At 50.8% G+C, this 57,671-nt stretch carries 45 protein-coding genes and 2 tRNA genes (1 of these 47 only partly in view); 13 read left to right on the top strand and 34 right to left on the bottom strand.

Features of this window, described 5'->3' with window-relative positions; translation table 11 throughout:
* The first annotated feature begins 268 nt into the window (after positions 1 to 268).
* Complete coding sequence (locus ACF8PK_RS13630) at positions 269 to 529, top strand: YgjV family protein (RefSeq protein ID WP_004726851.1); 261 nt, start codon at positions 269 to 271, stop codon at positions 527 to 529.
* A 114-nt stretch (positions 530 to 643) separates the two neighbouring features.
* Here ACF8PK_RS13630 and glpK read toward each other — a convergent pair whose 3' ends face one another.
* On the bottom strand, positions 644 to 2,164 hold the full coding sequence (gene glpK, locus ACF8PK_RS13625) for a glycerol kinase GlpK (RefSeq protein WP_392441780.1): 1,521 nt from the start codon (positions 2,162 to 2,164) through the stop codon (positions 644 to 646).
* Between the two features lie 51 nt (positions 2,165 to 2,215).
* Positions 2,216 to 3,070 carry an MIP/aquaporin family protein gene (locus tag ACF8PK_RS13620; protein WP_004726853.1) on the bottom strand — a complete coding sequence of 285 codons (855 nt, stop codon included), beginning with the start codon at positions 3,068 to 3,070 and terminating at the stop codon, positions 2,216 to 2,218.
* Positions 3,071 to 3,604: 534 nt separating this feature from the next.
* Between ACF8PK_RS13620 and glpA the strand changes: the two genes are divergently transcribed.
* The 3 genes from glpA to glpC are packed head-to-tail and all read left to right on the top strand — an operon-like array spanning position 3,605 to position 7,820.
* Positions 3,605 to 5,275 carry an anaerobic glycerol-3-phosphate dehydrogenase subunit A gene (gene glpA, locus ACF8PK_RS13615; RefSeq protein WP_014257457.1) on the top strand — a complete coding sequence of 557 codons (1,671 nt, stop codon included), beginning with the start codon at positions 3,605 to 3,607 and terminating at the stop codon, positions 5,273 to 5,275.
* A complete protein-coding gene (glpB, locus tag ACF8PK_RS13610; RefSeq protein ID WP_392441777.1) occupies positions 5,272 to 6,597 on the top strand; it encodes a glycerol-3-phosphate dehydrogenase subunit GlpB in 1,326 nt (441 codons plus the stop codon). The genes glpA and glpB overlap by 4 nt, the downstream gene beginning before the upstream one ends.
* On the top strand, positions 6,594 to 7,820 hold the full coding sequence (gene glpC / locus ACF8PK_RS13605) for an anaerobic glycerol-3-phosphate dehydrogenase subunit GlpC (protein WP_004726856.1): 1,227 nt from the start codon (positions 6,594 to 6,596) through the stop codon (positions 7,818 to 7,820). The genes glpB and glpC overlap by 4 nt, the downstream gene beginning before the upstream one ends.
* 146 nt (positions 7,821 to 7,966) lie before the next feature.
* Here glpC and ACF8PK_RS13600 read toward each other — a convergent pair whose 3' ends face one another.
* From ACF8PK_RS13600 to ACF8PK_RS13535, 14 genes are all read right to left on the bottom strand, one after another.
* Complete coding sequence (locus ACF8PK_RS13600) at positions 7,967 to 9,442, bottom strand: DUF4832 domain-containing protein (RefSeq protein WP_154179796.1); 1,476 nt, start codon at positions 9,440 to 9,442, stop codon at positions 7,967 to 7,969.
* A complete protein-coding gene (locus ACF8PK_RS13595; RefSeq protein WP_014257462.1) occupies positions 9,439 to 9,846 on the bottom strand; it encodes a hypothetical protein in 408 nt (135 codons plus the stop codon). Before ACF8PK_RS13595 ends, ACF8PK_RS13600 begins: the two co-directional genes overlap by 4 nt.
* Positions 9,847 to 10,947, bottom strand: coding sequence for a glycosyltransferase family 4 protein (locus ACF8PK_RS13590; RefSeq protein WP_014257463.1), 1,101 nt, complete (start codon positions 10,945 to 10,947; stop codon positions 9,847 to 9,849).
* A 1-nt stretch (position 10,948) separates the two neighbouring features.
* Positions 10,949 to 12,160: a glycosyltransferase family 4 protein gene (locus ACF8PK_RS13585; protein WP_004726860.1), complete on the bottom strand. Its 1,212-nt coding sequence runs from the start codon at positions 12,158 to 12,160 to the stop codon at positions 10,949 to 10,951.
* On the bottom strand, positions 12,157 to 13,155 hold the full coding sequence (locus ACF8PK_RS13580; protein ID WP_392441774.1) for a glycosyltransferase family 2 protein: 999 nt from the start codon (positions 13,153 to 13,155) through the stop codon (positions 12,157 to 12,159). The genes ACF8PK_RS13585 and ACF8PK_RS13580 overlap by 4 nt, the downstream gene beginning before the upstream one ends.
* Complete coding sequence (locus tag ACF8PK_RS13575; protein ID WP_004726862.1) at positions 13,148 to 14,527, bottom strand: hypothetical protein; 1,380 nt, start codon at positions 14,525 to 14,527, stop codon at positions 13,148 to 13,150. The genes ACF8PK_RS13580 and ACF8PK_RS13575 overlap by 8 nt, the downstream gene beginning before the upstream one ends.
* Positions 14,520 to 15,752 (bottom strand): lipopolysaccharide biosynthesis protein, encoded by a 1,233-nt coding sequence (locus ACF8PK_RS13570; protein ID WP_014257466.1) that lies wholly within the window; start codon positions 15,750 to 15,752, stop codon positions 14,520 to 14,522. The genes ACF8PK_RS13575 and ACF8PK_RS13570 overlap by 8 nt, the downstream gene beginning before the upstream one ends.
* A 4-nt stretch (positions 15,753 to 15,756) precedes the next feature.
* Entirely contained in the window at positions 15,757 to 17,901 is a 2,145-nt protein-coding gene (locus ACF8PK_RS13565) for a polysaccharide biosynthesis tyrosine autokinase (RefSeq protein WP_143680009.1), read from the bottom strand.
* Between the two features lies 1 nt (position 17,902).
* Complete coding sequence (locus tag ACF8PK_RS13560) at positions 17,903 to 18,478, bottom strand: polysaccharide biosynthesis/export family protein (protein ID WP_143680008.1); 576 nt, start codon at positions 18,476 to 18,478, stop codon at positions 17,903 to 17,905.
* Positions 18,479 to 19,765 (bottom strand): outer membrane beta-barrel protein, encoded by a 1,287-nt coding sequence (locus tag ACF8PK_RS13555; RefSeq protein ID WP_286281891.1) that lies wholly within the window; start codon positions 19,763 to 19,765, stop codon positions 18,479 to 18,481.
* Positions 19,749 to 21,164 carry an undecaprenyl-phosphate glucose phosphotransferase gene (locus ACF8PK_RS13550; protein WP_055465631.1) on the bottom strand — a complete coding sequence of 472 codons (1,416 nt, stop codon included), beginning with the start codon at positions 21,162 to 21,164 and terminating at the stop codon, positions 19,749 to 19,751. The genes ACF8PK_RS13555 and ACF8PK_RS13550 overlap by 17 nt, the downstream gene beginning before the upstream one ends.
* Before the next feature lie 230 nt (positions 21,165 to 21,394).
* Positions 21,395 to 24,547 carry an efflux RND transporter permease subunit gene (locus tag ACF8PK_RS13545; RefSeq protein WP_392441770.1) on the bottom strand — a complete coding sequence of 1,051 codons (3,153 nt, stop codon included), beginning with the start codon at positions 24,545 to 24,547 and terminating at the stop codon, positions 21,395 to 21,397.
* 9 nt (positions 24,548 to 24,556) lie between these two features.
* Entirely contained in the window at positions 24,557 to 25,678 is a 1,122-nt protein-coding gene (locus ACF8PK_RS13540) for an efflux RND transporter periplasmic adaptor subunit (RefSeq protein WP_038151608.1), read from the bottom strand.
* A 175-nt stretch (positions 25,679 to 25,853) separates the two neighbouring features.
* Entirely contained in the window at positions 25,854 to 26,945 is a 1,092-nt protein-coding gene (locus ACF8PK_RS13535) for a ketoacyl-ACP synthase III (protein ID WP_158108506.1), read from the bottom strand.
* Between the two features lie 266 nt (positions 26,946 to 27,211).
* Between ACF8PK_RS13535 and trxC the strand changes: the two genes are divergently transcribed.
* Together trxC and ACF8PK_RS13525 are read left to right on the top strand one after the other, a co-directional pair.
* On the top strand, positions 27,212 to 27,646 hold the full coding sequence (gene trxC / locus ACF8PK_RS13530) for a thioredoxin TrxC (RefSeq protein WP_014257477.1): 435 nt from the start codon (positions 27,212 to 27,214) through the stop codon (positions 27,644 to 27,646).
* Between the two features lie 197 nt (positions 27,647 to 27,843).
* On the top strand, positions 27,844 to 28,998 hold the full coding sequence (locus ACF8PK_RS13525) for an MFS transporter (protein WP_392441768.1): 1,155 nt from the start codon (positions 27,844 to 27,846) through the stop codon (positions 28,996 to 28,998).
* Between the two features lie 122 nt (positions 28,999 to 29,120).
* On the opposite strand, the gene ACF8PK_RS13520 is transcribed toward ACF8PK_RS13525, so the two are convergent.
* Complete coding sequence (locus ACF8PK_RS13520; protein ID WP_392441766.1) at positions 29,121 to 29,516, bottom strand: nitrous oxide-stimulated promoter family protein; 396 nt, start codon at positions 29,514 to 29,516, stop codon at positions 29,121 to 29,123.
* Between the two features lie 106 nt (positions 29,517 to 29,622).
* Between ACF8PK_RS13520 and ACF8PK_RS13515 the strand changes: the two genes are divergently transcribed.
* On the top strand, positions 29,623 to 29,802 hold the full coding sequence (locus tag ACF8PK_RS13515) for a DUF2986 domain-containing protein (RefSeq protein WP_004726874.1): 180 nt from the start codon (positions 29,623 to 29,625) through the stop codon (positions 29,800 to 29,802).
* Here the strand turns inward: ACF8PK_RS13515 and ACF8PK_RS13510 are convergent.
* On the bottom strand, positions 29,791 to 30,264 hold the full coding sequence (locus ACF8PK_RS13510) for an NYN domain-containing protein (protein WP_172562423.1): 474 nt from the start codon (positions 30,262 to 30,264) through the stop codon (positions 29,791 to 29,793). The genes ACF8PK_RS13515 and ACF8PK_RS13510 overlap by 12 nt on opposite strands.
* Positions 30,265 to 30,464: 200 nt before the next feature.
* On the opposite strand from ACF8PK_RS13510, the gene ACF8PK_RS13505 reads away from it, so the two are divergent.
* A complete protein-coding gene (locus tag ACF8PK_RS13505) occupies positions 30,465 to 30,896 on the top strand; it encodes a DUF4174 domain-containing protein (protein WP_154179787.1) in 432 nt (143 codons plus the stop codon).
* Here ACF8PK_RS13505 and cobA read toward each other — a convergent pair whose 3' ends face one another.
* The 4 genes from cobA to nirB all read right to left on the bottom strand — a co-directional run bounded on the left by cobA (position 30,897) and on the right by nirB (position 35,761).
* Complete coding sequence (gene cobA, locus ACF8PK_RS13500; RefSeq protein WP_392441763.1) at positions 30,897 to 31,619, bottom strand: uroporphyrinogen-III C-methyltransferase; 723 nt, start codon at positions 31,617 to 31,619, stop codon at positions 30,897 to 30,899.
* 269 nt (positions 31,620 to 31,888) lie between these two features.
* Positions 31,889 to 32,701, bottom strand: coding sequence for a formate/nitrite transporter family protein (locus ACF8PK_RS13495; protein WP_004726878.1), 813 nt, complete (start codon positions 32,699 to 32,701; stop codon positions 31,889 to 31,891).
* A 161-nt stretch (positions 32,702 to 32,862) separates the two neighbouring features.
* Positions 32,863 to 33,186 (bottom strand): nitrite reductase small subunit NirD, encoded by a 324-nt coding sequence (nirD, locus tag ACF8PK_RS13490; RefSeq protein WP_004726879.1) that lies wholly within the window; start codon positions 33,184 to 33,186, stop codon positions 32,863 to 32,865.
* 13 nt (positions 33,187 to 33,199) lie between these two features.
* Positions 33,200 to 35,761: a nitrite reductase large subunit NirB gene (nirB, locus tag ACF8PK_RS13485; RefSeq protein WP_392441760.1), complete on the bottom strand. Its 2,562-nt coding sequence runs from the start codon at positions 35,759 to 35,761 to the stop codon at positions 33,200 to 33,202.
* A gap of 739 nt (positions 35,762 to 36,500) precedes the next feature.
* Here nirB and ACF8PK_RS13480 point away from each other — a divergent pair.
* Positions 36,501 to 36,686, top strand: a complete 186-nt coding sequence (locus tag ACF8PK_RS13480; protein ID WP_041943187.1) for a hypothetical protein — start codon at positions 36,501 to 36,503, stop codon at positions 36,684 to 36,686.
* A 139-nt stretch (positions 36,687 to 36,825) separates the two neighbouring features.
* Positions 36,826 to 38,640 carry a hypothetical protein gene (locus ACF8PK_RS13475; protein ID WP_143680000.1) on the top strand — a complete coding sequence of 605 codons (1,815 nt, stop codon included), beginning with the start codon at positions 36,826 to 36,828 and terminating at the stop codon, positions 38,638 to 38,640.
* Between the two features lie 157 nt (positions 38,641 to 38,797).
* Here ACF8PK_RS13475 and ACF8PK_RS13470 read toward each other — a convergent pair whose 3' ends face one another.
* Positions 38,798 to 40,816, bottom strand: a complete 2,019-nt coding sequence (locus tag ACF8PK_RS13470) for an Ig-like domain-containing protein (protein ID WP_392441758.1) — start codon at positions 40,814 to 40,816, stop codon at positions 38,798 to 38,800.
* Between the two features lie 1,509 nt (positions 40,817 to 42,325).
* Between ACF8PK_RS13470 and ACF8PK_RS13465 the strand changes: the two genes are divergently transcribed.
* The gene (locus tag ACF8PK_RS13465; protein WP_014257483.1) at positions 42,326 to 43,912 is read left to right on the top strand and encodes a BCCT family transporter; all 1,587 of its coding nucleotides are present in this window, start codon (positions 42,326 to 42,328) and stop codon (positions 43,910 to 43,912) included.
* A 59-nt stretch (positions 43,913 to 43,971) separates the two neighbouring features.
* On the opposite strand, the gene artM is transcribed toward ACF8PK_RS13465, so the two are convergent.
* The 11 genes from artM to ACF8PK_RS13410 all read right to left on the bottom strand — a co-directional run bounded on the left by artM (position 43,972) and on the right by ACF8PK_RS13410 (position 54,909).
* Entirely contained in the window at positions 43,972 to 44,640 is a 669-nt protein-coding gene (gene artM / locus ACF8PK_RS13460) for an arginine ABC transporter permease ArtM (protein WP_004726885.1), read from the bottom strand.
* Positions 44,637 to 45,326 carry an arginine ABC transporter permease ArtQ gene (gene artQ / locus ACF8PK_RS13455; protein WP_055465642.1) on the bottom strand — a complete coding sequence of 230 codons (690 nt, stop codon included), beginning with the start codon at positions 45,324 to 45,326 and terminating at the stop codon, positions 44,637 to 44,639. The genes artM and artQ overlap by 4 nt, the downstream gene beginning before the upstream one ends.
* 1 nt (position 45,327) lies before the next feature.
* On the bottom strand, positions 45,328 to 46,059 hold the full coding sequence (locus ACF8PK_RS13450; RefSeq protein ID WP_004726887.1) for an arginine ABC transporter substrate-binding protein: 732 nt from the start codon (positions 46,057 to 46,059) through the stop codon (positions 45,328 to 45,330).
* A 49-nt stretch (positions 46,060 to 46,108) separates the two neighbouring features.
* Complete coding sequence (artP, locus tag ACF8PK_RS13445; protein WP_086027315.1) at positions 46,109 to 46,837, bottom strand: arginine ABC transporter ATP-binding protein ArtP; 729 nt, start codon at positions 46,835 to 46,837, stop codon at positions 46,109 to 46,111.
* Positions 46,838 to 47,150: 313 nt separating this feature from the next.
* Positions 47,151 to 47,224: transfer RNA gene (locus tag ACF8PK_RS13440), tRNA-Cys, on the bottom strand.
* 22 nt (positions 47,225 to 47,246) lie between these two features.
* Positions 47,247 to 47,333, bottom strand: a tRNA-Leu gene (locus tag ACF8PK_RS13435).
* 198 nt (positions 47,334 to 47,531) lie between these two features.
* Entirely contained in the window at positions 47,532 to 49,688 is a 2,157-nt protein-coding gene (locus tag ACF8PK_RS13430) for a TonB-dependent receptor (RefSeq protein ID WP_392441755.1), read from the bottom strand.
* A 395-nt stretch (positions 49,689 to 50,083) separates the two neighbouring features.
* Positions 50,084 to 51,049 carry a GntR family transcriptional regulator gene (locus tag ACF8PK_RS13425; protein WP_158164520.1) on the bottom strand — a complete coding sequence of 322 codons (966 nt, stop codon included), beginning with the start codon at positions 51,047 to 51,049 and terminating at the stop codon, positions 50,084 to 50,086.
* Positions 51,050 to 51,235: 186 nt separating this feature from the next.
* The gene (gene fhuB, locus ACF8PK_RS13420) at positions 51,236 to 53,170 is read right to left on the bottom strand and encodes a Fe(3+)-hydroxamate ABC transporter permease FhuB (RefSeq protein ID WP_392441835.1); all 1,935 of its coding nucleotides are present in this window, start codon (positions 53,168 to 53,170) and stop codon (positions 51,236 to 51,238) included.
* A 60-nt stretch (positions 53,171 to 53,230) separates the two neighbouring features.
* The gene (locus ACF8PK_RS13415; protein WP_392441753.1) at positions 53,231 to 54,124 is read right to left on the bottom strand and encodes an iron-siderophore ABC transporter substrate-binding protein; all 894 of its coding nucleotides are present in this window, start codon (positions 54,122 to 54,124) and stop codon (positions 53,231 to 53,233) included.
* A 17-nt stretch (positions 54,125 to 54,141) separates the two neighbouring features.
* On the bottom strand, positions 54,142 to 54,909 hold the full coding sequence (locus ACF8PK_RS13410) for an ABC transporter ATP-binding protein (protein ID WP_004726895.1): 768 nt from the start codon (positions 54,907 to 54,909) through the stop codon (positions 54,142 to 54,144).
* Between the two features lie 623 nt (positions 54,910 to 55,532).
* On the opposite strand from ACF8PK_RS13410, the gene ACF8PK_RS13405 reads away from it, so the two are divergent.
* Both ACF8PK_RS13405 and alr read left to right on the top strand, forming a co-directional pair.
* Complete coding sequence (locus tag ACF8PK_RS13405) at positions 55,533 to 57,164, top strand: methyl-accepting chemotaxis protein (RefSeq protein ID WP_154179769.1); 1,632 nt, start codon at positions 55,533 to 55,535, stop codon at positions 57,162 to 57,164.
* A gap of 94 nt (positions 57,165 to 57,258) precedes the next feature.
* Positions 57,259 to 57,671, top strand: the beginning of a protein-coding gene (alr, locus tag ACF8PK_RS13400; RefSeq protein WP_004726897.1) for an alanine racemase. Its footprint extends 817 nt past the window's final position; the window shows 413 of its 1,230 coding nt (coding positions 1–413); the start codon lies at positions 57,259 to 57,261; its stop codon lies off the right edge, out of view.

Genomic DNA, 57,671 nt, shown 5'->3' with positions numbered 1-57,671 from the left:
TCACCCGCTTCCTCGGCCTGCCCTTTTGATTACTTTTTGTACCAACAGAATTGGGTAATGATAAAACTGTGAACAGCATTAAACGTTTGCGTAATCGCTAACCTTCACCGAACTCGTTTTTGAGGGTTTCATCACAATAACCCTGTTGTTATAGTAATCATAGAAAACAACCGAACCATTCGAGGCATGGAGCATCCTCACTTATCTCACGACGAGAAGATTGGTACCGACACTGACACTGTTCGGCAAACTTAAAGAGGGTCAAAAAATGGACATGAACATGGTTGAAATCATGGGCTACGCGGCATCAATCGGCGTGGCTATCTCACTTACGATGAAAGACATCGTCAAACTTCGCGTTTTGAACTTTATCGGCTGTGCACTATTTGTTGTGTACGGTTTGATGATTAACGCATGGCCAGTGGTCGCGACCAACGCGTTCATTGCGTGCGTTAACGTATATTTCCTGTTCAAAATGCAGCAAGAAAAGAAGGCTGACAAAGCCGAAGGCGTGCAAAACGCCGCTTAAATAAAAATAAAAAAGACGTGTAAAAAAGCCCGGGCAATTACCCGGGCTTTTACTTTTCCCCGATAACCGCTTCCCCCCTACGAAGAAACGGTCATTCACACAATGGTTGTTACATTACTCTTCTTCGTGATGTAACTCAGCCCATGCTTGCGCACATTTCACCGCGCGTTTCCAACCTTTGTAACGACGTTGACGTTTCTCTTCATCGTGGTGAGGTTCAAAACTGCGATCAATTTCGGCTTTATCTTTCAGCTCTTCCAAGTCATCCCAGAAACCAACAGCCAAGCCCGCCAAATAAGCAGCGCCCAGTGCTGTGACTTCAGTAACTTTCGGACGGTGTACTTCGGTGTCCAGAACATCAGACTGGAACTGCATCAGGAAGTTGTTGGCAACCGCGCCGCCATCCACGCGCAGAGCCGACAGGCGAATGCCTGAGTCTGCCTGCATCGCATCCAGGACGTCACGAGTCTGGTAAGCGATACTTTCCAGCGTTGCACGGATGATGTGGTTAGAGTTCACGCCGCGAGTCAGGCCAACGATGGTGCCACGAGCGTAAGCATCCCAGTATGGCGCGCCAAGGCCAGTAAACGCCGGAACCACGTACACACCGTTTGAGGTATCTACTTTGGTTGCGAAGTATTCTGAATCGTGAGCGTCAGAGATCAGTTTCAGCTCATCACGCAGCCACTGGATAGAAGCGCCGCCCATGAATACTGCACCTTCCAGTGCGTATGCAGGTTCGCCTTTCGGACCACAAGCCAGAGTCGTCAGCAGACCATTTCTTGAAGTCACTTTTTCCTGACCGGTGTTCATCAGCAGGAAGCAACCTGTGCCGTACGTGTTTTTCGCCTGACCAGCTTTAACACACATTTGGCCGTACAGCGCCGCTTGTTGGTCACCCGCAATACCTGCGATTGGAATACGCGTACCGCCTTTACCACCAATGTTGGTTTGGCCGTACACTTCTGAAGAGCGTTTCACTTCTGGCATCATTGCCAGAGGAATGTTGAACTCTTTCAGGATCTTTTCATCCCATTGCAGGGTATTAATGTTAAACAGCATGGTACGTGATGCGTTGGTGTAGTCAGTCACGTGTACGCGACCTTGAGTCATTTTCCACACCAGCCATGTATCAACGGTACCGAACAGCAGTTTGCCCGATTCGGCCGCTTCACGTGCGCCTTCTACGTTATCCAGAATCCATTTGATTTTGGTACCTGAGAAGTATGGGTCCAGAACCAGACCGGTGTTTTCGCGAATGTACGCTTCCAGTCCGTCACGAGATTTCAGCTCTTCACAGATTTCAGCCGTACGGCGACATTGCCATACGATGGCGTTGTAAACCGGTTTGCCTGTTTCTTTATCCCAAACGATGGTGGTTTCACGTTGGTTGGTAATACCAATCGCCGCCACTTCATCGCTGCGGATACCCGATTTGCCCAGTGCTTCAACCAGCGTTGAACTCTGAGTTGCATAGATTTCCATTGGATCATGCTCAACCCAACCCGCTTCTGGGTAGATTTGAGTGAATTCACGCTGAGAAACGCTCACAATATTTGCATCGTGGTCGAGTACAACAGCTCGCGAGCTGGTGGTGCCCTGATCTAATGCAACCACATATTTCTGCTCAGTCATGGTTTATTCCTTATAGTTTCACGTTCTTGCTAACTTCGAATTACTTTCATTTTAGACGTGTGCTTGTTCACTTTCTTCCACGTCATCACACTGGTTCGGGATAGTACAGCCCGTTCCTACGGTTGGAAGATAAACCGCGATAAATTTCGGATATGCCCACGCACCAAAACATGCACCCAAGATTGGCGCTGCAATCGGGACGATGAAATATGGGATGTCTTTGGCGCCGCTCAGTGCATAATCCCAACCGGCCAGGTAAGCGAACAGCTTCGGACCGAAGTCACGCGCTGGGTTCATCGCAAAGCCAGTCAGTGGACCAAGCGAGCCGCCGATGATTGCAATCAGAATACCGATCAACAGTGGGTTCAGCGCATTACGGTGTGCACCGTTGTTTTCGTCGCCCAGTGCCAAAATCGCAAACATCAGTACGGCTGTAATGGTAAATTCGACCGCGAACGCCCCCCCAAACGACAAGGCAGCATTCGGATACGTCGAGAAGATACCCGCAGTGGCCAATGCTTCTTGGCTGCTACGTACAAAATTGTGCGCGATTTCGTAATCGGTAAAAAGGTTGCTGTACAAGCCGTAAACCAATGCTGCCGAGCAGAAGGCACCCAGCACTTGCGCCACAATATAAGGAACCACTTTCGCTTTATCAAAACCATGGAAAGCGGCCAGAGCGATCGTTACCGCGGGATTAATGTGAGCCCCTGAGACACCAGCTGTACAGTAGATGGCGATGGCAACGCCCATGCCCCACATGATACTGATTTCCCATTGACCAAATTGTGCGCTAGTCAGCACGAGTGCTGCCACACAACCCACACCGAAGAAAATCAGCAGTCCGGTGCCGATAAACTCCGCGATACACTCTCCTAAAAGAGTATGTTGTTTTGTTCGAGTCATAAGTAAGAGTCCTGTTTATAGTTATGTACACAAACTTTGTGTGGGGCAAATCTGACACAGAAGAGCACTCTCGAAAATCGAATAAGGAAATTTATGAGCGTTCGAGCACAAATTTGTTAATGTCAAACTCGTTTTTTGTTAATTGGCGCATCATTTTGATCATTTCATCAGTAGGGTTAGTTTTTATCGCGCCATTTTCTAATCAAGATAACCCTAATAAACTGAGCAATTGCTTATTAAACAAGGCATCATACGTTTTCATTTACCAACAACGTTCTTGACTCCGCTTGCACATCAGACCAGCTCGTTAGCGCATTTATTCTTGTTTTCATCGATTTACATGTAACAAATATGTGCCTAACCCTGTTAAATATCAGCAACATTGTTGGTTAATTTCTCCACACCTACACGAAACAATCACCAAAACTATCAATTTAACGCTCGTTCGCGCTTTTGTGAGCAATATATCGAACGTAAATGATAAAAAAAGACATACTAGTTGTAAGTTTATTAAAGTTGCATAAGGTAAAGGTCATGACGGCTTATCAACGAATGGAAACCGACGTTGTCATCATTGGCGGCGGCGCGACTGGCACAGGCATCATGCGAGACTGCGCATTGCGAGGCATCGCGTGCATTCTGTTAGAGAAAGATGACATCGCCTCCGGCACCACGGGTCGTAACCACGGCTTGCTGCATTCAGGCGCACGCTATGCCGTCACTGATGCAGAATCGGCCAAAGAATGCATTCAGGAAAACCAAACGCTCAAACGCATCGCTCGCCATTGTGTGGAAGCGACCGATGGCCTATTCATTACCCTGCCTGAAGACGAACTCAGCTTTCAAGACACCTTTATTCAGGCTTGCGGCAATGCCGGTATCGAAGCGACCCGTTTAACGCCGAAAGAAGCACTCGCGCTTGAACCGAACGTGAACCCGGCGCTAATCGGTGCGGTGAAAGTGCCCGACGGCACGCTGGATCCGTTCCGTTTGTGTGCCTCAAACGTCCTTGATGCCAAAGAGCACGGCGCGCGCATGTTCAACCGCACCATCGTCACCAGCTTAATTCGCCAAGGCGATACCATACTCGGTGTACGCTGTTTGCAATTGGGCACCAACCAACAGTTTGAAATCTTTGCCAAAGAAGTGATCAACGCCGCGGGCATTTGGGGACAACATATCTGCGAATATGCCGACCTCAACATCAAGATGTTCCCTGCTAAAGGCTCACTGTTGATCCTCGATTACCGCATCAATAACTTGGTGATCAACCGTTGCCGTAAACCTTCCGATGCCGACATTCTGGTGCCCGGTGACACCATTTCACTTATCGGCACCACATCCGAACACATTGATTACGACCAGATCGACAACTTGCACGTGACCGAACGTGACGTGGATGTGCTGTTGGCAGAAGGCGCGAAACTTGCGCCGATCATGGCCAATACGCGCGTGCTGCGTGCCTACGCGGGGGTACGTCCTTTGGTATCGGTAGATGACGATGGCAGTGGCCGGAATATCAGCCGCGGCATCGTTTTGCTCGATCACCAAGAGCGCGACGGCCTCAAAGGCCTCACCACCATTACTGGCGGCAAACTGATGACCTACCGCTTAATGGCGGAATGGGCGACCGACTTAGTGGCGAAGAAACTGGGCAATACCCAAGCGTGCGAAACCCACACGCGCCCACTGCCGGGGTCAAACGAAACGCCAAAAGCCATCAAGAAAACCGCCAGCATCGCCAAACCGGTGTATGAATCCGCCATTTATCGCCATGGTGAACGCGCCACGCAGTTTTTATCTGACGATGCCAAGAGCCAAGCGATTATTTGTGAATGTGAAATGGTCACCGCGGGCGAAATTGAATACGCGATTAAACAGCTCGACGTCAACAACTTGGTCGATCTGCGCCGCCGCACACGCTTAGGCATGGGTCCTTGTCAGGGCGAGCTGTGCAGCTACCGTGCGGCCAGCCTGTTTTCCGAATATGGTCAGGTCGATGGCTGTCAATCGAGCGAATTGTTGGTCGATTTTCTGGAAGAGCGCTGGAAAGGCATCAAACCCATTTTCTGGGGGGATGCGCTGCGCGAAGCGGAATTCAGCTATTGGATTTACGAAGGATTACTCGGTGCCAGTGACCTGCCCCAGCCCGCTCAATCAGAACACCCTCAAGCAGAACAACAAAAACAGGAGGCGGAATTATGATGCATTATGATGTGGCCGTGATCGGCGGCGGCATTGCGGGTTATACCGCTGCAATTCGCAGCCTGCAAGCTGGCAAAAAAACCGTGCTCATCAATCAAGGCCAAAGCGCGTTGCATTTCTCTTCCGGCTCCATTGATGTGCTGGCGAAATTGCCAGATGGCAGCGCGGTCACCCACCCGTTTGATGCCCTCGACGCATTGCAGCAACAAGCGCCGTCCCATCCGTACAACACGGTGGGTCGCAGCACGCTGCAAAAAGGGCTGGAATGGTTTCGTCAAACGCTCGCCACCGCGAACGTGCCGCTATCGCATCAAGATGATTTGGCCAATCACGGGCGCATCACGCCGCTTGGCACACTCAAAGCGACTTGGCTATCGCAGCCATTTGTTTACCAACACCGCCAAGAAGTTTCGTTTGAGCGTATTGTGGTGGTTTCGATCGATGGCTATCGCGATTTTCAGCCACAAATGCTGAAAGATAACCTTCACCAGCATCCCGATTTTCAAGGTGTGCCGATTCACACGGTCACCCTGTCGATTCCGGGGTTTGACGGATACCGCCGCAACCCAAATGAGCTGCGCTCAATCGACATTGCACGTTTGCTAAAACACGATGCCGCGTGGACTGCGCTATGCGATGGTTTGATGCGTGCAGCCAATCGCAACGACTTGGTGATCATGCCCGCGATCATGGGCAACGGCGATGGCCTGACGCTGCTCACGAAGCTACGCGACACCACGCAACTGCAATTTCACGAAGTGCCAACCATGCCGCCATCGCTGCTGGGTATTCGCATTGAAGAGGCGCTCAGTCGCACCTTCCTGCTGCTGGGTGGCATTCATCTCAAAGGCGACAAAGTGGTCAACGGCACGTTTGACGGCGAGCGTCTGGTCAGCCTGCAAACGCAAAACCTGCGCGACATGGCCATCAGCGCTGACGACTACATCATGGCAACCGGCAGCTATTTCAGCCAAGGGTTGCATGCCGAGCAACACGCCATCCAAGAACCGATCTTTGGCTTGCAAGTGACGCATAAACCAGCGCGCGTTGATTGGCGCAATCCGGCCTTCTTTGCCGACCGTTCACACCCTTTTATGGCATTCGGTGTCGAAACCAACGCGCAGCTGAACCCACAGCGCAACGGCGTCACCATTAAAAACTTGTACTGCTGCGGCTCCATGTTGTCGGGTTACGATCCCGTGTTTGAAGGGTGCGGTGGCGGCGTCGCGATTGGCACCGCCTACCACGCCATCATGCAATGCCTAGAACCTCAATTGTCAGCGTCTCACCCTAACCCATTCGATCAGGAGGTGCTCGCATGAACGCGCCATTTTCAAAAGCTGCTCCTCTGAATACCAGCTTTGACCAATGTATTAAATGCACCGTCTGCACGGTGTACTGCCCCGTTGCAAAAGCCAACCCAGATTACCCAGGCCCGAAACAGTGCGGGCCGGATGGCGAGCGCCTGCGCATTAAAAACCCGGAATATTACGACGAAGCGCTTAAATACTGCACCAACTGCAAACGCTGCGAAACCGCATGTCCTTCTGGGGTGAAAATCGGCGACATCATCGCCGTCGCGCGGGGTAAACATGGCAAGAAACCGCTCAATCCGAAACTGATGCGTGACTACGTGCTGAGCCACACCGACCTGTTCGGCTCACTGGCCACGCCATTTGCACCAGTGGTGAACTTCGCCACATCGATGCCATTGGTGAAAAAAATCATGCACAAAACCATCGGCGTGCATGACCACAAAGCGTTGCCGAAATACTCGCACGGCACGTTCCGTCGCTGGTTTAAACAAAATTGCACCAGCCAGCCGCTGTATCAACGCCAAGTCACCTACTTTCATGGCTGCTACGTCAACTACAACCACCCACAATTGGGCAAAGATCTGGTGAAGGTGTTGAATGCGATGAATATTGGCGTGCGCTTGCTGAACAACGAGAAATGCTGCGGCGTGCCTTTGATTGCCAACGGTTTTCATGACAAAGCGCGTAAAAACGCATTGCTGAACGTGAAGAACATGGAAACTGCGGTCAATGAATATCACACCAAAGTGATTTCAACCTCCTCAACTTGCTCGTTCACGCTGCAACAGGAATACCCGCATGTGCTCGGCGTCGATAACAGCCAAGTGTCCAACGACATTGAATACGTCACGCGCTTCCTGCTGAAAGAGTTTATGAATGGCAATGCGCCGAAAATGAAACCGGTCAACCTCAAAGTGGTTTATCACACGCCTTGTCACTTGGAACGCAGTGGCAACGTGATGTTTACCATTGAGTTGCTGCGCATGATTCCGGGCCTAGAACTGATTGTCCTCGATAGCGAATGCTGCGGTTTGGCGGGCACGTACGGCTTTAAAGAAGAGAACTATGACGTGTCGATGAAAATCGGCTCGCACCTGTTTGACTCGATCAAAGCCTCCGATGCAGATTTCGCGATCACCGACTGCGAAACCTGTAAATGGCAAATCGAAGAGAACACCGCGCTGGAAACCATTCACCCCGTCAGCTTGCTAGCGCAAGCACTGGCTTAGTCTTCCAACCCCAAAAAGGCGTCTTCAAAGAAAGTCGTTTCAACGCTCAACGTACAAAAAAGCGGGCATTGCCCGCTTTTCTTCTGCCACTTTCGCTTTTAGTTTGCTGCTGTCTATCGAACCACAGCATGGCGAAGGCTGTCTACCTAACGAATGGTTACGTCAGATAAGCGATACCAGCCCGATGCCTGCAACCCTTCATTGGCCAGATTCACTTCTGCCTCAGCATGGCGATCGACCAAGGCCAACTCAAGGTAGTAATGGCCGGTGGGGATCGTTTCAGGCAAAGTGAAACTGCTAGAGGTCGCGTGTTCGCCCGGCAACCAACGCATAACATCTGCGGTTGAGACGTTGAAAAACGCGGTTTCTTCGTCCTCATTCACCAATCGATACGCCAGATAATGGTGCTGATACGGTGGCGCGTTCCCTTCGTTCACAAGCAAGGCCTGAACCGTCATGGTCGCGCCCGGCGTCAATTCAGCAGGGTGCACCAGTGTGTCTACACGCAGACGATAGCCAATTTGAGTCAACGCATCGTCCAACAAATCACGATACTGAGTCGGCACCACGTGCGATTTCAGGTTCAATGTCGAAGCGTGCTGCGCAATCGCCCAATCCAAGCTCGCTTTCACTTGCTCACGGGTGTAATTGTACTTGCTCCACCATTCCGACATATTGCCGCACGTTTCCAAGGAAATTGGCGCGGTTTGCCATGCCTGATTGAACTTGGCATAGGTTTGCTGAGCCATGGCAAGACGATAAGGATAGTCGTCAACCATATGGCTCCATGTGTCGGAGAAGTTATGCCAGTCGCCCCAGCAGTCTGCGCGCCAACCTGCGCCCTTCTCAACCGCGTAAGCCAAGCTGTTTTCGCCACTGATTAACATCACTTTAGGCGTGTTGGGAAACGCCGCAAAATGCATGTCGATCAACTTATTCAAATCATTGTCACTGTAGCGCTGATGCAACGGCTCCAGCTCAGTAAAGTTACTGTTGTGCCATTCCCCCCAAGAGCCAACCATGCCGATATCGATGTGACTCAAGTTGGTGTTGCCGTCGTAACGCTGACCAAACGCATTGAGCAGTTTTTCCACATAATGCAGATACAAGCTGTCATCGAGATCCGGCACGAAGGTTTTGCCATCGGACGTCCAGTTCCCACGAATGCCTTTTTTAATCAGCCAATCTGGAATTTTGCTGCCGCTTTCAGGGCCGTCTGCCGTCATAAAACGCAGCGCCACCATTTGTGATGGCAACGCGGCACGGTTTTGCGCTAACAAACGGTCAACCATACCAAAGGCGTATTCGCCCTCTTCCGGCTCCAAATCGGTCCAGTAAAAACGAAAGTAATCCACGCCAGACTCGGGATAGAGCTCCAGCGGCAGTGGCACTTCCCAGTTGTTATGAAACGTTTCAACCCCGATGCCCGGGTTGGTGATCGGCCCCGACAATGCCGCCGGATGCACGGTGATTTTCTGCTCATCACGCGATACCGACGCAGTCGATGACGACGACGCATTCTTGCTCTCCGCCTGACACGCTGAAAGCGGTAACATCATCAGCAAAACCAAACCCGCTTGACTGGCCAAATTCAGCCGACACGCTGCTGTTCGTTGTTTCATTGCATTAACCCTTTAAACCAATCCCAAATCCCGAGTGAGTAGTTGGGAAAAATATCAATGCCCATGGCGGATTTGATCAAATACAGCGCAAGGAATGACAAACCCAACAGCGCGAGCAGCCCGACAATCATCAAGGATGTCACGACAAAATTCGCCCATTTGGATTCCGACGGGCGCAGTTGATGACGGCGATCGCGCCCCATCAACAACACCAGGTAATACCGTTTACCAAACCAAGGTAAACTCTTGCGTACATCAACGCCGTGACGATGTACCAAGCCCACGCTTTTGATCGCGTGTTCAATCGCTTGTTTCTGTGTATCGGTGAGCTCTGCTGCCACTTGTTCATCAAGCGCATGATAGAACTGCGTCACCGTTTTGTTCTCTTTTACGGGTGTTGACACTTATTGCCCCACAACTTTTTGATACACCTGCATGGTTTGCTGCGCGATTTTTTCCCAGTCGTATTTGGCTAGGTACTCGGCGTAGTCCACACGGGCTTCTTCACTTAATGCACTCAGTTTTTCACCTAATGCAGCCACATTGCCAACTGGGAAATAACAGGTTGGATCCAAGGCCACTTCCGTGTTCGCCGGAATGTCACTCACCAGCGCAGGCAGCGAGAAGGACATGGCTTCAAGCAATGCAATCGGCAACCCCTCGTGATAAGACGGCATCACAAACAGTCGCGCTTGCGAAAATACCGCTTTGAGTGCGTCCCCTTTGAGAAAACCGGTCATGATCACGCCCGGCGTGCTACGCGCTTTCTCTTTCAGCGCAGCGCTGTAAGGGGTTTCATGGTCAGTATCGCCCACCAGCACCAAAGGCATGCTGAGTCCGGATTCACGATAAGCATCAATCAAATCATGAAAGCCTTTTTCCTCGACGAAGCGGCCTACGGCCACCAAGTAGTTTTGCGCCGTCAACTGATACTCACCCAACGTGGCGTTGATACTTTCGGCGCTGAGCGCCTCAGGCGCAAGCACGCCGTTGTAGATCAAGTTGGCGTCGAAACGCTGATATTTTTGCTGCAAAATGCGATTAATGACTTCGGAAATCACAATCACTTCATTGGCCCATTTCGCGGCAAATTTTTCGCCAAGCATCAAAATCTTCTTGGCAAATCCGCCCCATTTCTGACGGTCATAATCTGGGCCGTGATGGGTAAACACCACTTTTTTGCCCAACAAACGCAGCAGCGGCACGACTAAACCCGGGCCGATGGCGTGCACATGCACCACATCCGAACCATCAAACAGGGTCGAAAACGCAGCCAAGGTCGAATGCACAATCGCTTCCAGCGACTTTTTCTTCGGCGCCCAAATGGCTTTGGTTTGCACGCCCAAATAACTGGAGCGTTTGTATGGCACATACGGCGAACGCGCGATCACACAAACTTCCACCCCAAACTGTTTCACCAATTCAGGATAAAGATGCTGACAATGGGTTTCGACGCCCCCCAACACATCGGGAATGCCCCGCGTGCCCAATACAGTAATTTTCATGTTAAGCGGCCTCACCAACGAGTTGCTGATACAAATCTAATAAACGTTGTTCATGGGTGGTCAGTGAGTATTTATTCAGTAGTCGCTGACGTGCGTGACGTCCCATATCAACCGCGGCGTCTTTCTGGATGGCAAACTGATCCATCACCTCGGCTAACGACGCCGGGTTGCCCGCTTCAAACAAACGGCCTTCCACGCCGTCTCTTACCTGCTCCGGGATCCCGCCGATGTTGGCGCCGATCACGGGTTTGCCATACGCCATTGCTTCCAATACGGACATGGAGCAGTTTTCATAACACTCTGAGGGCACAATCACCGCACTGGCTTTTTTGATCAGGCTGTGCAGCGCGTCGCCACTTTGAAATCCGAGAAAATCGATGTCGCTGTGCGCGGCCTTCAATGGTTCATACAACGGCCCGTCGCCCACCACTTTCAATGGCATACGCTTTTGCGATTGTTGATAAGCCTTCGCTAAGGTCGCCACGCCTTTTTCTTGGCTCAGACGGCCCAGATACAAGAAATATCCCTCATCGCTGCAGCCGGTGGTGTCGACGTGTTCATCAATCCCATTGACGATCACATCGATACGATTGTTCGGTAACTTTTGGCGAATGATGTTAGCCAGAAACTCACTGGGCGACACAATCACATCCAACGCTTGGTAGTTCCCAGCCATTGATTGATATACCGCCTCCAGCGACAACAGTGCGCTCTTAAACAGTGATCCTTGCTGACAGCGGTAACGGCACGCATTCCACACCGAACCATGCAGACACGCTTCACACGTGTGACCATCGCGATACATGGTGTAACTCGGACACGCGATTTTGGTGTCATGCGCAGTCAACACGGTTTTGCAGCCTAAAGACTTCGCCACTTTGATGATCGACGGTGTCAGTTGGTGGTAAATGTTGTGAAAATGCACCACATCCGGGCGTTCTTGTTCAATCAGCACGCGAATTTTTTCACACGCTTCGCGATTGTGAATGAAATCCAACGCGGTACGCAGGCTGCCCATCAAGCCGTGACCATCGTAGTAATCGACGTTGGAGACAAAGAAATCTTTGTACGCAGAGTCGACGTTTTTCTCATGTTGCATAGAAAAATCGACGATGATAGCGCCAGATTTCATCAGCATCTCACGCTCTTGGAAAAAGACGGTTTCAGCGCCCCCTTTCAAAAAGAAGAACTTATTGACCAACAAAATTTTCATTGCTCTTCTCCTCGAATCACACGATTTTCCGGTGCGACCGCGGGATCTTTGAGCGACACGCCCAAGCCCCGCATAAACCCAATCGAAAACATGGTGAGGTTAATGACACTCATGGCCGCATCTTTCAGTGAGCGGTTTTTAACGGTTTTCAGCGCAAAGAAGGCGACCAGTGGCAGCAACGCAATGCCAAACCACATCCACGGCAAGCACAGCAACGCAAACAGCACACCCAGCAAATACACGGCGAAAATCACTTCGTTCTTCACTTCTTTCACCGCATGCATGAAATGCGGTTGCCCCCATGACGATTTAAGCAGCTCACCCGACGCGCACAGGTAACGGCTGCGCCAGCGGTGTCGCAACAACGCAAAGGTCGACATCACGTGCGAGGTGTGGTGGAAATAAGGCACGGCCAAACGGCGCAATTTAAAACCGGCATGAATCAGGCGCATGCCGAGTTCCGCCTCTTCGTAAGCGTGCAAATTGCGGTTGGTGAGGTAGCCGATTTCGTCAATCGCCGATTTACGATACAGGCCACCGCCCGCCAAGTGATCATCATCCCCCAGCGGGTAGATCAGGTGCAGACGCTGCTTACGCGATTTGAATTCGTAACTCACTGCTTCATCCATTTCGACCTCGCCTGCAACCCCAGCATAATCTGGATGGGTGTGCAGAAATTCGATGCCTTTTTCGATGAATCCCGGCGCCAATTGCATGTCACCATCCAACAGCAACAAGAATTCACCCTGTGCATGCAAATAGCCGAGCTGGTGCCCAACGCCACAACAGCGTTCTTCCCCATTCACTAAAGTCACCACCGTCGCACCCAGTTCCAGCGCAATGTGTTGGGTGTTGTCACTCGACAAACTGTCGGCGACGATAATTTCATGCGGGTACGCATGCAGATTTTCACGAATACTGTTGATGGTCTTCGCGATCCCTTTGGCTTCGTTGTAAGTCTTGATAATGACGGAGACGGTAGGAATTTCACTCATAAGAACGCTCTCCCAGTGTGAGTACAGACTTGCGGATCACTAAAGCTGCACCTAGAGAAAAGAAAAACATAAATTGCATCATCGGAACCAACATTAAGATCTGGCTATAAGGAATACTCATTAATCCTGCAAGACCAAACGCAATGTACGCCGGTTGGTAGGCCACAAGTTGGATATCGGCCAAATCCATGTTGGCCCCATGCAGCATCGGTTTCGGAATACACACCCAAACCACCATACCAACCACCAACAGAAACAAACATGTGCCAATTAAACCGATTTCCCACAACAACATGCTCATGGAGGTAGAATCTAAAAGCACATTAAACACATTGTTGAGGAAACCTGGCGCGACCGAACTACCATGGTTTGTGGCATTCAGCCCATAGCCGAACAATAGACTCGGCAGACCATATAAATCACTGTTTTTCAGCCAGAAAAATACGGTGGTCATGCGGCCTAACTCACCATTTTCCATGATGAAGTTCGGGTCAAAAATATATTCCATCGATTCAATGAACAGCTCAAACGCGCCTTTGCTCGGGTCAGCACCAAACGCCGATGAATACGACGAAGCAAGCGCAAAGACCGCCAACACCAGCAAGGCCACCGAACCACCGATCATGATTAAGATGATTTTGGCGTTATACCGTTTCATGCCATGCATGTAGCTCGGTACAAACCAAACAAATGCCAATAGGATGGGCGCAATGAGAATGACGAATTTCACCTCACCCAAAATGCACATGATGAATGCGGAAATCACGTGAAACGCGGTGCTGGTTTTACTCGCCACCCCGTGGCGGTATTCCGACACCTTCAACAGCATGATCAGCAAACAAAACAGACCGAGCGCGGCGGTATTCCCTCCGCCCATCGGGTCGCCGCCAAAAGTGCCCACCACCGAGTCCCACATTTCGAACTCGCCTTTGATGGCAACACGTTTGGGCACCACCACCATGAGCTGGTAGAGCATCACCGGAAACTGGGCATAGAAAATCCAGTACATTGTGCGAGTCAAGCGATGGATCTGCGACTCGCGGCAAAAGCCCATCAACAAACAAAACATCACCAGTGCAATCGCCAGTTCATTTTTCAAACCAACAATCGTGACCACCACGCCGTTTTGCAGCACGGTGGAGACCGTGGCCATTGCAAAGAAAGCGACAAACACCACAGCAATGATCCGCTCGCGGTGATCAAGCACAAACGGCGTGTAGCGCGTTTGCAGCATCATCAACAATAACATGGCGCAGGCCAGCACAAACGGCAGCCACAGCACCGCGCTGATCCCGGTGAAATATTGCACCATGCCGCAGACCACCAGTGTGACCCACAGGTAAATCTGCATGTAGAAACCGTTATTAAGCATCCGAGCCGTCCATTGACTCACGCATCTCGCGCGCGCGTTGATTGACTTTCAGATAGATGAAGCCGTAACGCACGGCCGAAAGCACCGCAAACGCCAAAACCGACATGCCATAATCTGGGTGGAAATATGGCAACACCACAAACGCCAGCACAACGGCCGCTAATTGCTCAATTTGGATGCGCAAAAAGTAGCGCGGCGAGCCAAACACCAGTTCAATCACAGTTAACGGACACACGGCCAACGCCGGAAACAGATAGGGCAACATGTAGCGCGATGTCGGAACCGATTCGACCCACTCATGGCTCACCCAATGCTGCGCGTAGGCAAATTCCATCACCAAAGGATAGAAGAGGAATACGCCCGCAGTGGCGACCAAACCCAGGACAAACAGCAGCTTGCGAACCTTAATGAATTCTGGATAGTTGAAACGCTGATGACGAAAATCAATCGACCATTTGGAGAAAATCGAGTTGCGCACGGCATTGCCGACGATCACCACTGGCGACAAACAGAACCGGCTCACCACGGCAAAATAACCCGCAGTGACTGACGAGAACCAAAAGTTAATCAGCACCATCGGCAAGTTGTTATTGGCCATCGCCAGCACTTCAGCACTACCCACTTTCGAGATGTGATGATGATTGGCGCGATAGAAGTGACTCAGTTGTGTCCAAGAAAAATGACTCACGCGCACTTGTTTGAGCGGTGTGGAATAACCCAGCCACACAATGATCAAACCAAACGCCAGCGATGCCCACGCCCAGTAGAACCAGATCGCCACATCAGACAGCGCAATCATCGAGATCACAACGATCGACATCGAAATTCGTTGCAGCGCCAACAGCGCCATTTTTTCATCGCGCATCAGCAAGTTTTCAGAAATCAGCACCCACGCGTGAACCACCGTCAACAGATAAAACAAGCCAAACGGCTTATCAAACAGCACCACCACGACCGCGGTAAACGGCAGAGCCAAAATCAGGCTCTGCAATAAGCAAAACACGATATTCTGCACCAGCAGGTCATCGTGCTGCTTGGGCAGTAGCAATTGGGAGGCGAAGGTACACACCTGCGCCCCAATCAATACGATGCTGTAGGTCAGTGCGTAGATCCCAACCTCACCCATGCCGTAGCGATGAGAGATGAGCCACAACGATGCCGCGCCAATCACTTGCGACAGCACCGAAGACCCGGCGATGGTTGAGATGCTTCTAAGCAGACTCATAGGTTTACTCCGCCGTTGCGAACGTCGTGAAACTTCCCTGAGTGATAAATCGCTTGCTCTCCTCGCCTTGCAGGTTTTCTGCATTCACTTGGTTGAGCACTGCGCCGACCACATCAATGTTGTCGCTGTGTAGCTTACGCAAATCATGAACAATCGCAGGTGCCTGACGTTGCTCTGCGCGCACCACCACCAACACCGTATCCACCGCTTGCGCCGCCAATTGGCTGTCTTTGCTGTCGCTCAATGCGGGCAGGTTGACGATCACACAATCGTATTGCCCTTTGAGTTGGTTCATTAAAGCGCTGTAACGCTCGTGAGCAAACAGCACCAACGGTGATGCGGTCCACTCACCGCGTGGCAAGAAATCGCATTGCGAACTCAAGGGTTGAATCAGCGTCTCAAGGTCATGCTGGTTGTTCACCCACTGCGCCACGCCATGGGGTTCGGGTTGCGGGTTCGCGACCACGCTAAACGACAAGGCGCCAGTGCCACGATAATCTAGATCCACCAACAGCGTGCGTTCATTTTGGCTCCACGCTTTTGCCAGCAGTTGCGCCAGCATTGACGCCCCTTCTTGCACCGTACTCGATGCAACCCCAATCACACGCGCTTGCGGCGCAGCCAGTCGAATGGCCGTTTTCAGCCCCAGAATCGTTTCCATCGCATACGGATTGGACTCAATCAGATTGACCAAGTGTTCGCGCGGCTCCTCACCATCAAAGTGCGGAATATCGGCCAGCGGTTTCAGCCCCAGTTTAGGTTGCACTTGGCTGAGCATATAGATCTTGCGATCCAGCCCGGCGCGAATGATCAAATACAGAATGCACAGCGCAGGCGTCAGAATGGCGACCATCGCCAACAACAACGCTTTGTTCGGTTTTTGAGGACGTTCTGCCGCTGCAGCGGGGTCATAAAGCACCGCATCCGGTTCGCGGTATTGCGAGGTTAAGCTTTGCTCTTTACTGCGCAGGAACAGTTGACGATACAAGTCTTCTGTTTTGTCCAAATCGGTTTTCAAGCTTTCATACTGGTCACGTTTGGCAACTAAGGTTTTGAAATCATCTTTTTGTACTTTAGCCAACGCTTTGTAGCGATTTTCTTTCGCTAAATCGGTTTGGTACTGTTTCAACAAACCTTCTTTTAACTCTTGTAGCAGCAAGCGAGTTTGATCTTCAATCGCTTGAATTTGCGCTTTGGCTTCCAGCACTTTGTTGTGTTTTGGACCATAACGTAGCCCCAAGTCAGCCAGGTGACGTTTGGCTTGGATCAGCGCGATGCGCAGATCTTGCATTTGTGGATGGCCCGAGACTTCTGGCATCGACGCAATATCTTCAATCGGCGCATCCATATTACGCGCAACGATTTCATATTGTGCTTGAGACGCTAAACGGCGCTCTTTGGCATCGGCGAGCTTGTTGGTCACAATGCCCAGTTCTTCGGTTTCATACCCGTCAATACCGCGAAACGTCAGCAGCCCATTCTTATCAAGAAAGCGCTCCATCTCTTTTTTCTTCGCTGTCACTTGCTGGCGCAGATCTTTCATCTGCTCTTGGTTCCAGCGCAGCGCATTTTCGGTTTTCTCTACTTTTTGATCGACGGTGTAGTCGATAAACGCTTTCGACACGCCGTTCGCAATGCGCGCGGCTTCTTGCGGCTCTTTGGATTCAAATGAGACGTACACCAGTTGCGTTTGACGCACCACCGTAAACGTGATGTCTTCACGCAGCACTTTCAGTGCTTTCTCCATACGCTCTGATTCAGACAGCGTCCACTCTGGATGAGACTCATCCAATGGCTTATCCCCGTTGTAACGGGCATCTTCATCCATTTTGAGCATTTTGATGGCGCGTTCGAGCACCACGCGGGATTGCATCAGGTTGTATTGCGTTTCGTAATAGGCACTGCGCGTTGAATCGTAACCGTCGACTTGCTCAATCGGCGTCGCGTTGTCTTCCTGCGCTTTAATCAGCACTGTCGCGGTCGAAATGTATTTCGAACTCATCGACATCACCAATGGCACGCACGCGCCCGTCACAAGCACAGTCGCCAGAATGACTTTCCATCCATGTTTTTTTAGCGATTTAACCAGCGGCGCGAAATCAATGCTGCTTTCCATTTTCTTGCCGCTTTCTACCATTCCTACTGACATATTAGAAAAAACTCTGTTCGACGATGATGGTGTCACCGGGTTGAATAAGGTGCGTTAACTCGACTTTTTTTATTAGTTCATGGTTTGAAGCAACGCGGATATTGATGTCTTTGCGATCGGCCCGATCGGTGAAGCCGCCCGCTAACGCGATGGCTTGTTCAACCGTTAAATTCGGCTGGTATTCGTACCCGTTCGGTTGTTCAACCTCGCCTGAGACGTAAATTTTTCGAAACTCGGCCAAGTTCACCGTCACCATTGGGTTGAGCAAATAATCGCCCCGTAAACGGTTTTCGATGTCCGCTTCCACTTCTGACGGCGTTTTGCCAGTCAGCGTGATTTCACCGATGTACGGAAAGTTGACCACGCCCGCTTTCGATATTTTCAGCTTCATCGACATGTCTGGTTCGCCGTGAACAATAATGTCGATCATATCGCCCGTCCCGAGATGGTAATCCTGCAGCTCACGTGCTGGGGCATCATCCACAGATTGTGCTGAGGGTGACGGCGTCTCTTGAGCCGACACAGGCGATACCACCAGCCACATCAAACTCAACCATGCAATAACTAATGCTCGCATCTAAATCTGTACCTTTAATTGCAACTGAATCAGAGATTGTTCATACCCCAAGTGTCGTAGCACCTGAGTGTTTCCGTTATTAATAAAGAATGCGTCCGTCTCTTTATTGGAACGCATGTCGCTCCATTGATAATTCATTTCAAGACGTATCGAGGGTCGGAAATCGTATCCAATCGTCACTTTCGCAACTTGGTTTTTATCAAAACGGTCTTTGTTAGGAATACGATAATCATCGGTTTGATAACCGTAATCTAACGTGGTGGAAAAGCGATCAACCCACCAATAATGCGTCCATGCGATGCCATATTTGTTATCCAAAACATAGCCGCCTTCCTGCTCGGGATCTTTCACTTTTTGCCAGGTGTAGAGTGTAAACTCAGAATGCTTGACTGGCTTCCAGTTTGCTTCGATATCCCAGTTAAAACCTTTAAAATCCTCGGCATTCTCATCATTGGGAAACTCCTTGTAGAGCAAGGCAACGTTCCCCTCGATGGTGGTCTTGCCGGTACGCTCACTTTTTAACCCAAACAGCAAATAGTATTCATTACTGCGCTTGTTGCTGGCGTGCTCGTAGTGGCGTCGGTTGGTAATAAAACTGTAGCGAAAACGGCTTTTGCTGCTGTATTGGTCAAACAGATCAACCACTAAACTGTCTTCCCGCCACTCCTGCTCCAGCAAGTAGTCGTAAAACGCTGGCGATGCCTGTTCGATGTCATCAGTGTCGCGAAAATGGAGCTGCTTGCGTTGCAGTAACACTTCCAATTTACCGCGACCTTCTGGCGCGCCGTAACTGTAGCGAACGCTGGTATCAAGCAGCGAATTTTTCAATCCTTGTTCGTCAAAGCCATATTCAGTGAATTGACTGTCGGTAAAGCCTTCCGACATGTCCTGACCACGCTTTTCTTGGCCTAACGTTTGCGAGATGTTGAGCGTGAATCCGTGCATACGCCCAAAACGCCACGCGTTGTCCATCATGAAAAAATGGCGATCGTAATCGTCCGCCGCAGAGTCGTCATAGCGACGAAACTCGCCGCTGTACATCAGGGTGTATTTGTCTTCGCCCCGTTCCCCCACCGCTTGCAAGGTTGGGGTGACGGTCCAGAAATCCGAAGCCACGGCCGGTGCAGCGTTTTGTTGGTAGGTCACGTTGTCGTCGTGACCATAATCCACACCCACTTGGCTTTGGAAATCAATGCCCGCCGGCCCAATATGGGATTTGGGGGTTAACTCTGCGTGCGCGGCCGGAACCAACGCCGCAATGCATAACGCACTAGTAAGCCGTCTCACTCACAAAGCCTTTAAATACGGTCAAAAAGATAATTTTGATGTCGAGCCACAGGCTCCAGTTTTGCATGTATTGAATGTCGTAACGTACACGTTTTTCCATTTTGTCGACAGTTTCCGTTTCACCACGGTAACCGTTGATTTGCGCCCAACCGGTAATACCCGGTTTGATTTTGTGGCGAATCATATAGTTATCAACAATCTTACGGTATTGCTCATTGTGTGCGACCGCATGTGGACGCGGACCAACGATGGACATTGAGCCCTGCAGCACGTTGAGGAATTGAGGCAATTCATCGAGCGATGTCCGGCGAATGAAAGCACCAAACTTGGTCACGCGTGGATCGTTTTTGGTCGCTTGGGTCACCACCGCATCGTTTTCCATCACTTTCATCGAACGGAATTTCCACACTTTGATTTTCTTACCGCCCAAACCGTAACGGTCTTGCTTAAACAGCACTGGGCCAGGTGAGCTCAGTTTCACGCCAACCGCCACCGCAATGAGAACGGGAGAAATCAGCAATGCAATCATCGAACCAATCACAATGTCTTCGATACGTTTGATCACTTTACCCATGCCATCAAATGGCGAGCTGAAAATACTGAAGGTTTGTACGCCGCCAATGCGTTTCAACTGCGACACATTCAGATTGTAGGTGTAAAGGTCTGGCACCAGATAGGTATCCACGGTGCTGTCTGACAATTCATCCAGATAGTGACGAATGCGATCGCGTGCCACCATCGGCAGCGCAATGAACACTTCGTCGATCCCGCCCTCTTTGGCCAGTTCAATCAGTGGCGCGACTTTGCCTTTCATCGGCGAGCGAATCGGGTACGCAAAGCGGTTTTCGTTGCGATCATCGTAGAAGGTGATTTCGAGATCTTGCGGGCGATGCGCACGCATCAAGGCACGTTCAATGGTCAAACCGCCGGGGGTCAAGCCAATCACTGCCACGCGGCGCTTTTTATTCATCGATTTACGCACCAAACGCACGATTGAGATGGTGACCATGCGCACAGCAGCCAAACACACCAGTAGCAGCACGTACCATTGATAAAAAATGGTGTTGTTCAAGTTGGTGATGGTGTAACCATCCAGATTGCGGAAAGTGTATTTCACCACCTGCATCGCCAAGGCGGCAACAATCAACGTACACACTAAACGAACGAATGAGCGACGAACTCGGCTCAGCACACTGTGTGCATACAGGTTGATGTATTCACCAGCAAGAAGAAAGATAACAGAGAACAGGAAAGCAGCCGTCGCATCGATGGCGGTTTCTTTTGCACCAATCAAACGAATGATAAAGGTCAGAGAAATATTAATGATCAGAAAATCGACGATTTTGAGTAAAGTCGCATAGCCATCGTCTGCCAATTGCAACGCTTTTCTTGATTTCATGGATGAATCGCCTAGTTAGAGGTGCTCTACAACTACAACATGTTGCAGATAAACATACTACAGATGATTTGTGACTACCATGTTCCTGCGGCGAATTTCAGTCTCCATCCCAAAAATCACGGCGATAGATTAGAAGATTATTGAAAAGCAAAATGTCAATTTTGAGTCAGGATTAGAGTAGAAGCACTACCACCACGGAACTCGGCGGTAGTGCTTTGATCTACGACAAATTATTCGTCATCTAAATCCACTAAACGTGTGTTTCCATGATGAATTTTCTCACGTTGGCGTTGCACCAATGCATAAAATCCAGGAATCAAAAACGTACCGGCAAGCAGCACACACAACAAGCCGCCGACCAGCGAAATCCCCAGCGAGTTTTGGCTGACATGACCTGCGCCAGACGCGAAGATCAGCGGGAAAATGCCGAGGATAAACGACCAAGACGTCATGTTCACCGCACGAAAACGCAGTTTGCCGCCATCAATCGCCGCTTGTTCAATCGGCAGGTCTTTCTCTTCACGTTCCATCTTGGCAAATTCTACAATCAAGATGGCGTTCTTCGCCGCCAGTGCAATCAATAACACCAAACCAATTTGCGCGTACAAGTTCAGCGCGGTTCCGGTCAGGGTCAACGCAATAAACGAGCCCAACGTCGCCACTGGCACCACCAAAATGATCGCCAGCGGAATACTCCAGCTTTCATACTGCGCCACCATGAACAGGTAGATGAAGATCAGCGCCAGTGCAAACGCGTAAATCGCTTGGTTGCCCGCCAAAACTTCCTGATACGCCATCCCAGTCCACTCATATTGGTAACCTTGTGGCAGCGTTTGCGCCGCAACACGTTCCATTGCAGCCAGCGCATCACCACTGGAGTAACCCGGCGCAGGTTGACCTTGAATGATCGCGCTGCGGTACATGTTATAACGCCACGCCACATCCGGCTCAAACACTTCGCTGTAGCTGACTAAGGTGCTGAGGGGAATCATGTCCCCAGACGCCGAGCGCACGTGGAAATGGTTCAAATCGTCCATTGAGTTTCGATGTTCGCTGTCGGCTTGCATCGTTACGCGGAAGTTTTTACCGAACATGGTGAAGTCGTTGACGTACATCGACCCCAAATTGCCTTGCATGGTTTGGAAGATGTCCGATAGCGAAATCCCCAGCTGTTTGGCTTTTTCACGGTCGATATCGACGTAGTAATGCGGCACGTTGGCACGGAAGGTACTGAATGCGTAAGCGATTTCCGGCTGCTGCATCGCAGTGCGAATCACATCGTCCATCACCATGGCCAAATCATTTCGGCTTCGGCCCAGTGCATCTTCGAGCACGAATTCAAACCCGGAAGCAGCGCCCATGCCCGGTACAGCCGGCGGCCCCATGGCAAATACGATCGCTTGCGGCAAGGTTTGCGCCGCATGGCCGTTGATACGCATAGAAATGGCATTTGCCGAGTGATCGCCCGGCAACGCGCGGCGCGTTTCCCAATCATGCAGTTTGATAAACATCGACGCACCGTTCGATGCTGCGGCCCCCGTCATAAACGAGTAACCGTTCGCCACGGTCACGCCATCGACACCCGGCTCTTTCTCGACCATCGCCATCAGTTGCGCGGTGGTCTCTTCAGTGCGAGACAACGACGCCGAATCTGGCAACTGAACGTTGACCAGCAAAATGCCTTTGTCTTCTTGCGGTACAAACGCAGTCGACGTGTTTTTCGCCATCCAGCTCACTGCACCAACGGCAACCACAAAGAACACGATCAGCATCAGGCTTTTCTTCACCAGAATGCCAGCAATTTGTCCGTAGCGATTCGTCACGTGTTCAAGGCCGCGGTTAAACGCTTTGAACCAACGCGCAGTGTTATCACCGCCCTGCTTCAGCACCATCGCACACAGCGCTGGCGATAGCGTTAACGCGTTGATCGAAGAGATCACCACCGAAATACAGATGGTTAGGGCGAACTGGCGATACATGATGCCGGTGATGCCCGGTAGCATGGCCACAGGCAGGAACACCGCAAGCAGAACCAGGGTTGAGGTGATGATGGGGCCGGTCACCTCTTTCATCGCCATCAAGGTCGCTTGGCGCGCGCTGAGTGTTGGGTCTTTGGCCATCGTGGTATCGACGTTTTCGATCACCAGAATCGCATCGTCCACCACGATACCAATCGCCAGAATCAAACCAAACAGTGTCACCGTGTTGATGGTGAATCCGGTCATCAACATGACCGCAAACGTGCCGATCAACGACACCGGAATTGCGACCACCGGAATCAAGGTCGAACGGAAGCTCCCCAAGAATAGGTACGTGACCGCAATCACCAGAATAATCGCTTCCACCAACGTTTTGACAACGCTTTTGATCGACTCAGCTACGAAGAGTGTGGTGTCATAACTGGTCTCATACACCATGCCGTCCGGGAAGTTACCGCTGAGGGTTTCCAGCATGTCCATCACGGCTTGGCCACTTTCCAGCGCGTTCGCATCCGATTGCAGCGACAAGGCAACAATTGAAGAATCACGGCCACGGAATTTACCATTGCCATCGTAGAACTTCTTGCCCAGCTCAATGCGAGCAATGTCTTTCAGGTAGATGCTCGAACCATCGTTATTGGCACGCAGCACGACATTTTCAAACTCTTGCACCGATTCCAAGCGACCTTTGGTCACAAGGTTAAACTGCACGTCCTGCGCATGGTTGTAGGGCGCAGCACCAATACGCCCAGCGGCAACCTGCACGTTCTGTTCGGCCAACGCCGCATACACATCCGAGGTGGTCAGTTTCAGGCTGGCCATTTTCTTCGGATCCAGCCACACGCGCATCGCGTATTCACCGCCACCAATCACGTTGACTTCACTGATACCTTTAACGCGCGCCAGTTGGTCTTTGACGTTCAAGTTCACATAGTTGGTGAGGAACATGTCGTCGTAACGACCATCGGGTGAGAAGAAGTTCAGCACCATCAGCAAATCTGGCGACCGCTTTTTCACTGTCACGCCAACCATGCGCACTTCTTGCGGCAGTTTCGATTCGATCTGCGCCACACGGTTTTGTACGTTGACCTGAGCCATGTCCGGATCTGTGCCGACATCGAACGTCACCGTCAGGTTATACGATCCGTCATTGGCACTTTTCGACGACATGTAGATCATGTTTTCGACGCCGTTGACCGAGGTTTCAATCGGGTCGGCGACCGCTTGTTCAACCACCTCCGCGCTGGCGCCGGTGTAGAATGCTGTAACGCTCACCGACGGTGGACTGATTTTAGGATATTCCGCAACCGGCAGGATCGACAACGCGATCGCGCCCGCCAGCGTCAGAATAATCGAAATGACCAGCGCAAATTTGGGGCGCTGAATAAAGAAACGACTGAGCATAACGTCCCCTTACTCTTGAGTCGCAGGCTGAGGACGCACCGTCAGACCGTTGCGCACACGTTGTAAGCCTTGAGTGATCACCACGTCGTCGCTGCTAATGCCAGACTTAATCACGATGCCTTGCGGCAGTTGCGTGCCCAGCTCAACGTTGCGACGCTCCGCGACATTCCCTTCGCTCAGCACCATCACATAATGGCCTTCTAAGTCCATTTGAACCGCTTTGCGCGGGATCACCACCACGTCACTGGCATGCTTGCTACGCAGCATCACGTTGACATGCTGGCCTGGCAAAAGGCGATGCTCAGGGTTAGGTACCAAGGCGCGCATGGCAATTGTTCCGGTGTTGACGTCAATGCGGTTGCCGAGAAAATCCAGTTTCCCGAGGTGGGGATACAGTTCGCCATTTTCCAGCACCACTTGTACGTCTACGCCGTTCGCTTCGCTCGATCCATCGCCCTGCACTTTGTCCATGGCAAACGCCAAACGCTCACGTTCACTGATGTTAAAGCGAGTACGAATCGGGTCTAGGCTCACCAACGTGGTCAGCACGCCACTAGAGGGCGACAGCAGATCGCCTTGGCTCACTTTGCTGCTACTGATGCGGCCCGTAAATGGCGCGCGAATTTCGGTGTACGAGAGATTCACTTCCGCCAAGTTAAGCTGGGCGCGAGCCGCTTCCACCGCCGCTTCTGCGCCGAGTAAATTGGCATTCAAATTATCAAATTCAGACTGAGAAATACTGCCGCGAGGCAATAGGGTTTGCGCGCGTTTAAAGTCCATGTCGGCTTTCTTTAGCCCGGCCTGAGCCTGAGCGAGCGCGGCTTTTGCGCTGGCAACTTGCGCCGTAAATGAGGATGGCTCAATGCTGTACAGTAGTTGGCCTTTTTCAACAATTTGACCTTCCGCGAAATGACGCGCTTGCAAATAACCCGTCACCTGCGCGGTGATGGCCGTATCTTCCATCGCTTCCGCGCGGCCAATGTAGGTTGTGCTCGGTTGATACGCCAAGACATCAACGGGCGCCGTCACCACCAACGGGGCGTTAGCCGGGGCAGCAACCTGGGTTGCATCTTGACAACCCGCTAATAAAAAAACCGCTGTCGTAGCGGCGAATAGAGTACTTTTTTTCATGACAAACCAATTTATCGATCTTGATGCATGCAATCTAGGAAAAGGGTTTGCAAGAAATGTCCGAGGATTATCAAGAGAAACGGGGGAATTGTATCAGTCTGTAAGTTCTGAAAATGGCGTGTAAAGGCCAATAAAAAAGGGCGATGAACGCCCCTTTTTCAATAACCTGCACCAATCAATCAGCGGCGTGATGACGCTTGCAGTGCTCGATTGCATTTTCCAACAATTGCAATGCGGTTTGCTCGCATGCTGGCAGCGTGGCATCGCTACGCGACAGCGGTGTAACACGTTCGCCCCATTTAATGTGGCCAGCGCCCCATGTCAGCCCAGCGCCAAACGCTGCCAACAGAAGGTTATCACCCGGTTTGATTTTGCCAAGCTCCAATGCTTCACACAGCGCAATCGGCACCGTGGCCGCCGACGTGTTGCCGTAGTTCTGAATGTTCACAAACGCTTTGGCTTGATCGATGCCCGACAAATCACACAAGGTTTGAATAATGCGGATGTTCGCTTGATGCGGGATCACCACATCAATATCGTCTTTGCTTAGGCCACTGCGCGCCAGCACTTGCTGCGCTGCGGCGCCCATGCCTTTCACCGCACGTTTGAAGATTTCTCTGCCGACAAAATCAAACGTCCAGTACCCGTTCTCTTCATCAAAACGATCCATCGCAGTACCAAATTTCGGCACGGCCAGAATATCACGCCCCGCCGCATCACAGCCGATTTGCGCATCTTGCAGGCCAACCGGCGCTTCCGTGCGGCTCAATACAGCAGCACCCGCGCCATCACCAAACAGCACGGCAGTGTCACGTTTGGTCCAATCCAAATAGAATGACAGACGCTCTGCACCAATCACCAGCGCATGGCGATAGTTGCTGGCTTGAATCAAGCGGGTCGCAGTTTCCAGACCATACACAAACCCGGTACAGGCAGCATTGAGGTCAAACGCTGCCGCCGCGGTAATCCCTAAGTTCTGTTGCACTTTCGAGGCAATATTTGGGATTAGAGAATCCGGTGAGCAGGTCGCCACAATGATAAGGTCAATATCGTTGGCATCAAGGCCGGCACATGCCAGCGCATGTTTTGCAGCCACAGTCGCAAGATCGGAGGTGTTCACATGGCTAATGCGGCGATTTTCAATCCCGGTACGCGAGCGAATCCACTCATCGTTGGTTTCAAGAAAGGTACCCAGATCGTCATTGGAGAGCGTCGCGGGTGGCAGGCACTTACCCCAACCCGTGATTTCGGCATAAAACTTAGTCATTGTAATCCTGTTTTTTGTTGTCGTTATCTATTGTAATCGCGCAACCTGCCCCCACATGTTGTATTAGAGAAAGTGAGAATGAGCAGGCGAACTGTGTCTCTTCATAACATCACGCACAAAAGAAATACACAATTCGACGACCATTGAAATTTGCGCAAACGCGTAAATTATACGCTGATTTGCCCCCGAACGTTAAGGGTTCAGCCCAACAACCCGCCGTTTCGAAGCTTCGGGGATGCAACCCAGCAACTGATTGAGAGGAAGTTATGACCACATTCAACACACGTTGCCCATCTTGCCACGGCCTGAACCGTGTCCCAACTGAACGCATCTCAGAAAGCCCCAATTGCGGCAAATGTCAGGCCTCGTTGCTTGATGGTGCACCGATTGAAGGCACCGAGGCCAACTTTGACGCCTTATTGCAAAGCTCACAGCCGGTAGTGGTCGATTTTTGGGCGCCGTGGTGCAACCCGTGTGTCGGTTTCGCGCCCATTTTTAGTGACGTGGCGGAAGCTCGCAAAGGCCAAGTTCGCTTCGTGAAAATCGACACCGAAAGCCAGCAGAATTTGGCGGCAAAATTTCAGATTCGCAGCATTCCAACCATTATGGTGTTCAAAAATGGTCAAAGAGTCGATATGATCAACGGCGCGTTGCCAAAATCCCAGTTTGATCAATGGCTCAACCAAGCGTTAAATAAATAACTCCAGAGCAAAAACAGACAATAAAGTTGGCATTTTTTACTGAATTATGCCAACTTAACCCCTCATTTCACTGCTTGGCAGATTGATAAAATTTGTTAATCGTCAAGACCATAATTTTTCGTTTTACCTTTCCTGTCTTTAGTTCCATATTCGCCGCGAAAATCCCCTGTTCTTCCACTTGATTTCGAGGCTACGCCGTGAATACGTCCGCTGTTCCTGCGCAACGCATTTCAGTGCCAGTCATTGCTTTGGCGCTGTACGCGATCGCGTCTGGCTACTTGATGAGCTTGATCCCGCTCATGCTTTCTCACTATGGACTAGAAGAATCGTTGGCCAGTTGGCTGGCGAGTGTGTTCTATGCAGGTTTACTGCTGGGCGCGATGATCATGGAACCGTTTGTCAATCGTCTGGGTCACCGGATGGCATTTATTTGGTGTTTGGCCATTTTGCTGCTCTCGATTGTGGCATTGCCCTCAATACCGTTTGCCTCGGCGTGGCTAATCACTCGCTTTATTGCGGGTGTCGCAGTCGCTGGCGTATTTGTAGTGGTGGAATCTTGGTTGCTGCACGGCGACGAATCTGGTCGTGCAAAACGTTTGGGCATCTACATGGCGTCGCTGTACGGCGGCACCGCGATTGGTCAATTGGGCATCGGCGTACTGGGCATCTCTGGTGGCGTGCCGTTCATTGCCATCACCACACTGCTGCTGTTAGCGTCTGTGGTTTTGATTTACGGTGAATCCGATCAACCGCCAGCACAACATTCTGCCAGCTTGTCGTGGAAACAGATGAGCAAATTGAGCCATGCAGCCATTATCGGTTGTTTGGTGTCGGGCCTCACCTTGGGCGCCATCTACGGCTTAATGCCGGTGGAATTGGCATCCCGTGGCATCGGCAATACACAAATCGGCACCTTGATGGCCTTGGTCATTTTGGGCGCGATGGCGGTGCAACCGATGGTGCCTTGGCTATCTAAATTTTTGGGGCGTAAATTGCTGATGGCGATGTTCTGCCTTGTGGGTGCAGGAGCAACCGCACTGCCTTTGATTTACTCAGGCCTCAATATGTTGGCGGCCGGTCTGTTTTTGCTGGGCATGGCAACATTCGCGATTTACCCAATTGCGATCAACCTTGGCTGTGACAAACTGGATGCAAGCTACATTGTTTCCGCAACCCAAGTGATGCTGTTTAGCTACAGCGTGGGTTCTGTGGCAGGCCCAGTATTGGCCGACTGGTTTATGCAAGGCACACAAGGCCTATTGGGTTACCTGTTTGTGACCCTGTTGGCAACGTGTATCTACATGTTGATGTCGAGCGTGAAAACCAAACGCGAATGGGTGGCCGGCGAATAACGCCAGCACATCAAATACACATATCGTATTCAGAAAAGGCAAGCTTCGGCTTGCCTTTTTTATTGGCGTGATTCGTCATTGGCGTGATTTGCGCCTGTGAATTGGTGTTTCGTGGCAGAGATTCATTTCACCTGTTGACGCTGATGACGATTGGACTGGTTCGCCGGAGGCTTGGCCGGCACTCGGCGGCGCTCATGCAGCAAGTGACGCACCGCCAAAATGGGATGATGCAGTAACATTCGCGGCCCCGCGTAGCGCATCACCGCTCGCATCTGCGCTTTGGGTTCGGGCTTATAACAATGAATCGGGCAACGATTGCAAGTTGGCTTGTGCTGACCATAGGGGCAGCGATCAAGGCGTACCTCTGCGTAATGTTGCAGCGCGCGACACGCTTCGCAGAGTCCATTCTCACCTTTGATCTCACTTGGATGATGCGCTTTGCAGTATATCTGCAGCATGCCGTGCACCGTTTTAAACTCCGTCAACAACGCGCCGCCCAGCAGCGATGACAATGCCATGTAGCCACCCTTTCAAACCAATCGAAAACCGTGTACGCGGCTGTTGAGCTTACGGCTGAAAACAAGTAAGCTCCGCACCTCGCAACCTTGACTCCCAGAGCCAGAGATGAACCGTAAAAAGAGAATCAACCAAATTTTAAAAACGAAGCTGAAAAAGCAAAACGCGAAACTGCACAACAGCAACAAGCCTCGTTATATTTCTAAAGCTGAACGCGCCAAGATGGAAGCAGAACAAGCGGCCGCAGACGCGACCGTGGACGAAAGCGTCACCCCATCAGAGGAGTAACGCACCTTCAATCGTGACGTAGCGATTGGCGGCGTCAACCAAGCTTCTCGCCGTCAATCCGGGTACACCATACACTTCCACTTGCTTGCCGTATTTATCCTGAATACGCTTAGCCAGAATATCGAAATCCCCGTCACCCGAGACCAGTACCACCGTATCCACGTCGGGTGCCAGCTCAATCGCATCTAAAGTAATCCCAACATCCCAATCCCCCTTCGCACTGCCATCGGAACGTTGAATGTAAGGTTTCAACATCACTTCAAAGCCGATGCCCCGCAAAATATGGTGAAACTGACGTTGGCGGCTGTCGTTGGAGGCAATCGCGTATGCGTTGGCTTTGACGACATGGCGACCGTTCGTCACCTGTTGCCAAAAATGGTTATAGTTAAAGTGTTGCTGGTAGCGTTCTTTGCAGGTGTAGTACACGTTCTGAACATCCACCAAAATGGCAATCGTTTCCATAATTTTCGTCTGTGCTGCGCGGGCTGGTGAACTCCGGTTCCCGAAGGAACGTAAGAGTAACAAGACCCGAATGTCTTAAAAGGCGGTAAGTGTGCGACCTTACCACACAACCTGCCTTGAACGCGAAAGTTGACGTCACGCGAATGCCTGTCATCCAGCCATTGTGACCCTTGGACATCGCCACAGGAGGACGTATGAGAATGAAGTTATGGGCTCTTTGCCTAAGCGCCCTGCCGCTACTGGCCTTCGCCTACCCACTTAACTCGAATGCATGGTCACATCGCAGCGTGCTGTTCTTCGCGCCTACGGAAGATGATTATGTGCGTCAGTTCTTACTGGAGACCCTGATGCACGAATGTGAATTGGATGAGCGTGACGTTGTCACCATAGTCATCACCGAAGACGGCTTCAGCTATCCCGCTTGGCTCAAACACGAATTCAATCTGCAGGATGTGTCGATGATTTATCGTGTCCCGACCGGCAGTCACACCACGCTGCTTGTTGGCAAAGATGGTGAAGAAAAACTGCGTTGGGGCAAAACCACCGACTGGATGCAGGTGAAAAAGACCATTGATGCCATGCCAATGCGCCAACAAGAGATGCAGCGACGCGTCAGCCGCTGCCAAATCTGATCAGCCTTTAAACCATTTGAGCTTCTCGTGCAGACTGGTCACGCTGCCCACCACAATCAGCGCTGGGCTCTCGGCCTGTTGCGCCAACTGAGGCAAAGTAGCCAGATTGCCGCGGTAAACGCGCTGCTGCGCCGTCGTGCCCCGTTCAATAATGGCGCATGCGGTGTCACCGCTTAGTCCCGCGTTAAGCAGTTGTTCGGTAATGTGCGGGCTCTGTTTGAGGCCCATGTAAAACACCAAAGTTTGGTTGCTTTGCGCCAGACATTGCCAGTTAATGGGTTGACCATCTTTTTGCAAATGACCGGTGATGAACTGCACGCTCTGCGCGTGATCGCGATGGGTCAGCGGAATGCCCGCGTAGGCCGTAGCTCCAGCCGCTGCGGTGATGCCCGGTACAACGTCATACGCAATCTGGTTATCCGCCAGCACTTCAAGCTCTTCACCGCCACGACCAAAGATAAACGAGTCGCCGCCTTTCAAACGCACCACACGCTTACCTTCGCGCGCTTTATCGACCAGAATCTGGTTAATTTGATCTTGCGGCACGCAGTGAAAATCGAGTTGCTTGCCCACATAAATGCGTTCTGCGTTTTGCGGGGCTAAATCCAGAATCGCTTGAGACACCAAACGGTCGTACACCAGCACTTGCGCGTGCTGAATCACGCGCAGCGCTTTCACGGTCAGCAGATCCGGATCGCCCGGTCCGGCGCCAACCAAAGACACAAAGCCAGCGCATGCCTCTGTACATTTCTCTGTGCATTCCTCTGAGCATTCCTTTGTGAATAGCTCAGTAGGAAGCGAGGTCGAGTGAGATGTGGGATGAGTCGTCATAGCAGCATCAATCCATTCAAATTTGAGTATAAAAAGTCACCCTCTGCGCCGCTGGCGGTGAAATGATGACTTGTTATCGTCAAACCCCAGTTGTGATCTCCTCGCTCGGGTTTACAGCGCGCGAGGGAAAGGCTCCGCTTGCGCGCGGAGCCTCTGCTCAATTATTTAGTGCTCAACGCTGGTGCTGTTTTGGCGTGAGTCAGGTAGAGCGGAATGGCAGTAAACAGCAGACCACCAACAATGTTACCCAGAATGGTTGGGATCAGGTTGAAGTTCAACCAAGTCGCTATACCAAAGTCAGCGCCAAGCATCATGCCCAGTGGGAACAGGAACATGTTCACCACCGCGTGTTCAAATACCAACGCGAAGAAGATGAAGATGGGCAGCCACATGGCGGCAATTTTACCCGCGACGCTGCGCGCGGTCATGTTACCAATCACGCCCAGACACACCATCAGGTTACACAGAATGCCGCGCACAAAACAGGTGATCCAACCGTCTACGCCCAGATTTTCGAAACCCACCGTCCGCGCAGTGGCCACTTTAATAAAAGTTTGACCGACTGCGTTCGGCTCAACACTGAAGTTCATCGTCAGAGAAAGCGCAATCAACGCTGCGACAATCAGCGAACCGATCAGGTTACCCAGACCAACCAAACCCCAGCAGCGCAGCACGCGTCCCCAGGTTGCGCCCGGGCGGTTGTCGAGTTTTGCCAGCGGCGCCAGGCCGAATACGCCAGTCACCAGGTCATAACCCATGAGGCTCAGAATACAAAAGCCCACCGGGAAGACCAGCGCGCCCACTAGGCCAATGCCGGTTTGCGTGATGGCAGTAATCGCGACGACAACCGCCAAGGAGAGAATGATCCCGGCCATGGTGCCGCGCAAAATCAAATCACGCGCCGCAGTTTTGATTTTGGCTTCGCCAACGTCCACCATGGTTTGAACAAATTCAGCGGGTTTTAATGCAGACATAAGTGTGTCCCTATCTAAAAAGTGAAATTTAAAAGTGAAAATTGAATAGAGAAAGGCATCGAGAACATCGCTATAAACGGGGGCTGATGCGTCAAGAAACCTTTGTCTATTGAATCGTCGATGGAGCGACATCCCTCCTCCGCAGAGGAGGGATGGTCTGATTACGCGGCGATTTCCACGTCACCGTTCACCACTTGGGCGCGGTACGCTTTCACGCTGAACTGCGCATCTTCCATACACAAGCCCGTGCTCAGATTAAAACGCTGTTTTTTCAGCGGGCTGGCGACCCACAGCTCGCCTTGATGTTCACAAATCAAGCCGCGCGACAGCACATTGGACTGAAAGTACGGGTCCGTATTGCTGATCGCCAATACCGCTTCGGCCTCAGTTGGACGAAAGACGGCAACCTGCTCGCCATTGACCAGTGCACACACGCCAGTGCCTGGAATGATGTCGTTGATGTGACAGATTTTTTCAAAAGACATGATCCACCTTCCCTTATGCTTCAGTCGCCGCGACGTGCAGAATGTCGCCTTTGGCTTGCGGATGTTTTTCAGTAAATGTCGCCGGACGATGCTGCGCACGCTCTGGCACAAACACCACGTTGTCATCACGCTGGTCTGAGTTAATGAAGTGCGCGAAACGCGTCAGTTGCGATTCATCGTGAATGGTCGCTGTCCACTCACATTCGTACTCAGCCACCAGTTTGGCAACGTCGGCTTCAAGCTGGTCGTTGATGCCCAGTTTGTCGTCCACAATCACTTCGCGCAGGTAGTCCACGCCACCGTCCAGATTGTCCATCCAGACTGAGGTACGTTGCAGCGGCGCCGCGGTGCGAATGTAGAACATCATGAAACGGTCGATGTATTTGATCAGCGTCTCACGGTCAAGATCGCTTGCCAGCAAATCCGCGTGACGCGGTTTCATGCCGCCGTTCCCACACACGTACATGTTCCAGCCCGCGTCGGTGGCAATGATGCCCAGATCTTTGCCCTGCGCTTCCGCGCACTCACGCGTACAACCCGACACACCAAACTTCATCTTGTGCGGCGTACGAATGCCTTTGTAGCGATTCTCAATAAATGACCCTAAACCGACGGAGTCTTGCACGCCGTAACGACACCAAGTCGAACCGACGCAGGTTTTCGCCATGCGCAGTGCTTTGGCATAGGCTTGACCGGTTTCAAATCCAGCTTCAATCAGTTTGCGCCAGATAGCTGGTAGGTCATCTTTTTGCGCACCGAACAGGCCGATACGCTGCGCGCCAGTCACTTTGGTGTACAGGTTGTACTCTGCCGCCACAGCCGCGAGCGCGGCCAAGGCTTGCGGCGTCACTTCACCGCCTGCCATACGAGGAATGACTGAGTAAGTGCCGTCTTTTTGAATGTTGCCAAGGAAGTTGTCGTTGGTATCGTGCAGCTTCACCAGTTGGGGTTTCAGAATGTGCTCGCCCCAGCAAGAGGCCAGAATTGAACCCACCAGCGGTTTACACACTTCACAGCCGTAACCTTGGCCATGTTTTTCCAACAGCTCATCAAAGGTTTTGATCTCTTCGATGCGAATCAGGTGGAACAGCTCTTGGCGTGAATACGCAAAGTGGCCACACACATCGTTCTTCACTTCAATGCCTGATTTCGCCAGTTCCGCATTCAGTACCGACGTCACCAGTGGAATACAGCCACCACAACCGGTGCCAGCCCCTGTCGCCGCTTTGACTTCCGCCAACGTATGACACCCATTGGCCACCGCTTGCGCGATTTTGCCTTTGGTAACATCGAAACAAGAGCAGATCACCGCACTTTCTGGCAACGCGTCAGCGCCCAGTGCGGGTTTCTCTGCGCCTGCATGGGCCGGCAGAATCAGCATATCCGGATGTTTTGGCAGCTCAATCTCGTTGAGCATCAGTTGTAGCAAGTCACCGTAGTCAGCGGTGTCGCCCACCAGCACGGCGCCCAGCAGTTTTTTACCATCTTCAGAAACGATAATGCGCTTGTACACTTCCTCTTCTTCGTTCTGGTAAACGTAGCTTTTGCAATTGGGCGTACGGCCATTGGCATCGCCGATGGAGCCCACTTTTACGCCCAACAATTTCAGTTTGGCGCTCATGTCTGCGCCTTCAAAACGGCTGTCGTTGCCGACGATGTGATCCACCGCGACGGTCGCCATTTTGTAACCCGGTGCGACAAGTCCGAAGAATTTCTCGTTCCACGATGCACATTCGCCGATGGCGTAGATATCCGGATCGGAGGTTTGGCAGTGATCGTTGATGGCGATACCACCGCGCGGCGCGATGTCTAGCCCCATTTGACGCGCCAGCTTGTCTTGTGGACGAATACCGGTTGAGAACACGATGAAGTCCACTTCCAGCTCAGAGCCGTCGGCAAACTTCATGGTGTTGCGCGCCGTGGTGCCTTGCGCCACGATTTCTTGCGTGTTTTTGCTGGTGTGCACCTGCACGCCCATGCGCTCAATTTTGTTACGCAGTTGCAGGCCACCTTGCAGATCCAACTGCTCAGCCATCAACACCGGGGCAAATTCAATCACGTGGGTTTGCACGCCGAGCGCTTTCAGCGCGCCAGCCGCTTCAAGACCCAGCAGACCACCACCGACCACTACGCCGCTCTTGCTTTTCTTCGCGCACGCTTCGATTTCTTTGAGATCTTCAATGGTGCGGTAAACGAAACAGTCTTTGCCTTCATTGCCTTGGATTGGTGGCACAAACGGATACGAGCCGGTGGCCAGAATCAGTTTGTCATATTGGACTTCACGGCCCGCACTGGAGTAAACCGTGCGCTGCTCGCGATTGATGTTGATTGCACGTTCACCCATGTGGACTTTGATGCCGTGCTTTTCATAGAAACCCGTTTTAACCAGCGATAGCTCTTCTGCGGTGTGGTGGGAAAAATAGGAGGAAAGGTGCACACGGTCATAGGCGACGCGCGGCTCCTCACAGAAAACAGTGACGTCGAGTTCAGACGCATCCATTTTCTCCACGAGATCTTCGATATAGCGATGGCCGACCATGCCGTTACCGATGATCACTAGCTTCAACTTGCTCATACGGATTCCTAGATAATTGTCATATTTCGTTAAGCAAGATTGTTAATTATGAAAGAAAATGAATTCATGATGTAAATCAATTACAAAATTAAACTACCCTAAAGGGGTAGCATGGTGATTCACAACTCATTAACAGCAAGGCATTTGCCATCACACCTTCGCCATTGTTCGGGATCATTCAACCAAGGCAATCATTACCAAATTGAAAGTAGCAGACAAAAAAATAGGTCACCCGAAGGTCACCGATACTTCCTGAACCCAGCGCAATCAATCATGGCTGGATGGATTGCATCTGTTCATCGTGTAAGTTGGCATAAAAGTGAGCATTGATGCCTCACGAGCCCGTGAAATACGGCCTTCGCACCATAAAAGTGTTTCATGTGTTACATGCTAATGTAACAGTTCACACCACCGCACCCGCGCCGTGGCCTTTTGCTAACTCATTCGTTTATCTCGTGTTTTATACGAAACGATGAGTTTCACGCCACATCCCATCAACCATGGTGTGACACCGCAAGTGTCCGCGGACAGTTCACCAAATCACAATCCTCATGATTTTCAATCCATTAAGATCAGGATCGCTTCTTGCCTTTTAACCCGCATCCGCCTTATCGGCAGACCCGTTTCAAACGCTACCAGCAATTTGGCCTTTGAAGCAGATCCGTAGTTTGACCCGGTCATTCAGCCGTATCACACCATGCGACTTGCTCAACGTCGCTGACTCTTTGGAGAAAAAGTCATGAAACACATTCATTTAAAAGCGCTTGTCCTTGCTGCAGCTTTGGCTGCTTCAAGTGTTGGTGTCAGTTTTGCCGCAACATCGAACCACGCAAACCAAGCACCCGGCGCCAACACCATCATCACCATGCCAACCACATCGTACCGGCCTTGTGACGAACCCGATACCTGTCGTGATTTGGGTTAACAGTGCATCCGACAGGCACCGTTTCAATCACTAACCAAGGTGCTTGTGCGCTGATCATGTTCGGTGCCAAGCCCTGATATGCGGTAAGCGTCATCACTTACCGCCTTGCCTTGTGCGAAAGCACATAAGGAGCAATAAGATGAACATCATACAGGCTCGGAAGTTCCTTCTGGCCGGTATCAGTGCGTTATTTGCAGCGTTACTCAGCTTTTCCGTGATGGCTTCTCTTCCAGGATTGGATCATGAAGAAATGGAGATGGATGGTAACGTTGAAGATACAAACTTTGATGGTCTTCCAGACTGGGAAACCATTAACGACCAAGCCACTTTGGTCGGTATCGCAGAGTTCTTCCAAAAAGATAAAAACGGCACCGACGAAATCTTCTGGAAAGGTAGTTCCAAAGATGAAATCGACATCACCGAATGGTGGTTCCGTTCCGGCTCACCCCAGCCAAAAGATGACTTTACCAACGCTTATGCTGCGGCGTTTTACAACGATCAAGGCGAATTGTTGCTGTACTACGGTGCCGATCGCTACGCCAACAACGGTGATATGTACGTCGGTTTCTGGTTCCTACAAAGTAACGTCGGCATTCCAGAAGGTCAGGCACGGGGCGAGTTCTACGGTGCTCACGCTGACGGCGACATCTTGGTGTTGATCTCGTTTCCGCAATCGGCCGCGGGTAAACCTTACATTCAAGTATTGGAATGGCAAGGCGGCGGTGGTGATGTGGCCACCAACTTAGTTGAACGGTTTGTCACCTTTGGCGATCCGAAAGATCCAAGCTTTGTCGGCGCAAAATGTGGTGAAAGTTTCCTCGGAAACGACTTGGTATGTGGGATTGCCAATGAAGAACCGGTGCCCTTACCCAATGTGGCAGGCTGGACTTATCAAGCCAAAACCGGGGAAACCAACGAGTTTCCATATGAATCGTTTGTCGAAGGCCGCCTCAATCTGAGCAAACTCTTTTTAGGCCGTGACATTCCTTGTTTCTCCAGCTTCTTGGTGGAATCGCGTGCTTCACGATCCATTGACGCCAGCTTGGCTGACTTCGTCGTCGGTAGTTTTGAGTTGTGTAGTATCGATGTGTCGAAAACCTGTAGCACCGCCAGTTTTAATAACGATGGTACGTTCAATGTGGACTACACCATTCAAGTGAAAAACACTGGCCCAGGGACCATTGATGGCTCCCAAATCGTGACCATTGATGACACCCCAAGTGACGGCACCCCATTTATGCTGACCAATAGCGCGGCAGGTTACGGCGCGGGCTCAGTCTGGGAAGTCAACGAAGTGCTCAACATCATGGGTTCGTACGTGTCTGATGTGAACGGGGGCACCAACTATGTCACCGCCAGCGTCACCACCGGCCCAACGTCATCCATTTCTGATTCACTGGATGCAGCAGTGCCGTGTGATGCGTTGCAATTGACGCCACTGCTGACCATCAGTAAAGCCTGTGATGCGTACCTCGAAGCCACAGGCGGACTATTGGCCGTCGCGAAACAGTATGAAATCGAAGTGTGTAACACCGGTAACGTTCCATTAGACGTCACCAGTTTGACCGATGACAAAGACGCCTCACTCAATGCCAGCTTCGATCTGGATTATGCACTGAGCTGTAACGACCCATCCGATACCAGTTGTGGGGCGGGTAATGAATGTGCGCTGTTTAATTCAGAAAGCAACCTGTACGCCTGTCGAAATACCGCAACCACGGAGTGGATGCCAGCAGGCAGCGGAGGCGACATTTGTGTGGTCACGTCCGGTTCGTACTACCCAAGTTCACTGGCTGAACTGGTGGGCATGAACGGCACATTGTCGAATCAAGCGACCGTCAAAGCCACATCGCCCGTCGCAGACACTGGCTTGCTGAGCACCGTCGGACAACAATCCGACCCAGCAACCTGTGATTTGTGCCCGGCACCAACCACACCGCCAGCCTCGAATTAATGGGCTGACATACAATAATGGGCTGACAGACCATGAATCAGTTGATACGCAAAAGGGGCGATAAATCGCCCCTTTTTATGCAATGGATACAACTGATGTAATGGAGATAACTGATACAATAGATACCGCGCTGGGTGATTGCCTGTTGCCTGCCCGTTTAACGCGTTTTACCTTTCCCGCCTTTTGACCCCGAAGTGGTCTCTGAACCGGAACCGGTACTGCTCTTTTGCAGCTCGATGTTCACGGTCGCGGTCGCGGTGTCGGTTCCATCAGTGATGGTGTAAGTAAAACTGTCCATCGACTTGAACGATTTCGCAGGCACGTACGTCAGCGTACCGTCACCATTGGCATAGACCGTCCCTTTGCTGCCTTGACCAACCGACACCAGTTGCAAGTTGTCGCCATCGGCATCGTAGTCATTACTCAGCACATCAATGGTGACCGCGGTGATGCTGTTGATGATGACCGTTTCACCCATCGCTTGTGGCGCTTGGTTGGCCGTGCCAGTGTCGCTGCTCGTCACTCGCACTTGATTGGTCGCACTGCTTGTGGCGCTGCTGCCTGAGCGTTGCGTGTTTGCTTGCACCCAATAGTCCGCTGCATCTGCGTCGCTTGGCACCATCACACTCATGCTCACTTGCTGCGTTTCACCCGGCTGTAAGGTCAGTTGGGTTTGACTCAAGTCTGCGCTCCATCCGGTGGGCAGCGTGTCACTGAACGTGAACGTTGCCGAGCCACACTCGCTGGTATCATTGTTGGTCACCGAGTACGTGAATTGGACGGCGTCCCCCGCCTGAGCATTGACGATCGCGGTGCTGCTGGCCGTCAGTGTCGCCGATTCAACGGTGCACGTTGCCGCGCTTTCATTGCCATACAGCACCTCCAACGTGACACTGGCAGCGTCTGACGACACCACGCTGATGCTGATACCGTTATGTGCATCTTGGTAGGTCTGCCCCGGATGCAAGCTGATGTCATACCAATCCGACCCTTCATCAGTCGCGCTTTCTGGCGTGGTATCCAGCAACAAACTGCTGCTTGGCGTGTTGTCAGTACCTTCACGCAAACGCACGCCATCCAGATAGTGCGCATAGTAAGTCCCAAACGCACCATCAAACCCAACCGCTTGACGGTATTCAATGTAGTACCATTCCGCATTGCCGCTGGCATTGATGCCCTTCAACACTTTCAGCGTTTTGGGCGCGCTGTTATCGCTTTCTTCAAACACCGACAACGTCACCAAGCCGCTGCTTTGCAACGTCACCACGCGGTTGTCTAACCAGCCCAACTGCTCTTTGTGGAAGCTGTTGAAATGCGTGGTGTAGGTTGCGTTCCCCATGGCGCTTAGGGTATCGCCATACTCGGTCACGGTGCAGTTGCTGCCATCGGTGACGGCCGTGCCACACTCTTTTTTGTTGGCATGATACAGCCCCATGTTATGGCCCAGCTCATGGAATACGGTGTCGGTGGCAAAGCGGCGAATAAAGGTATTTTTGCCCGACACTTCGGCCTTGCCCGACCAAGAGCACGCGCCGTAGTAAGGCATCAGGTACATCACGTGATCATAGGCGTTTACGTCGTAACCACTGCTCGCCAAAACGGCTTGTGCTTTCATCGCCAGATCCGGTGTTTTGCAGCTGGTGGTGTCGTAATCAACCACAATGGAAGGCGCAACCTGCCCTGTCAGGCTCATCGCGCCGTAAGAGGTTTCTTGGAAAAATTGATTGGCTTGGTTGAGCACCAGCTCACTGATCTCCGACGTGGTGTAACGATCAACGTCATAAGATGGCGCATGTACTTCGACGACTAAAATCGTGCGCTCGCCACTGATTGCCGTTGCGTTGGTTGACGTCACTGTGGTTGTGGTTGACGAAGACGACCCCGTAGATAAAAGCGTGATGCCTTCATCGTCGACAGCGAACTTGTCGTTGTTCGCTTGACCGTGCAAACGCACATGCTGACCCGATTTCAACCAACCGGGATTGCGGGCTAAGGCGATTTCACTGCGATTGTTCTGATTGTCGATGAGCCAATATTTCAGCTGACTATGACCTTGAAAATCTTCATACTCGATACTTAACGTCCCTTCCAGAGCAGTGGTTTGTGCTGCGTAAGCGGTATTTACAGACATAAGGACGCCGATGGACGCAAACAGGCCCAGCGAAAATTGGTTCATATCAAACCTCGCGGTAAAGCAAAAACACAGAGAAGAGTCATTCGAGTTTGCGACAGCAAATCGCTGATATAAATAAAATTGCATACCACTGCAATTTTTATTTAATGATCAGAGAAATATCTCTACATTTATAGGGTGTATAACAGTTTCATTGCAATCGCGTACATATATTCCATTGCAATGACGAACTTGTGAATTAAATTAAATCTAAATCCCCCCTCAATATAAACCAATGAATATTGAGAGCATCACTAAATCATAAAACTCATGTCACTCACGAGATGCTTTATCAGTAACCAGTCGCATATTTCTATTTAGCTTGCCGAATAAAATACCTCTTGAGCGGTGAGAATACTAACAAAACCACTGGTTAAAATTCAACCAATTTTATTTATAAAATGATAAATAAATAGAAATCGACGGAGAATCAAAAACCTACAAATCAAAATAAATGGTGAGATTTCATTTTCCATCAAATGAAGAAAAATTAGACTAACAGCTCGAAAAAAGACAACATTCCTTTGTCATGAATACAATAAATATCAAAAAGTTGCCTCGCAAATGACAAACTTTTGACAATGACAAAAAAACGTCATTTCATCTCTAACTAATATTTAATTCAGAGAAAGAATACCATTCTACGACGATATACACATGGCAACACATCGATTATAAACGGAGAGCATGAATTTTATTAATTTTCGATATCATATTGCCTTTTATAAAATCTAACAAAATTAAAAACCCGAAGATTAATACACTCAATAAAATACCAGTCATTTAAAAAACAAACTGCATTTAAATGATTCATCAACATTCCAACTTTGATATTTAAAACAGCTACGTCGTTGTTTCTAGCTTCAATTTTTCTCATCCGTACGGCATCATCAACGCAGCAACAAAATAAATTCTCTTGCTCATTCATTGCCCTCAGATGGTTTATTTAAAGAACTCCCTCAAGTCGGCTCCCACACCGAAATAGAGCGCGTCGATTGACGTAACAATTCGCGACCATTGTTCATTTTGGTTATTTTATGAACAATATTTATCATCCGCCGTCACCACATCCGCCATGAATCCGCGCTGCTCGGCCGCCAACGTTATCCACCCAAACAAGTCAAAACTGACGACCTGGGCAGATCGCATGGCGTGGATCACACTGCCAATCAAGCCAATCGGCAGACCATTCCTCTATCGAGCTTATCAATCGCCCTTCCTCGTGAGCCTCGGCCACAACGTCACCGTAACACGTGCGAATGACTGCATTGCTCTCGGCATCAGACCGAACAAGCAAACCTTTCGTACACATAATGATTTGCGTTAAAAAGAAAGACGTTTAAACCGTCTAAAAAGCCACAAACATTGACTAATTTGACTTTAATACTCATTTTTAGTTATTATTTCGCCAACAAAAATAATTCGAGTACAAATTAATTTAATTTTTAACCTGCTATCTGGCCTTGTTGAGACAAGCAATTTGGATAGAGCACAAAACATTTGAGCGATTTTATGGAAGATGCTTTAAAGAAATACAGTATAGAAACGACCGACTATCAGGTGGGTCAAGACAACATTCAGAAATGGGGCTTTGACGTCCACAACGCCGTGTTTGGTATCAGTGCAGGATTGATCATTCTGTTTCTGGCCTCACTGCTGATTGTTGACCCGATCACCGCCAAAGACGCACTGAACGCGTTGAAGAACGGCATCATTGACGACTTCAGCGCCTTCTTTATGTGGGTGACCAACTTTTTCCTCCTTTTCACCTTTGCGTTGATGGTTTCTCCTTTTGGTAAAATCCGCATCGGCGGTAAAGATGCCGTGCCGGATCATTCCCGCGTCTCTTGGTTATCGATGCTTTTTGCTGCCGGGATGGGGATTGGCTTGTTATTCTGGAGTGTTGCCGAACCGACCGCTTACTTCACCGATTGGTGGGGCACGCCATTGAACGTTGAACCCTACACACCGGAAGCCAAATCGCTGGCGATGGGCGCCACGATGTTCCACTGGGGCATCCATGGTTGGGCCATTTATGCGATTGTTGCATTGGCGTTGGCGTTCTTCGCGTTCAATAAAGGTTTACCGCTTTCCATTCGCAGTGTGTTCTACCCTATTTTTGGCGACCGCGCGTGGGGCTGGCTTGGCCACACGATAGATATCATGGCCGTGTTGGCCACGTTATTTGGTTTGGCGACCTCGTTGGGCCTAGGCGCACAACAAGCCACCAGCGGCATTAACTACATTTTTGGTACCGATGGCGGCATCGGCATGCAGCTTGCTGTGATTGTGTTTGTCACCCTTATTGCTATCATTTCCGTGATTCGAGGCATCGATGGCGGCGTCAAAGTGCTCAGTAACGTCAACATGGCGTTTGCGTTTGCCTTGCTCATCTTCATTATCGCCGTCACTTTCGACACGGCCATCACGTCCATTCCTGAGACGTTCATGGCGTACGCGCAAAACATCATTGGTTTGAGTAACCCGCACGGTCGTGAAGACCAAGTGTGGATGAATGGCTGGTCTGTCTTTTACTGGGCTTGGTGGATTTCATGGTCACCATTTGTCGGCATGTTTATCGCACGCGTCTCTCGTGGTCGTACCGTCCGTGAATTCCTGTGTGCCGTGGTGTTCATCCCAACCCTACTCACACTAATTTGGATGGCTGTTTTTGGTGGCATAGCCCTTGATCAGGTGGCGAACAAAGTGGGTGAACTGGGCGCACATGGCCTGACCGACATTTCGCTGACCCTGTTCCACGTGTATGAACAGTTGCCATTTGGTCGTGTGATTTCGATGATCTCGATTGTGTTGATTCTGATCTTCTTTATTACATCGTCTGATTCAGGCTCACTGGTGATCGACAGCATCACCGCTGGCGGTAAAGTGGATGCTCCGATTCCGCAACGTATTTTCTGGGCAAGTGTTGAAGGGGCGATTGCAGCCGTGATGCTTTGGATTGGTGGTAAAGAGGCGCTGCAAGCACTGCAATCTGGCGTGGTCGCCACCGCCCTGCCATTCAGCTTTGTGTTGTTGCTGATGTGCATCAGCTTGGTGAAAGGGTTACGCACCGAACAAGCGCTCTACGCCAAACCCTAACGCACTCTAAAACGCAAAAAGGTCAGCCTCGGCTGACCTTTTTTAGTTTGTCGCGTCAATTAATACGCTTCAAACGCTAACGCTTTGCGCTCGATCTGGCGGAACACCAACGTCAGCAATCCATTGACGCTCAAGTAGAACAGCCCCGCGACACCAAACACGGTTAACGTATCGTAGGTTTGCGCATTGATGCGCTGCGCATAACCCATCAAATCCATGATGGTAATTGTGCTTGCCAGCGACGTGCCCTTAAACACCAAAATGACTTCATTGGAATATGCTGGCACAGCGCGGCGCAAGGCGTATGGCAGCAACACACGCAGCGTTGCTATTTTATTCATACCCAGCGCGCGGCAAGCTTGCCATTGCCCATCTGGGATCGCGTTGAACGCCCCTTTAAACAGTTGCGAGCTGTACGCGGCCGTGTTGAGCGCCAACGCCACCATGGCACAGAACCAAGGCTTGCTGAGCCATACCCACAGCACGCTTTCGCGAATCCATTCAAACTGACCCGGCCCGTAATAAACCAAGAAGATCTGCACCAACAGCGGCGTTCCGGTGAACAGCGTGATCACCGCGCGGCTCACCCAATGCAGCAGCGGCGTGCGCATCACCAAAGACACCGTCATTAGCAATGAGAGCAAACAGCCCACCAACAGCGAGGCCGCCGTTAACTGTAAGCTGGTGCCTAAACCTTCGAAAAGTTGCCAAAGATGCTGTTCTTTCATGCGCTTGCTCCTTCTTGGGAACTCATGCCTTGCACGGCGAATTTCTTATCGATCACTTTCACGGCGCGTTGGGTGATCAACGTGATCACCAAATACACCGCCGCGGCTGTGGCGTACCACGTAAAGGCTTCGTGAGTCGCCGCAGAGGTCAATTGCGCTTGCTTGAGCAAATCGGTCACTCCGATCAACGACACCAACGCCGTATCTTTTAGCAGCACCAACCACTGGTTCATCAACCCTGGCAGCGCATGTCGCACCGCTTGAGGTAACACAATGCGAAAAAACGCACGGCCCGGAGGAATACCTAAGGCACTAGCCGCCTCGCGCTGACCTCGACCTACCGCTTTCAGTGCGCCACGCAACGTTTGCGCAGCGTACGAGGCAAAAATCAAAGACAGGGCGATAACCCCGGAAATAAACGGACTGATCTCGATAAACTCGCCGGTGATCAGAAACAGCACCTGCGTTGAACCAAAATAGATAAACAGCACCACCAATAGCTCCGGCAGGCCGCGGATCACCATCACCAACAACGTCGTTGGCCATTTGATCAGTTTCATTTTGGCCATTTCGCCACTGGCGAACAGTAACGCTAATAACAAACCGACCAGCAAGCTGGCAAACGCGATTTGCAGCGTCATCCAGCTTGCGTGTACCAGCGATAAAGAGTAGCCCGTTAATGCCATCTTACTTTCCGAAATACTTATTGAAGATCGAGGCGTACACGCCGTTCTCTTTGACTGCGCTCAACGCGTTGTTCAGTTGTTCCAACAGCGCTTGATTGTCTTTGTTGACGGCAATACCAAAGCCGTTGCCAAAGTATTGTGCGTTCGTCACGTGCTCACCAACATAAGTCAGGTTGCTGTCGCCTTTAAACCACTCAGCCACCACCGCGGTGTCCCCGAACACGGAATCAATACGGCCGTTTTTCATGTCGATAAACGCATCTTGATAGCTTGAGTAAGGAACCGCGACCACATCCGGTAACTGCTCAAGCAGGTAACTTTGGTGAGTCGAACCATTTTGTACGCCGACACGCTTGCCTTTCAGCGCCGCTTGATCAGCCACTTTGCCCGACAATGACACGAAAGCAGCAGAGTTATCGTAATAAGGATGAGAAAAGTTCACCTGCTCTAAACGCGCTTCAGTAATGTCCATCGCTGAAATCGCTGCATCGTAGCGCTTAAATTTCAGTGCTGGGATCAAGCTATCGAACGCTTGGTTGTGGAAACTACATTTGGCTTCCAGTTGTTGACACAGCGCATTCGCCAAATCGACGTCAAACCCTTGAATTTGGTTATTTTCATCCACGAATTCAAACGGTGCGTAGGTCGCTTCCATTACGAATTTGATCTCTTGCTGCGCGCTCGCGCTGGCTGAAACCAAACCAATCAAAGATGCTAAAAGGATCTTCTTCATTGCAATACTCCAACTTTTGCAGGACTGGCACGTGAAGCCAGAGGGATAATTAGTGTTTTAGATAATCCGCAAACTGTTGCGTTTGCGGCTGGGTAAATGCTTCGTGAGTGCCGTGTTCAATGATGCGGCCTTTCTCTAGGTACAGCACATGGCTGGCGATTTTCTTGGCGAAATCCACTTCATGCGTCACCACCACTTGAGTGATACCAGTACCACTTAACTCTTTGATAATTTTGACCACTTGGTTGGTGATCTCCGGATCAAGCGCTGCGGTCGGTTCATCAAACAACAACACATCGGGTTTCATCATTAATGCACGCGCAATGGCGATACGCTGCTGTTGGCCACCCGACAGTTGCAACGGCCACGCATCGGCTTTATCAGCCAGTTGCAGCGTCGTCAGGATCTCAATCGCTTGCTGCTTGGCTTGCGTTTTATCCAGACCCGACACTTTCACTGGGGCTTCAATCAGGTTTTCCATGACCGTCATGTGCGGCCACAAATGATATTGCTGAAACACCATGCCGACTTTGCGACGCAGCGCTAACCCTTGCTGCTCAGAAGGGTTCTGAGAAAAATCGAACGATTGATTGGCGATGTTGAGTCGGCCGCTATCGGCTGTTTCCAGCAGATTCAGCACTCGCAGCAGCGAACTCTTGCCAGCCCCACTTGGGCCAAGCAACACCAAGGTTTCGCCCTTCGCGCACTCAAAACTGATATCGTTCAGTACTTGTGTTGTACCGTATGACTTATTTACACCATCAACCCGAATATTCATGCCTAAATTCTGCATTAATTACCAATTATCGGTAATACTACTACGACCGCGTTTTTATGCAATAAAAATGTATAAAAATGGAAATGATGAGTTTTTTGTATAGATATGTTGCGAGAATGTAGTAAGAACGACTAATTCAAGGCAATGGCAGTAGGATTGAAAAATCACAGCGAGTTCAACACGAATCCAACGATTCACGCGAACAATTGCGAGCGATCGATGAGAGCATCAAACGAAAGATGTAAAAGAGAAAATCAAATGGAAGATATAAAAAGGAAGTGGTACGAAGGAATCAGATCATGAAGAAGAGAAATGGAGGCGCGTCCCGGAGTCGAACCGAGGTCCACGGATTTGCAATCCGCTGCATGGCCACTCTGCCAACGCGCCTCAATGGATGGTATCTGATTGATGGTGCCCCGGGCCGGACTTGAACCGGCACAACTCGAAAGTCGAGGGATTTTAAATCCCTTGTGTCTACCAATTTCACCACCAGGGCAACGCAATCATGCGATGGTAACACCATCCGTTCCAGCAACATCATTGCGGGAACGGGGCGTACTTTAACGGATTGAATGTTCAGGTCAACAAAATAATTCATATTTATCAACCGAATGAACAACAAACACGCCACGCGGTATGTTTTGCGCCCAATACGGATAATGATTGGGCGCAAATATGGGTGTGACGGGATGGGTTAGAAGGTCACTTGGTAGTTGAGTGTGTAGGTACGACCGCGGCCTTTGTAGTCATACGCGGCGGCGTCATACTGCGCCGAGTACAAGATTTGTGCGCGCTGACCCCAAATGGTGGTGTAATCGCGGTCAAACAGGTTTTGAATACCAAAGCCCAAGCTACCGACAGGCAATTGATAGCTGCCGACCAAATCAAACACGGTGTAACCATTGAGTTTGTTATCCGAGGCATCGGTGTAATCAAACATGGTTTGACTCTGCACTTTAACAGCCAGCGCGTTGTCCACCCAACGGGCCCAAGCGTTCGCTTTTGAGGTACTGGCTTCACCGGCGGTGTAATCTTCCCAACCGTCGTCGCCTTTGACTTCAGAAATCACATAATGACCCGACGCGCCCAGCTGAATGTTTTGGTGTACCCAATAAGAGGCGAGCGCTTCTAAACCGTAGACGCGTTTCTTATCTTCAATTTCTTCAATCAGCATGGTGGTTCTGTTGTAAGTCACCGATTTATCCGATTGAGAATAGTACGCCGCTGTTTGTAAGTTGAACGCGCCCGTATCGAGGCGGTAACCCAATTCAACACTGTCGGTTTTAATGCCCGACATTTTCGAATTGTTGACGTTGATGCTGTCGTTCAACTGCCAATGATCGCCCACCAATGAATAACTGCCTTGGCCGTAGTATTTGGCCGGATCGGCGAGATCAAAACCTTGGGAGAAACTCGCCCAGATTTGAGAATCGCGGTTGAGGTGATAAATGGTGCCGAGGTTGAACAAGCCCACACTGTAGTCGGTTTCGCCCCCCGGAACGGCATCAGCCGAAGTGCCATTGCCTGCCGCAATTTGGCGTTGCTGGCTGTAACCAACGAAGTCATCAATCTTGTTTTGCAGGTATTGGTAGCGCACGCCCCCATCGACGCTCCAGTCGTCGGTGATGGCATAATCGGCCTGGACAAAACCCGCAACGGAAAGTACTTCAACACCGGGGTAACGGCCAACTTGCGCATAGGTTTTGTTGATCAAGTTACCCGAATTGTTCGCGATGGTGGAATCGTACAAGGCTTGGTTGCTGTCGAGCTTGTCTTGATATGCATCCACGCCATACACAAGGTTTAACTTGTTAAAGCTTTTGGCCAGCGCCGCTTTGAGTGAGATCACCTCGGTGATCTGTTGACCCGAAGATTGATAGTAAGGTGTGTAAGTCTGGTCTTCTTTTCGGTACGACGCTTCAGCGATCAATTGATGGCCAAGGAACTGTTCATCGACATACGATGCGCTCAACATGATGCGTTCGGTACCATGCTCGCGATCTGAATCGAACCCTTTGCGCACATCAACAAATTTGTTGTTCACAATGTACAAGCCGTACGGCGAATCTTGTTGGCTGTCGTAGTATTGCGCCAGCAAATTCAGCTTCTTGGTTTCCGAGAGATTCACGCCCACCGTGGTGAGGAGATCGACCGTTTCGTTGTATTGCAGCGAGCCTTGCGAAATATCCGGAGTGACGATGGTGCCATTGCCGTCGTAGAACCCTTGCGTTTTGGTATAAACCACCGAAGCGCGCGCTTGAACGGTGTCATTACCGCCGGCTATAGACTGACCGATTTTGTAGTCAGCATCTTCGTTGGAATTAAAGCCCGATGTGCCGCCGACGAAAGTTTCCAGCGTCAATTCAGGGCTTTGCGCTTTCTTGGTGATGATGTTGATGACACCGCCGGATGCGCCCGCGCCATACAGCGACGTGGCACCAGACAGCACTTCAATGCGATCGATGTTAAACGGATCAATCGAATCCAGATGACGGCTGATGTGGCGTGACGATTGCAGTGATACACCATCAATCATCACCAACATGTTGCGGCCACGTAGGTTTTGTCCGTAGTTGGTGCGCGCGCCACTGCTGACATCCAGTGACGGAATGGCCGTTGCCAAAATTTCGCCAAGTGATTTACCGCCGCGGTATTCCTGTTCAATCTGCGCCGATTCGATGTACCACACCGTGCCGGGAATGTCGCTGATCGCTTTGGGAGTGCGGCTTGCCACCACCACCACTTTCTCTTGCGCTTTAATCTCTTCTGCTTGGGCTGAAAATACGGTCGTTGCAGCGGTGACCGCGGCAGCAATGGTACAAAGTTTGAAACTGCGTGTTAGAAATTCCATTTTATTCTCTGTGTTGAATCTCAGGCAAAGCGCCACGAATTCTGCGACTCATGTGCGTACTTTGACCGTGGTTTGGCTCAATAAGCGCATCGTCCGATGTGAGCTAACTCGGACACGCTTACGCTCGTGAAAAGACACAAAATGCGATGATGCATACGGGCTGACCGTTCAAACCGCACGCTTCAACGCCATGATCAAGCGATGAACGCCACTGCTTTTCTGATTACAAATAAGAATCATTATTATTGTACTTTCGCATTCAAAAAACAATACGCAAGCGTACAATTATTTATAATTTGGATAATTAAAGGGATAACCCATCATCTGGATGAAACGCCTGACGGGAAAAACGAGAAGTAATTCAGCCGAGATAACCTCGGCTGAATAAAAGAAAGTTATTGAAATGAATGGGATTTGCTTGCGATGCTGTCGATCAGCGCTTCACGTTGAAGCGGCGTGACGTTCATGACGTCGTTATAGGTCCGTGTCATGACGCGAATGTCATTCTCCAGCAATTGAACCAGTTTTTTCGCCGCAGCTTGATTCTCTCCATCCAACACAAGCTCGATGATATCCAATCGGCGCTGACACGCTTTGCTCACTGACGACTGCAGATGCATCGAGACCAGATCGGTCGCTTTGCGCAACCGGTTGTGTTGTTGCATGGTGCCAAGCAAAAAGCGATTTCCTGAACACGCCGCAAGTAACTCATGGAATTCGGCACTGAGGTGAAACAACTGGCTGGCATTGATACTTTGCGGGTTAGCGATCGCCTGCTGATGTTTGTCTCGGCAGCGTTCAAACGCCGCGCGATCCAACTGCCAACTCGGCTCCAATAAACCTGCAGGTTCAAAAATCAAACGACAGCGATAGCTTTCGGTGTGGCGTTCCAATGTATTGAGCACGCCATCCAAGTGCCATTTATATCCGGGACTGCGGCGCACAATGGCATCGTTTTCCAACAGTCGCAGCACCTGTTGAATCTCGCCGCGATTGGCGTCATAGCGCTGCTGCAACTCCTTTTCGGAGAAGGTGGATTCCATGTCGCCAAAAAACAGGTCGGTCAACAAACGCAAATAGAGTTCGTCCAATCGCGATTGCTGACTGCTCACATTGTCGATCGCTTGTATTTCGGTGGCATCCACCAACAGCACAAACCCTTTGTAAGGCACCGCTTTGCAAATGCCCCGCTCACACAAGTGCTTGAGTACCGTGCGCACCGGCGTGCGCGATACTTCAAACGCTTGCGCCAGTGACGATTCATTCAGGCTGCTGCCGGCTTTCAACTCGTCCGCTTTAAATCGGGACACCATTTTAAACAGCAGTTCTTGTTGCAGCCGCGTATTGGCGCTCTTATCCATATCCGAGATCACATCAATTGATTGTTGGCTTTATGGTAAACACAAAGCCGCCCCTTTGCCAAAATTGTATTTTCGCAACCAGAATACAATCTGTTTTTACATACTGTTCATACAAGCCATTAGTACAAGCCAACCACTTGGCAGTCCAACGGAACAATCCAACGGAAGGGGCAAGCTGCGAGCGGGTTAGCGTCTCATGAGGTAGAGGAAGTAGCCACCGCCGATCAGCGATGCGAGTAACCCTGCGGGGAATTGCCAAGGAAACCACAAGGTTCGACCGATCCAATCCGCGCACACCATAATGATCGCGCCGAGCAAAGCGGCGGTCAGCAGTTGAGGCACAGCGCGATATTGATGCAGCGAACGCGCCATGTGCGGCGCCAACAGGCCAATGAAGCTCAGGGGGCCAATCACAATCGTGCACAGTGTCGTCAGCCCTGCCACCAACAAAAGCAGTACCAAACGCACCATTTTGACATCAACGCCAATGCTTTGGGCGGTGGTGTTGCCCAAGCCAATCAGTTCAATCCAGCGATGCAGGGTCAGCGCCAATGCGCCGATGATGGTCACGCCAACCGCCAGTAAAGTAACATCTTGCGCGGCCACCAGATAAGTCGACCCCGACAGCCAAGTGAGCAGCGCGGTCGCGTTGTCGCCACCCGAACTCATCACCACACGCAGCAAAGCATCCAAGCCAGCGCTCAGTGCAATACCGGTTAACAAGGTTTGCGTGGGCGCAAAATTGTGCTTTCTGCCCATCGCCCACACTAATGCGGTCACAGACACCGCGCCCAAACACCCCAGCAACATTTGCTGCTCACGGCTCACGGTTAGCCCCAATTGCGTTCCTAGCACTAACGCCAGCGCCGCGCCAGAGCTGATGCCCAATACTTCTGGGCTCGCCATCGGGTTATTGGAAATGCGTTGAATAATAGTGCCCGCGAACGCTAAGCCGATTCCCGCCCCCAGTGCAACCAGCACGCGAGGTGCGCGCAGTTCAAACAACGAGGGCGTGAGTGCGAGATTCCACCCCGCTTGGTTTTTCCCCACCACCACCGCAAGACTGCACAGGCCGATCAATACCATCGCCAAGATCAGCAGCACTTTGCGGCAATCAACAAACTGATAATGGCCGACTGATTCCGATCGTGCTTTGAGTTCCGATTTCAAATGGGTGCGTTGCAGCAACCACAATAAAAATGGCGCGCCCAGCAAGGCGGTCATCGCGCCAGTCGGTAACAGTTCACCGCCTGCGCCTGAAAACGGTTGAACGACAAGATCCACCATCAGCAGCAGCGTGCTGCCGATCACGCCGCTCAGCGCAATTTGTTGAGTTAACGTTCTCGCGCCCAGCATGCGCGCAATAGCTGGCGCAACGATGCCGACAAAGCCAATCAACCCCACTTCACTGACCACTGCGGCGGTCATGAATATTGCCAGTGACAAACACAGTAGCTTGATTTGCTTAATATTGACGCCCAACGACGTCGCCACTTGGTCGCCAAACTGCAATGCTGATAACGGGCGTTGCAACATAAGCAACAACCCCGCAGGCAAAAACACCGCAGGTAGCAACGTCTGAGTACTCGACCAATCATTCTGATTGAGTGCGCCGGCGCCCCACACGAATAAGCTGGTCAAGCGCTGTTCATGCAACATCAACATCATAGTATTCAGGGAGCCGAGAAACAGGCTGACCACCATCCCGGCTAACACCATGTGCAGCGGCGAATAGCCTCTAGAAGCGCTGAGCGCAAACACCAATCCGGTCGCCATGCATCCGCCCATGAAGGCCGAAACAAAGCCCGGCACACTCCATTGTATCGGCACAAACAACATGCCAAGAATGATGCCAAACTCCGCGCCAGCCGCGACGCCGAGTGTGGTGGGCGAAGCGATCGGGTTGCGCAGCACAAACTGCATCACGCATCCGGCAACCGCCAACGCAAAACCACACAACAGCGCCATGCTCAAGCGCGGTAAATAAGTTAACTGAGTGATCAAATGCTGGTAGTTCGAAGCATCGAAATGAAACAGCGTGTCCCAAATCAGGCCGATGCCCTCGGCATACGGCGCGGTTATATGAAGCATTACGCCGATGAACGCGATTACCGCGACCATCGGGAACACGGCGCGACTCAGCGGCAACATTTGGCGAGGCGGGGTTTGTACGCTATCCATTTATTGGCCAATCAACTGCTGCGCAATGTGGTCACTAAAGCGCTGCGCTGCGATTAAGCCGCCAAAAGTCCAAATCGCGGGCAGTTCGTAGACTGAATCACTGCGGGTGAATGCCATGGCTTGCCACAACGGCGATTGCGTCAGTTGCTGATGCGCAGTCGGCTCCAAAGGCCCGAAGATCATCACGCGGCTATGTTGGTGCTCAGCCACTTTGGCAATGCCCGCGGTGGTAAAGCCCCACAGGTTCGTGGCTTCCTGCCAGTCGTTCTTGAGCCCCATCGCACGGATCGTTGCATCCGCCAACGAGCCTTGGCTATGAATGCGCAGCGTTTTGTCGTTGATAAAACGCACAAACAGCAACGGCTTATCGGCGGCGCCAGCCATGCGTACTTTGTCACCATTGGCCACCAAACGTTGCTTGGTTTGTTCAATCACGTGCTCAGCTTGGGCTTGTTTATCCAACAGTTGACCTAACGAGCGCGTCGCAGATTGCGCAGCTTGCAGCGGCGCACGTTGATCGTCATACAAGGTATGCACCAACACCGGGGCGATTTTATTGAGCTGCGCATACGCAGCGGCCATGTGTTTGCTGATCAAAATAACATCGGGTTTGAGCTCGGTGAGTAACTCCAAATTCGGTTCACGGCGAGAGCCCACATCCGTCACGGCTTGTGGCAATGTCGGTTCCACCACCCACTGGCGATACCCTGCAGCATCGGCCACGCCGATGGGTTGCACGCCCAAACTCAATACGGTTTCTGCCAATCCCCAATCCAAGGCAATGACGTTTTGAGGCGGCGACTCGAACGACGCCACCCCCATTTCATGCGTCACGTCGAAGGCATACGAAGAAAAAGTGCAGATTGAAAGCAGCAATACGATGACTTTATTCACAATGAAGTCCTTGTCATTTAAGGGATATAACTGATGGGCGTGCCGGTTTTCGGATGCGGGAACAGCGCCAATTCCATGCCGTAGATCTGTTGCAGCGTGGCTGGTGTCATTAATTCGTCTGGCGTGCCGGAGGCAATCACCTTCCCGCCCCGAAGCGCGATCAAGGTGTCGCTGAATTTGGCCGCCATGTTCACATCGTGCAGCACCATAATCACGGTAAGATTTAAGGTACGATTCAACTCTTTGATCAGTGCCAGCAACTCGTATTGGTGCGCCACATCCAGTGCCGATGTCGGTTCATCAAGCAAAATGCATTGGCTCTGCTGCGCCAGTAGCATCGCCACCCAAGCACGTTGCCGCTCACCGCCAGACAGCGTCGCCACAAATCGATCCGCAAACGCATTTAAACCCACCTGCGTAATGGCTTGCTCGACAATGTGATGATCGTCTTTGCTATAGCGGCCAAATGCGCCTTTCCATGGATAGCGCCCAAAGCGCACCAGTTCACGTACGGTGACGCCGTCGGTGATCGGCGGATGCTGCGGCAAGTAAGCCACACGGTGAGCAAATTCAAGATGAGAGTATGAAGCAACGCTTTGTTGGTCGTAGAACACCTGCCCTTGCGTGGGCGCATTCTGGCGACTCAACAGCTTGATCAATGTCGATTTACCACAGCCATTGTGTCCCAGCAATGTGGTGATTTTTTGGGGTTCAAAGGTGAGCGTGGTCGGCGATAAAATCGTCTTCCCGTCTATATCAAAGGACGCATCGACAAGTTGGTACATGGCGGATTACAACGTGAGTGATCAGTGATGAGCCCAGCATGTTAACAGATGACAATATGAATGATAACTATTTTCATAACTAATCCTTATGCCTCGTACTCACCCCAACCGTCTCATTCGTCGTCCGGATTGCGCAGCACGTCATCCCACAAATACCCCCATGTTGGGCCGCGTTCGGCACATTTACGCCAACCATCCCATCACATTCGAGATTGATTTCTATTTTTTCACCAAGATTTGAAGCGTATTCACATGATTTTTTCAGAATAAAAAAACATATTTTCCGCGCACTCGTTTGCGTGATAAAAAATGAATACACCCAAATAAACACCTACCCCTTTCGGGTTAGTTTAATTGACGTTTTTATTTAAATTTTGCGTAAATAAATACAATTGCACGATATTTATTCATCGTCATAATTATGACTGCGTCAAAATTTACATGTTTATGGCATGTATCAAATTATTGACATAAATTATTTTATATTTAATCAATAATCCATATCGAAAATCGAATCGATTAATGGTAACTTGCACGCCTTGCGGTAAAAATACGGATCAAATTTACATATACGGACATGGTTTACTTTGTAATCAAAATAATAAATCAAGGTATATCAAGATATGTTTATCAAGAATCTTTCGATAGCAAAGAAGATTTCTTTTTCTTTTCTGATCATCGCTCTGATTAATATTGCCTTCGGCGTGTTCTTATCGACAGAACTGAAGAGTATTAAGGCAGAATTGCTGAACTACACCGACGACACCTTGCCTGCCGTAGAACGTGTAGACGCGATTCGTGATGATCTTTCGCGTTGGAGACGCTCTCAATTTGTCGCGTATACATTAGATGACGCTGATAAAATAAGTAATCAAATTGCGGGGAACATTCGCAAAAGAAACGAAATTGCTCGTGAATTAGAAGCTTACGGAAAAACTGTTTGGCCGGGAGAAGAAGAGCAAACGTTTAAACGAATCATGCGTAACTGGGAAATTTATCTCGGTACGATGGATCAATATAACACCGCCATGTTAGCGAACGACAAAGTCAAAGCACAACCTATTCTTGCCTCATCTTTATCTGCTTTCCAAGACCTTGACGCTGAACTGGGCGAACTGATTCAAGTGCTTAAAAAAGCCATGGAAGATAATAAACGTCATATTCTGACCTCGGTAAATGACTTAAGTACATCTTCAATTACAAGCAACATCATTATTCTCGTTATGATGATTGCAATGACGTTGGTATTAACTCGTCTGATCTGTGGCCCACTTAAATTAGTGGTAGAACAAGCGAACTTGATTGCGAAAGGCGATCTCTCCAGCAGCATCGATCGCGACGCCATCGGCAACGACGAATTGGGCGAACTGGCTGATGCCACCAGCAAAATGCAAGACGACCTGCGCCAAGTAATCGACAACGTGATTGCCGCAGTCACTCAATTGAGTAGCGCGGTGGAGGAAATGACGCAAATTTCCGATTTGTCTGCGGCGGGCATGAAAGATCAGCAACTGCAAATCACTCACATCGCCACCGCGATGACTGAAATGAAAGCGGCGGTAGCCGACGTCGCACGCAACACCGATGAATCTGCCAGCCAAGCCAGTGAAGCCAATGAGCGCACACAGCACGGTGTGCGTGAAACGCAGCACATGGTCGATACCATTGAAGACGTGGCGAACGTGATCGGCAATGCCGGTGACACCGTGACCGAGCTGGAACTGCAATCCAGCAAGATCAACGTGATTGTGGATGTGATTCGCGACATTGCTGACCAAACCAACCTGCTGGCATTGAATGCCGCGATTGAAGCTGCACGTGCCGGTGAATCAGGCCGTGGTTTTGCTGTCGTGGCCGATGAAGTGCGCACACTGGCAGGCCGCACGCAGCAATCGACCGCAGAAATCACCACCATCATCGAGCAGTTGCAAACGCTGGCCAAAAACGCCAAATCAGCGACCGAATTGTCACGCACCAGCATCACCGGGTGTGCGCAACAAGGCCTGCAATCGAAGCAGTTGATGGGTGAAATCGAAAGCGCGATTGCCGACATTTCGGACATGGGCAGTCAAATCGCGACCGCCTGTAACCAGCAAGATTCAGTCGCAGAAGAACTCAGCCGCAGCATTGAAAACATCCACTTTGCTTCGCAGGAAGTTTCGCAAGGCTCAGAGCAAACGGCGCAAGCCTGCCGCGAACTCAGCCAGTTGTCTGTGTCGCTACAAGAAGTCATGGGACGTTTTAAACTGAGCTGATCGTCACGCACTCCGGCGCCGTCGGAGTGCATGATTTCCGCTGTCTGATCCGTAGATTTACCCAACCACTCACGTATTTTCGTATGGAGACATTATGCGCATTAAACAAACCTTCCTTGCTTTGTCCATCGCTGCCGCCACTTTCGCGACCGCTACACCAGCGCTCAGCGCGCCTTTACATATTGCCAGCGACGACAATCAGCAACAGAACATCCAAGCAGCGAACGCTTGGCTTGAAATCAACTTGACGCAATTTCGCGACAACATCGAACAGTTCAAATCGAAGATGAACAACCACACTAAAATTTGTGCGGTGATGAAAGCCAACGCTTACGGCAATGGCATTCAAGGTTTGATGCCAACCATTCTAGAGCAGCAAATTCCTTGCGTGGCGATTGCCAGCAACGCCGAAGCGCAAGCCGTGCGCGACAGCGGTTTTAAAGGTGAATTGATGCGTGTTCGTTCAGCCAGCCTGGGCGAAATCAAAGACGCGATGCACTTGAACGT

The organism is Vibrio sp. CJQ_6, from assembly GCF_043106745.1.
GTDB classification, from domain to species: domain Bacteria; phylum Pseudomonadota; class Gammaproteobacteria; order Enterobacterales; family Vibrionaceae; genus Vibrio; species Vibrio furnissii.
The sequence above is the reverse complement of the archived record's forward strand: the minus strand, read 5'-3'. Positions and strand labels throughout refer to the sequence as shown.

What these genes read in the sequence shown, in the direction of transcription:
- ACF8PK_RS13425 (WP_158164520.1), bottom strand. Translation starts at nt 51,049, where the DNA reads ATGGATAAGAGCGCCAATACGCGGCTGCAACAAGAACTGCTGTTTAAA.
- ACF8PK_RS13580 (WP_392441774.1), bottom strand. Translation starts at nt 13,155, where the DNA reads ATGAGTGAAATTCCTACCGTCTCCGTCATTATCAAGACTTACAACGAA.
- ACF8PK_RS13565 (WP_143680009.1), bottom strand. Translation starts at nt 17,901, where the DNA reads ATGTCAGTAGGAATGGTAGAAAGCGGCAAGAAAATGGAAAGCAGCATT.
- ACF8PK_RS13505 (WP_154179787.1), top strand. Translation starts at nt 30,465, where the DNA reads ATGAAGTTATGGGCTCTTTGCCTAAGCGCCCTGCCGCTACTGGCCTTC.
- ACF8PK_RS13560 (WP_143680008.1), bottom strand. Translation starts at nt 18,478, where the DNA reads ATGCGAGCATTAGTTATTGCATGGTTGAGTTTGATGTGGCTGGTGGTA.
- ACF8PK_RS13515 (WP_004726874.1), top strand. Translation starts at nt 29,623, where the DNA reads ATGAACCGTAAAAAGAGAATCAACCAAATTTTAAAAACGAAGCTGAAA.
- ACF8PK_RS13450 (WP_004726887.1), bottom strand. Translation starts at nt 46,059, where the DNA reads ATGAAGAAGATCCTTTTAGCATCTTTGATTGGTTTGGTTTCAGCCAGC.
- ACF8PK_RS13630 (WP_004726851.1), top strand. Translation starts at nt 269, where the DNA reads ATGGACATGAACATGGTTGAAATCATGGGCTACGCGGCATCAATCGGC.
- ACF8PK_RS13540 (WP_038151608.1), bottom strand. Translation starts at nt 25,678, where the DNA reads ATGAAAAAAAGTACTCTATTCGCCGCTACGACAGCGGTTTTTTTATTA.
- nirD (WP_004726879.1), bottom strand. Translation starts at nt 33,186, where the DNA reads ATGTCTTTTGAAAAAATCTGTCACATCAACGACATCATTCCAGGCACT.
- ACF8PK_RS13465 (WP_014257483.1), top strand. Translation starts at nt 42,326, where the DNA reads ATGGAAGATGCTTTAAAGAAATACAGTATAGAAACGACCGACTATCAG.
- ACF8PK_RS13620 (WP_004726853.1), bottom strand. Translation starts at nt 3,070, where the DNA reads ATGACTCGAACAAAACAACATACTCTTTTAGGAGAGTGTATCGCGGAG.
- ACF8PK_RS13575 (WP_004726862.1), bottom strand. Translation starts at nt 14,527, where the DNA reads ATGCTTAATAACGGTTTCTACATGCAGATTTACCTGTGGGTCACACTG.
- ACF8PK_RS13520 (WP_392441766.1), bottom strand. Translation starts at nt 29,516, where the DNA reads ATGGCATTGTCATCGCTGCTGGGCGGCGCGTTGTTGACGGAGTTTAAA.
- nirB (WP_392441760.1), bottom strand. Translation starts at nt 35,761, where the DNA reads ATGAGCAAGTTGAAGCTAGTGATCATCGGTAACGGCATGGTCGGCCAT.
- ACF8PK_RS13480 (WP_041943187.1), top strand. Translation starts at nt 36,501, where the DNA reads ATGAAACACATTCATTTAAAAGCGCTTGTCCTTGCTGCAGCTTTGGCT.
- artM (WP_004726885.1), bottom strand. Translation starts at nt 44,640, where the DNA reads ATGAAAGAACAGCATCTTTGGCAACTTTTCGAAGGTTTAGGCACCAGC.
- ACF8PK_RS13405 (WP_154179769.1), top strand. Translation starts at nt 55,533, where the DNA reads ATGTTTATCAAGAATCTTTCGATAGCAAAGAAGATTTCTTTTTCTTTT.
- ACF8PK_RS13470 (WP_392441758.1), bottom strand. Translation starts at nt 40,816, where the DNA reads ATGAACCAATTTTCGCTGGGCCTGTTTGCGTCCATCGGCGTCCTTATG.
- ACF8PK_RS13600 (WP_154179796.1), bottom strand. Translation starts at nt 9,442, where the DNA reads ATGAAACAACGAACAGCAGCGTGTCGGCTGAATTTGGCCAGTCAAGCG.
- artQ (WP_055465642.1), bottom strand. Translation starts at nt 45,326, where the DNA reads ATGGCATTAACGGGCTACTCTTTATCGCTGGTACACGCAAGCTGGATG.
- ACF8PK_RS13410 (WP_004726895.1), bottom strand. Translation starts at nt 54,909, where the DNA reads ATGTACCAACTTGTCGATGCGTCCTTTGATATAGACGGGAAGACGATT.
- ACF8PK_RS13475 (WP_143680000.1), top strand. Translation starts at nt 36,826, where the DNA reads ATGAACATCATACAGGCTCGGAAGTTCCTTCTGGCCGGTATCAGTGCG.
- glpB (WP_392441777.1), top strand. Translation starts at nt 5,272, where the DNA reads ATGATGCATTATGATGTGGCCGTGATCGGCGGCGGCATTGCGGGTTAT.
- ACF8PK_RS13545 (WP_392441770.1), bottom strand. Translation starts at nt 24,547, where the DNA reads ATGCTCAGTCGTTTCTTTATTCAGCGCCCCAAATTTGCGCTGGTCATT.
- ACF8PK_RS13585 (WP_004726860.1), bottom strand. Translation starts at nt 12,160, where the DNA reads ATGAAAATTTTGTTGGTCAATAAGTTCTTCTTTTTGAAAGGGGGCGCT.
- ACF8PK_RS13570 (WP_014257466.1), bottom strand. Translation starts at nt 15,752, where the DNA reads ATGAGTCTGCTTAGAAGCATCTCAACCATCGCCGGGTCTTCGGTGCTG.
- fhuB (WP_392441835.1), bottom strand. Translation starts at nt 53,170, where the DNA reads ATGGTCGCGGTAATCGCGTTCATCGGCGTAATGCTTCATATAACCGCG.
- ACF8PK_RS13590 (WP_014257463.1), bottom strand. Translation starts at nt 10,947, where the DNA reads ATGAAAATTACTGTATTGGGCACGCGGGGCATTCCCGATGTGTTGGGG.
- artP (WP_086027315.1), bottom strand. Translation starts at nt 46,837, where the DNA reads ATGAATATTCGGGTTGATGGTGTAAATAAGTCATACGGTACAACACAA.
- glpK (WP_392441780.1), bottom strand. Translation starts at nt 2,164, where the DNA reads ATGACTGAGCAGAAATATGTGGTTGCATTAGATCAGGGCACCACCAGC.
- ACF8PK_RS13510 (WP_172562423.1), bottom strand. Translation starts at nt 30,264, where the DNA reads ATGGAAACGATTGCCATTTTGGTGGATGTTCAGAACGTGTACTACACC.
- glpC (WP_004726856.1), top strand. Translation starts at nt 6,594, where the DNA reads ATGAACGCGCCATTTTCAAAAGCTGCTCCTCTGAATACCAGCTTTGAC.
- ACF8PK_RS13430 (WP_392441755.1), bottom strand. Translation starts at nt 49,688, where the DNA reads ATGGAATTTCTAACACGCAGTTTCAAACTTTGTACCATTGCTGCCGCG.
- trxC (WP_014257477.1), top strand. Translation starts at nt 27,212, where the DNA reads ATGACCACATTCAACACACGTTGCCCATCTTGCCACGGCCTGAACCGT.
- ACF8PK_RS13495 (WP_004726878.1), bottom strand. Translation starts at nt 32,701, where the DNA reads ATGTCTGCATTAAAACCCGCTGAATTTGTTCAAACCATGGTGGACGTT.
- glpA (WP_014257457.1), top strand. Translation starts at nt 3,605, where the DNA reads ATGACGGCTTATCAACGAATGGAAACCGACGTTGTCATCATTGGCGGC.
- ACF8PK_RS13550 (WP_055465631.1), bottom strand. Translation starts at nt 21,164, where the DNA reads ATGAAATCAAGAAAAGCGTTGCAATTGGCAGACGATGGCTATGCGACT.
- ACF8PK_RS13535 (WP_158108506.1), bottom strand. Translation starts at nt 26,945, where the DNA reads ATGACTAAGTTTTATGCCGAAATCACGGGTTGGGGTAAGTGCCTGCCA.